The 55,670-nt window shown below is 66.1% G+C and carries 52 protein-coding genes (1 of these 52 only partly in view); 26 read left to right on the forward strand and 26 right to left on the reverse strand.

Going from position 1 to position 55,670, the window contains the following annotated elements; genetic code table 11:
• Positions 1-82: 82 nt before the first annotated feature.
• Entirely contained in the window at positions 83-1,318 is a 1,236-nt protein-coding gene (locus tag CRO39_RS18495) for an MgtC/SapB family protein (RefSeq protein ID WP_162125854.1), read from the forward strand.
• A gap of 178 nt (positions 1,319-1,496) precedes the next feature.
• Here CRO39_RS18495 and CRO39_RS18500 read toward each other — a convergent pair whose 3' ends face one another.
• Together CRO39_RS18500 and CRO39_RS18505 are read right to left on the reverse strand one after the other, a co-directional pair.
• Positions 1,497-2,135: a response regulator transcription factor gene (locus CRO39_RS18500; protein ID WP_097123456.1), complete on the reverse strand. Its 639-nt coding sequence runs from the start codon at positions 2,133-2,135 to the stop codon at positions 1,497-1,499.
• Positions 2,132-3,289, reverse strand: coding sequence for a sensor histidine kinase (locus CRO39_RS18505; RefSeq protein ID WP_238394653.1), 1,158 nt, complete (start codon positions 3,287-3,289; stop codon positions 2,132-2,134). Before CRO39_RS18505 ends, CRO39_RS18500 begins: the two co-directional genes overlap by 4 nt.
• Positions 3,290-3,392: 103 nt before the next feature.
• Between CRO39_RS18505 and CRO39_RS18510 the strand changes: the two genes are divergently transcribed.
• The 3 genes from CRO39_RS18510 to CRO39_RS18520 are packed head-to-tail and all read left to right on the forward strand — an operon-like array spanning position 3,393 to position 5,471.
• Positions 3,393-4,010: a hypothetical protein gene (locus CRO39_RS18510; protein ID WP_202926326.1), complete on the forward strand. Its 618-nt coding sequence runs from the start codon at positions 3,393-3,395 to the stop codon at positions 4,008-4,010.
• A complete protein-coding gene (locus CRO39_RS18515; protein ID WP_097123457.1) occupies positions 4,007-4,726 on the forward strand; it encodes an NIPSNAP family protein in 720 nt (239 codons plus the stop codon). Before CRO39_RS18510 ends, CRO39_RS18515 begins: the two co-directional genes overlap by 4 nt.
• A 46-nt stretch (positions 4,727-4,772) precedes the next feature.
• Positions 4,773-5,471 (forward strand): helix-turn-helix transcriptional regulator, encoded by a 699-nt coding sequence (locus tag CRO39_RS18520; RefSeq protein WP_097123458.1) that lies wholly within the window; start codon positions 4,773-4,775, stop codon positions 5,469-5,471.
• A gap of 118 nt (positions 5,472-5,589) precedes the next feature.
• Here CRO39_RS18520 and CRO39_RS18525 read toward each other — a convergent pair whose 3' ends face one another.
• Genes CRO39_RS18525 through adh form a run of 3 tightly spaced genes read right to left on the reverse strand, consistent with a single transcriptional unit; the run spans position 5,590 to position 9,723 of the window.
• Positions 5,590-7,704 carry a TonB-dependent receptor family protein gene (locus CRO39_RS18525; RefSeq protein ID WP_097123459.1) on the reverse strand — a complete coding sequence of 705 codons (2,115 nt, stop codon included), beginning with the start codon at positions 7,702-7,704 and terminating at the stop codon, positions 5,590-5,592.
• Between the two features lie 47 nt (positions 7,705-7,751).
• The gene (locus CRO39_RS18530; protein ID WP_097123460.1) at positions 7,752-8,135 is read right to left on the reverse strand and encodes a DUF779 domain-containing protein; all 384 of its coding nucleotides are present in this window, start codon (positions 8,133-8,135) and stop codon (positions 7,752-7,754) included.
• Positions 8,136-8,193: 58 nt separating this feature from the next.
• Positions 8,194-9,723: an aldehyde dehydrogenase gene (gene adh / locus CRO39_RS18535; protein ID WP_097123461.1), complete on the reverse strand. Its 1,530-nt coding sequence runs from the start codon at positions 9,721-9,723 to the stop codon at positions 8,194-8,196.
• 235 nt (positions 9,724-9,958) lie between these two features.
• On the opposite strand from adh, the gene CRO39_RS18540 reads away from it, so the two are divergent.
• Positions 9,959-11,842: a sigma-54-dependent Fis family transcriptional regulator gene (locus tag CRO39_RS18540; protein WP_097123462.1), complete on the forward strand. Its 1,884-nt coding sequence runs from the start codon at positions 9,959-9,961 to the stop codon at positions 11,840-11,842.
• 3 nt (positions 11,843-11,845) lie between these two features.
• Here CRO39_RS18540 and azu read toward each other — a convergent pair whose 3' ends face one another.
• A complete protein-coding gene (gene azu / locus CRO39_RS18545) occupies positions 11,846-12,301 on the reverse strand; it encodes an azurin (RefSeq protein ID WP_097123463.1) in 456 nt (151 codons plus the stop codon).
• Positions 12,302-12,531: 230 nt separating this feature from the next.
• Here azu and CRO39_RS18550 point away from each other — a divergent pair, with 230 nt between their 5' ends.
• Complete coding sequence (locus CRO39_RS18550; protein WP_097123464.1) at positions 12,532-12,930, forward strand: YciI family protein; 399 nt, start codon at positions 12,532-12,534, stop codon at positions 12,928-12,930.
• Between the two features lie 63 nt (positions 12,931-12,993).
• Here CRO39_RS18550 and phhA read toward each other — a convergent pair whose 3' ends face one another.
• Positions 12,994-13,881, reverse strand: coding sequence for a phenylalanine 4-monooxygenase (gene phhA, locus CRO39_RS18555; RefSeq protein ID WP_097123465.1), 888 nt, complete (start codon positions 13,879-13,881; stop codon positions 12,994-12,996).
• Positions 13,882-14,007: 126 nt separating this feature from the next.
• Between phhA and CRO39_RS18560 the strand changes: the two genes are divergently transcribed.
• On the forward strand, positions 14,008-14,487 hold the full coding sequence (locus tag CRO39_RS18560) for an Lrp/AsnC family transcriptional regulator (RefSeq protein ID WP_097123466.1): 480 nt from the start codon (positions 14,008-14,010) through the stop codon (positions 14,485-14,487).
• A gap of 121 nt (positions 14,488-14,608) precedes the next feature.
• Positions 14,609-15,226, forward strand: a complete 618-nt coding sequence (locus CRO39_RS18565) for an HD domain-containing protein (protein WP_097123467.1) — start codon at positions 14,609-14,611, stop codon at positions 15,224-15,226.
• Positions 15,227-15,375: 149 nt separating this feature from the next.
• Here CRO39_RS18565 and CRO39_RS18570 read toward each other — a convergent pair whose 3' ends face one another.
• Positions 15,376-16,416 carry a patatin-like phospholipase family protein gene (locus CRO39_RS18570; RefSeq protein WP_097123468.1) on the reverse strand — a complete coding sequence of 347 codons (1,041 nt, stop codon included), beginning with the start codon at positions 16,414-16,416 and terminating at the stop codon, positions 15,376-15,378.
• A gap of 380 nt (positions 16,417-16,796) precedes the next feature.
• On the opposite strand from CRO39_RS18570, the gene CRO39_RS18575 reads away from it, so the two are divergent.
• Positions 16,797-19,091, forward strand: a complete 2,295-nt coding sequence (locus CRO39_RS18575; protein WP_097123469.1) for a TonB-dependent receptor — start codon at positions 16,797-16,799, stop codon at positions 19,089-19,091.
• Positions 19,092-19,171: 80 nt separating this feature from the next.
• Here the strand turns inward: CRO39_RS18575 and CRO39_RS18580 are convergent, their stop codons facing one another.
• From CRO39_RS18580 to CRO39_RS18590, 3 genes are read right to left on the reverse strand one after another with little or no spacing between them, the layout of a single operon-like run.
• On the reverse strand, positions 19,172-20,155 hold the full coding sequence (locus CRO39_RS18580; protein ID WP_097123470.1) for an NAD-dependent epimerase/dehydratase family protein: 984 nt from the start codon (positions 20,153-20,155) through the stop codon (positions 19,172-19,174).
• A gap of 41 nt (positions 20,156-20,196) precedes the next feature.
• Positions 20,197-20,976, reverse strand: a complete 780-nt coding sequence (locus tag CRO39_RS18585) for a rhomboid family intramembrane serine protease (protein ID WP_097123471.1) — start codon at positions 20,974-20,976, stop codon at positions 20,197-20,199.
• A gap of 45 nt (positions 20,977-21,021) precedes the next feature.
• Positions 21,022-21,981 carry a TerC family protein gene (locus CRO39_RS18590; RefSeq protein WP_097123472.1) on the reverse strand — a complete coding sequence of 320 codons (960 nt, stop codon included), beginning with the start codon at positions 21,979-21,981 and terminating at the stop codon, positions 21,022-21,024.
• A 259-nt stretch (positions 21,982-22,240) separates the two neighbouring features.
• On the opposite strand from CRO39_RS18590, the gene CRO39_RS18595 reads away from it, so the two are divergent.
• On the forward strand, positions 22,241-23,410 hold the full coding sequence (locus tag CRO39_RS18595) for a class I SAM-dependent rRNA methyltransferase (protein ID WP_097123473.1): 1,170 nt from the start codon (positions 22,241-22,243) through the stop codon (positions 23,408-23,410).
• Between the two features lie 220 nt (positions 23,411-23,630).
• On the opposite strand, the gene CRO39_RS18600 is transcribed toward CRO39_RS18595, so the two are convergent.
• Complete coding sequence (locus CRO39_RS18600) at positions 23,631-24,065, reverse strand: hypothetical protein (protein WP_097123474.1); 435 nt, start codon at positions 24,063-24,065, stop codon at positions 23,631-23,633.
• A gap of 97 nt (positions 24,066-24,162) precedes the next feature.
• The gene (locus tag CRO39_RS18605; protein ID WP_238394655.1) at positions 24,163-24,783 is read right to left on the reverse strand and encodes a TetR/AcrR family transcriptional regulator; all 621 of its coding nucleotides are present in this window, start codon (positions 24,781-24,783) and stop codon (positions 24,163-24,165) included.
• A 79-nt stretch (positions 24,784-24,862) separates the two neighbouring features.
• Here CRO39_RS18605 and CRO39_RS18610 point away from each other — a divergent pair, with 79 nt between their 5' ends.
• Both CRO39_RS18610 and CRO39_RS18615 read left to right on the forward strand, forming a co-directional pair.
• Complete coding sequence (locus tag CRO39_RS18610) at positions 24,863-25,480, forward strand: NAD(P)H-dependent oxidoreductase (protein ID WP_097123476.1); 618 nt, start codon at positions 24,863-24,865, stop codon at positions 25,478-25,480.
• An 87-nt stretch (positions 25,481-25,567) separates the two neighbouring features.
• Positions 25,568-26,920 carry a DNA recombination protein RmuC gene (locus CRO39_RS18615; RefSeq protein ID WP_097123477.1) on the forward strand — a complete coding sequence of 451 codons (1,353 nt, stop codon included), beginning with the start codon at positions 25,568-25,570 and terminating at the stop codon, positions 26,918-26,920.
• Between the two features lie 80 nt (positions 26,921-27,000).
• Here the strand turns inward: CRO39_RS18615 and CRO39_RS18620 are convergent, their stop codons facing one another.
• From CRO39_RS18620 to CRO39_RS18645, 6 genes are all read right to left on the reverse strand, one after another.
• A complete protein-coding gene (locus CRO39_RS18620) occupies positions 27,001-28,038 on the reverse strand; it encodes an MlaA family lipoprotein (RefSeq protein WP_097123478.1) in 1,038 nt (345 codons plus the stop codon).
• A gap of 35 nt (positions 28,039-28,073) precedes the next feature.
• Positions 28,074-28,376 carry an STAS domain-containing protein gene (locus CRO39_RS18625; protein ID WP_238394656.1) on the reverse strand — a complete coding sequence of 101 codons (303 nt, stop codon included), beginning with the start codon at positions 28,374-28,376 and terminating at the stop codon, positions 28,074-28,076.
• Positions 28,360-29,028 carry an MlaC/ttg2D family ABC transporter substrate-binding protein gene (locus tag CRO39_RS18630; RefSeq protein ID WP_097123508.1) on the reverse strand — a complete coding sequence of 223 codons (669 nt, stop codon included), beginning with the start codon at positions 29,026-29,028 and terminating at the stop codon, positions 28,360-28,362. The genes CRO39_RS18625 and CRO39_RS18630 overlap by 17 nt, the downstream gene beginning before the upstream one ends.
• Positions 29,029-29,036: 8 nt before the next feature.
• Positions 29,037-29,567 (reverse strand): outer membrane lipid asymmetry maintenance protein MlaD, encoded by a 531-nt coding sequence (mlaD, locus tag CRO39_RS18635; protein WP_097123479.1) that lies wholly within the window; start codon positions 29,565-29,567, stop codon positions 29,037-29,039.
• A 3-nt stretch (positions 29,568-29,570) separates the two neighbouring features.
• Entirely contained in the window at positions 29,571-30,323 is a 753-nt protein-coding gene (locus CRO39_RS18640) for an MlaE family lipid ABC transporter permease subunit (RefSeq protein ID WP_097123480.1), read from the reverse strand.
• 169 nt (positions 30,324-30,492) lie between these two features.
• Complete coding sequence (locus CRO39_RS18645; RefSeq protein WP_097123481.1) at positions 30,493-31,281, reverse strand: ABC transporter ATP-binding protein; 789 nt, start codon at positions 31,279-31,281, stop codon at positions 30,493-30,495.
• Positions 31,282-31,630: 349 nt separating this feature from the next.
• Here CRO39_RS18645 and recC point away from each other — a divergent pair, with 349 nt between their 5' ends.
• Genes recC through CRO39_RS18665 form a run of 4 tightly spaced genes read left to right on the forward strand, consistent with a single transcriptional unit; the run spans position 31,631 to position 40,980 of the window.
• On the forward strand, positions 31,631-35,059 hold the full coding sequence (gene recC / locus CRO39_RS18650; RefSeq protein WP_097123482.1) for an exodeoxyribonuclease V subunit gamma: 3,429 nt from the start codon (positions 31,631-31,633) through the stop codon (positions 35,057-35,059).
• Positions 35,056-38,640 (forward strand): UvrD-helicase domain-containing protein, encoded by a 3,585-nt coding sequence (locus CRO39_RS18655; protein ID WP_097123483.1) that lies wholly within the window; start codon positions 35,056-35,058, stop codon positions 38,638-38,640. The genes recC and CRO39_RS18655 overlap by 4 nt, the downstream gene beginning before the upstream one ends.
• Positions 38,637-40,571 carry an exodeoxyribonuclease V subunit alpha gene (recD, locus tag CRO39_RS18660; RefSeq protein WP_097123484.1) on the forward strand — a complete coding sequence of 645 codons (1,935 nt, stop codon included), beginning with the start codon at positions 38,637-38,639 and terminating at the stop codon, positions 40,569-40,571. The genes CRO39_RS18655 and recD overlap by 4 nt, the downstream gene beginning before the upstream one ends.
• Positions 40,572-40,629: 58 nt before the next feature.
• On the forward strand, positions 40,630-40,980 hold the full coding sequence (locus tag CRO39_RS18665; protein WP_097123485.1) for a DUF2200 domain-containing protein: 351 nt from the start codon (positions 40,630-40,632) through the stop codon (positions 40,978-40,980).
• An 84-nt stretch (positions 40,981-41,064) separates the two neighbouring features.
• Here the strand turns inward: CRO39_RS18665 and CRO39_RS18670 are convergent, their stop codons facing one another.
• Together CRO39_RS18670 and CRO39_RS18675 are read right to left on the reverse strand one after the other, a co-directional pair.
• Complete coding sequence (locus tag CRO39_RS18670; protein WP_141400861.1) at positions 41,065-42,300, reverse strand: type II toxin-antitoxin system HipA family toxin; 1,236 nt, start codon at positions 42,298-42,300, stop codon at positions 41,065-41,067.
• A gap of 17 nt (positions 42,301-42,317) precedes the next feature.
• Positions 42,318-42,644: a helix-turn-helix domain-containing protein gene (locus CRO39_RS18675; RefSeq protein WP_097123487.1), complete on the reverse strand. Its 327-nt coding sequence runs from the start codon at positions 42,642-42,644 to the stop codon at positions 42,318-42,320.
• A 373-nt stretch (positions 42,645-43,017) separates the two neighbouring features.
• On the opposite strand from CRO39_RS18675, the gene CRO39_RS21320 reads away from it, so the two are divergent.
• From CRO39_RS21320 to CRO39_RS21115, 4 genes are all read left to right on the forward strand, one after another.
• Positions 43,018-43,263 carry a helix-turn-helix transcriptional regulator gene (locus CRO39_RS21320; protein WP_097123488.1) on the forward strand — a complete coding sequence of 82 codons (246 nt, stop codon included), beginning with the start codon at positions 43,018-43,020 and terminating at the stop codon, positions 43,261-43,263.
• On the forward strand, positions 43,260-44,525 hold the full coding sequence (locus tag CRO39_RS18685) for a type II toxin-antitoxin system HipA family toxin (protein ID WP_097123489.1): 1,266 nt from the start codon (positions 43,260-43,262) through the stop codon (positions 44,523-44,525). The genes CRO39_RS21320 and CRO39_RS18685 overlap by 4 nt, the downstream gene beginning before the upstream one ends.
• A 129-nt stretch (positions 44,526-44,654) precedes the next feature.
• On the forward strand, positions 44,655-44,810 hold the full coding sequence (locus tag CRO39_RS21460) for a DUF2200 family protein (protein ID WP_425479743.1): 156 nt from the start codon (positions 44,655-44,657) through the stop codon (positions 44,808-44,810).
• Complete coding sequence (locus CRO39_RS21115) at positions 44,779-45,006, forward strand: DUF2200 family protein (protein ID WP_217991849.1); 228 nt, start codon at positions 44,779-44,781, stop codon at positions 45,004-45,006. The genes CRO39_RS21460 and CRO39_RS21115 overlap by 32 nt, the downstream gene beginning before the upstream one ends.
• 195 nt (positions 45,007-45,201) lie before the next feature.
• On the opposite strand, the gene CRO39_RS18695 is transcribed toward CRO39_RS21115, so the two are convergent.
• The gene (locus tag CRO39_RS18695; protein ID WP_202926328.1) at positions 45,202-46,599 is read right to left on the reverse strand and encodes a glycoside hydrolase family 27 protein; all 1,398 of its coding nucleotides are present in this window, start codon (positions 46,597-46,599) and stop codon (positions 45,202-45,204) included.
• 227 nt (positions 46,600-46,826) lie between these two features.
• On the opposite strand from CRO39_RS18695, the gene CRO39_RS18700 reads away from it, so the two are divergent.
• On the forward strand, positions 46,827-47,015 hold the full coding sequence (locus CRO39_RS18700) for a DUF2200 family protein (protein ID WP_238394658.1): 189 nt from the start codon (positions 46,827-46,829) through the stop codon (positions 47,013-47,015).
• A 93-nt stretch (positions 47,016-47,108) separates the two neighbouring features.
• On the opposite strand, the gene CRO39_RS18705 is transcribed toward CRO39_RS18700, so the two are convergent.
• On the reverse strand, positions 47,109-47,759 hold the full coding sequence (locus CRO39_RS18705; RefSeq protein WP_097123492.1) for a glutathione S-transferase family protein: 651 nt from the start codon (positions 47,757-47,759) through the stop codon (positions 47,109-47,111).
• Between the two features lie 296 nt (positions 47,760-48,055).
• Between CRO39_RS18705 and CRO39_RS18710 the strand changes: the two genes are divergently transcribed.
• The 3 genes from CRO39_RS18710 to CRO39_RS20635 all read left to right on the forward strand — a co-directional run bounded on the left by CRO39_RS18710 (position 48,056) and on the right by CRO39_RS20635 (position 50,510).
• Positions 48,056-48,874, forward strand: a complete 819-nt coding sequence (locus CRO39_RS18710; RefSeq protein WP_097123493.1) for a restriction endonuclease — start codon at positions 48,056-48,058, stop codon at positions 48,872-48,874.
• Positions 48,875-48,972: 98 nt separating this feature from the next.
• Positions 48,973-49,929: a hypothetical protein gene (locus CRO39_RS20630; RefSeq protein ID WP_141400862.1), complete on the forward strand. Its 957-nt coding sequence runs from the start codon at positions 48,973-48,975 to the stop codon at positions 49,927-49,929.
• The gene (locus tag CRO39_RS20635; protein ID WP_141400863.1) at positions 49,929-50,510 is read left to right on the forward strand and encodes a 2'-5' RNA ligase family protein; all 582 of its coding nucleotides are present in this window, start codon (positions 49,929-49,931) and stop codon (positions 50,508-50,510) included. Before CRO39_RS20630 ends, CRO39_RS20635 begins: the two co-directional genes overlap by 1 nt.
• Before the next feature lie 93 nt (positions 50,511-50,603).
• Here the strand turns inward: CRO39_RS20635 and CRO39_RS18720 are convergent, their stop codons facing one another.
• The 3 genes from CRO39_RS18720 to CRO39_RS18730 form a co-directional block, all read right to left on the reverse strand.
• Positions 50,604-50,987: a hypothetical protein gene (locus CRO39_RS18720; RefSeq protein WP_141400864.1), complete on the reverse strand. Its 384-nt coding sequence runs from the start codon at positions 50,985-50,987 to the stop codon at positions 50,604-50,606.
• A gap of 122 nt (positions 50,988-51,109) precedes the next feature.
• Complete coding sequence (locus CRO39_RS18725; RefSeq protein ID WP_176520232.1) at positions 51,110-52,237, reverse strand: AAA family ATPase; 1,128 nt, start codon at positions 52,235-52,237, stop codon at positions 51,110-51,112.
• Positions 52,238-52,549: 312 nt separating this feature from the next.
• Entirely contained in the window at positions 52,550-53,266 is a 717-nt protein-coding gene (locus tag CRO39_RS18730; protein WP_097123497.1) for an XAC0095 family protein, read from the reverse strand.
• A 927-nt stretch (positions 53,267-54,193) separates the two neighbouring features.
• On the opposite strand from CRO39_RS18730, the gene CRO39_RS18740 reads away from it, so the two are divergent.
• Complete coding sequence (locus CRO39_RS18740; RefSeq protein WP_162125856.1) at positions 54,194-55,045, forward strand: energy transducer TonB; 852 nt, start codon at positions 54,194-54,196, stop codon at positions 55,043-55,045.
• Between the two features lie 202 nt (positions 55,046-55,247).
• A protein-coding gene (locus CRO39_RS18745) for a hypothetical protein (RefSeq protein WP_097123499.1) crosses the window boundary here: on the forward strand, positions 55,248-55,670 show its 5' portion. Its footprint extends 405 nt past the window's final position; the window shows 423 of its 828 coding nt (coding positions 1-423); its start codon is at positions 55,248-55,250; the stop codon falls past the right edge of the window.

The raw sequence follows: 55,670 nt of genomic DNA on the forward strand, positions 1-55,670 counted from the left end.
TGGCCGAAAGCGGGCATTGTCCGCGCTGGAGCGGACGATGCAAGCGCGTGGCAGAATCGCCGCGACGGACGGGAGAAAGCGCGTGCCTGCATTCGATACCACGCTGTTGCTGGGATTTTCGTCCGCGCTGGGCCTGGGCCTGCTGATCGGGCTGGTGCGCGAGCGCCACCATACCCATGCGCCGGTGGCGGCCGGTTTGCGCACCCATGCCTTGACCGCGTTGGCGGCGGCGATTGCGGCGACGATCGGACTGCCGGTGCTGCTGGTGGCGCTGGCGGCGGTGGGCCTACTGGCGGCAATGGCCTATCAGGCCACCCGCCGGCGCGACCCAGGACTGACCGGCGAGGTCGCGCTGGTGCTGACCTTCCTGCTGGGCGGGCTGGCAATGCGTACGCCGGCGCTGGCGACCGGGCTGGCGGTGGTGGTGGCGGTGCTGCTGTATGCCAAGCAGCCGCTGCACGCGCTGACGCGCGATACCTTCAGCGAACGCGAAGTGTCCGATGGACTGCTGTTGCTGGCCGCAGCGCTGGTGGTGCTGCCGATCCTGCCGGACCGCACGCTGGGTCCGTTCGATGCGATCAATCCGGCCACCATCTGGAAGCTGGTGGTGCTGGTGATGGCGATCAGCGCGCTGGGCCATGTGGTGCTGCGGGTGATCGGCAACCGCTGGGGTCTGGCGGCGGCGGGGTTCTTCGCCGGCTATGTTTCCTCGACCGCCGCGGTGATCGGATTCGGCCAGCGGGCAAAGGAGACGCCGGCGCTGCTGCGCTCGGCGGTGGCCGCGGCGCTGCTGTCCAACCTGGCTTCATTGAGCCTGTGCGTGCCGATCCTGTGGACGGTATCGCCGCCGCTGGTCGGCGATCTGCTGCCGGAGCTGTGCGCGATCGGGCTGGTCATGCTGGCCGGCGGCCTGCTGGGCCTGCGCGCCGGCCGCGACGAAACCGTGCAACCGCCTACCGCCGAAAGCCGGATGTTCCGATTCAGCCATGCGCTGACGTTCGCGTTGATTGTGGCGGCGTTGACCTTCATCGCTGCCGCGCTGGCGGCCTGGATAGGCCCGCGCGGGGCGATGGCCGCGGCCGCGCTGTCGGCCACGGCCGAACTGCATGCGGCGGTGGCCACGCTGGCCAGCCAGTTCTCGCGGGATGGACTGGAAGCGGGCGAGGCGCGCTGGTGGATGCTGGCGCTGCTGACCGCCAGCCTGATCGCCAAGTCGGTCATCGCCTGGGTCAGCGGCGGAAAGGCCTATGGCGGGCGGGTCGCCGCCGGCCTGCTGGCGGCGCTGGTGGCCGGTGGCGTGGTGGTCTGGTTGACGTGACGTCGATCCCCAAAGAACCCGTAGCGGCGATGCCAGTCGCGACCGCGCGTCGAACGAGCGATTGAAGCCTGCCTGTTCGCCATCCAGACGCTCTGCGGCGCGTTCTTCATTGTCGGCACTGACTGGCTATCGGGGCGCGGTCGCGACCGGCGTCGCTCCTACATGAATTGGTGCGGGATCAGATGATGCGCAGGGTGATGGCCTTGAGCACCGCGCGGGTGCGGTCGCGCGTGCCGAGCTTGTCCAGGATGGTGGAAACGTAGTTCTTGACCGTGCCTTCGGCCAGGAACAGCGTGCGCGCGATTTCCTTGTTCGAGTAGCCGCCGGCCAACAGCCGCAGAATCGACACCTCGCGTTCGCTGAAGCTGTCGCTGGGCGGGGTTTCGTCGCGAAAACGGAAGCGCGCGCGGACCGGCTCGGTGCTGACCGGTTGCAGCAGCGTTTCGCCGGCGGCAACGCGCACGATGGCATCGTGCAGGTCTTCCGGCGCGGCGTCCTTGAGCAGGAAACCCTGCGCGCCGGCCTCGGTGGCGCGCAACAGCAGATCGCTGTCGTCGAAGGTGGTCAGCAACAGCACCGGCGTGGTGTCGCCGCGTTGGCGCAACGCCGTCAGCGCATCGATGCCGCCGGTGCCTGGCATGCGGACATCGCTCAGCACCACGTCCACCGGACTGGCCGCAAGCTGCTGGAGCAGCGCGGCGCCGTCATCGGTTTCGAACGCGATTTCGATGCCGCCCAGCCGTTCGAGCAGCGCCCGCAGGCCGGCCCGCACCAATGCCTGATCGTCGGCCAGCGCGATGCGGATCGCGGCGGTCATGCCGGAAACCTGGCCTGCAGCTGCAGGCCGCCTTGCGGGCGGGTGCCGATGAGCAGTTCGCCGCCGCAGGCCAGCACGCGTTCGCGCATGCCGCTCAGGCCATTGCCCTCGCGAATCGCGCCGCGCAGCGGACCGTCGTCTTCGATCTTCAGCGTCACCGAACCGTCCTGCACGCTGACCCGGACCCATAGCGTATCGGCCTGGGCATGCCGGGCCGCATTGGTCAGCGCTTCCTGCACCACTCGCAACAAGGTTTCCGCCAGGGCGGGATCGGCGATGCAGACGCGCTCGTCCAGATCCAGCTGCAGGCGCGGCCGCGGCAACGGCGCGGCCAGGGCGCGCAAAGCGGTTTGCAGATCCAGGCCGCGCGAATCGCGCAGCGCCTGCACCACATTGCGGATGTCGTCCAGCAAGTCGGCCGACAGCTGCTCGGCCAGCTTGATCTGCGGATGATCCTGCAGTGCGGGATCGGCCGCCAGCGCGCGCAGGTTGATCTTCATCGCGGTCAGCTTGTGCCCGGCGACATCGTGCAGCTCGCGCGCCACCCGCAGCCGTTCGGCATCGCGCGCGCTGTCGCTCAGCAGCGCACGCGTGGCCAGCAGATCGGCATTGACCAGCGCCAGCTGATCGCGCGAGCGCTCGGCGCTGAGCGCGTAATACACGCACAACGCCGCCAGCGCCTGGAATCCCATATTGATCAACACCATCGTCAATGCCGAGTCGAAGCGGCTTTCCAGCACGACCAGATAGAACGCGGCATCGACCAGCAGCACAGCCGGTACCGCCCAACGCGGCGGCCAGGTGCTGAACGCGCACGCCGTCCAGATCACCAGCAATACCTGCGCAGTGCCGATGCGCGGTTCCAGCCAGGTCAGGAACAGCGCGGTCAGCGGCATCAGTGCCAGCGCGCCATGGCGCCGGCGCCGCCAATGTTCCGGGCCGATCGACAGCACGAACAACGCGGCGAACAGCGACAGGCCCAGGATGGCGGCCGGCAACCGCGGCGCCGGCATGAACTGCAGCGACAGCGCCACCGCGGCCATCGTGAACAGCCCGGCCAGGGTCATCGGTTCGCGCAAGCGGCATAGGAGTTCCTGCATATGCGCATGCTGCGCCGGCGGTCCGGGCGTGGCAATGCCTGCGGCGAAAGTCATGACTTCCGGCAGGTCGGCTGCGCCGGCACTGCTGACACCACGTTGTCAGCAGTGCCGGCGCAAGCTGCCGGTCATCAGTCATAAGCCGCAACAGGAGTTGGCAATGAACCTTTCGGATGGAGTGGCGCCGGGCCGGCGCGGATTGCTGGGCAGCGTGCTGCAGACATATGTGGCTGCGCTGTCGCGCAGCCACGGCGGCAGCGAACAGCGGATCTATCAGCGGGAAGCGCCCATGCATCCGGTCGAGCAACAACAGGATGGCCGCCACGATTTCGATTTCTGCCACGGCCACTGGCAGGTGCGAAACGAAAGGCTGCGCCAGCGGCTGGCAGGAAGCCAGGACTGGGAAACCTTCGAGGCGGCCCAGCATTGCCGCCCGATCCTGGGCGGGCTGGGCAATCTGGACGAATTCTCCACCGGCTGGGGCGGCGGCTTTCTCGGCATGACCTTGCGGTTGTTCGACCCGCGGACCCGGCAATGGAGCATCTACTGGGCCAGCAACCGCGACGGCGTGCTGGAGCCGCCGGTCGTGGGCGCTTTCCGGGACGGCATCGGCACCTTCTATGGCCGCGACCGGCATCAGGGCCAACCGGTGCTGACGCGTTTCATCTGGGACGACATCAGCGCCGACAGCGCGCACTGGCAGCAGGCGCTGTCCGTCGACGGGGGCGCCAGCTGGGAGACCAACTGGCACATGTTCATGACCCGGGTACGCCGATGACGAAGGCCATCGCCGCCAGTTCGATCGTCGAACTGCGCCAGTACACCCTGCATCCGGGCCGCCGCGACGATCTGATCGCACTGTTCGAACGCGAGCTGCTGCAACCGCAGGAAGCCGTTGGCATGCAGGTAATCGGCCAGTTCCGGGATCTGGACCGGCCGGATCGCTTCGTCTGGCTGCGCGGCTTTGCCGACATGGAGAAGCGCAGGCAGGCGCTGGGCGATTTCTATGGCGGACCCATCTGGAAGCGACATCGAACCGAGGCCAATGCGACCATGATCGATTCCGACAACGTGCTGTTGCTGCATCCGGCCGAAGCCGAAACTGCGTTCGAATTGCCGGATGCCGCGCCGGCCGCGGCGCCGGCCCTGGTGATGGCGGCGCTGCACCATTTCGATGCGCCGGTTTCGCCGCGGTTCCTGGCCTATTTCCACCAGCAGCGGCAGCCGCTGCTGGCGGCGATGGGCGCGACCGCGCTGGGCAGCTTTGTCAGCGACTACAGCGAAAACACGTTCCCGGCGCTGCCAGTGCGCGAAGGCGAACATGTATTCGTCTGGTTCGCCGCGTTCCAGAGCGATGCCATCTGGCAGCGTTGCAGGCCGCTGCTGCAGGCATGGCCGATCATCGATGCGGATCCGCTGCCGCCGCCGCGCACGACCGAAATCCTGCGCCTGCAGCCGACCGCGCATTCGCGGCTGGGTTGGCTGAGCGCATGACCAACGGTATCTGGCCGCTGCCGCCGGTCCAGGCGATGATGCCCGCATGCGCCGCGCCGACCGCCTGTTCCTGATCATCCATGCCCTGCGTGGCCGCCGCTCCGCCCTGCCCGCGCGTACCCTGGCCGAGACGCTGGCGGTGTCGGTACGCACGGTCTACCGCGACGTTGCCGATCTGCAGCTGTCCGGCGTGCCCATCGAAGGCGAGGCCGGCGTTGGCTACGTGCTGCGCAAGGGCGCGGACATTCCTCCGCTGATGTTCAGCGCCGAGGAACTGGAAGCATTGGTGGTCGGAACGCGCTTCGTGCGCGCCTTCGGCGGCAAGCGTCTTTCGGCCGGCGCGCGCTCGGCATTGCTGAAGATCGAAGCGGTGCTGCCGCCGGAGCTGCGCGCGCGCGCGCACCGCACCCGCATCTACGCGCCGGAAGTGGAGTCGCGGCTGGAATCCAGCGGCGTCATCGACCGGCTGCATGCGGCCATCGAGGCGCGGCGGGTGTTGCGGCTGTGCTACCGCGACCAGTCCGGCGAGGCCAGCGAACGCGAGATCGAACCGCTATGCCTGTCGTTCTGGGGCGGCAGCTGGACGCTGGGCGGCTGGTGCCGGCTGCGCGGCGATTTCCGCAATTTCCGCCCGGACCGAATCCTGGACCTGTCCGAAACCGGCGAGGTCTTCGCCGAAACTCCCGAGCGCGGCATGGATGCCTATCTGCGCGCCGCCGGCGTGCGCCCGGATGCGAACCTTTGATGGCCAGGCGTGGGAGCGACGCGAGTCGCGACCGCGCCCAGGTAGCCGCCAGGTATGCATGATGAAGAACGCGCCGCAGCGCGCCCGAAAGGGCGAACAAACAGGTTTCGATCGCGCTTCAGCGGGCGCTTTTCCATTCGGCGCCGATCAGCAGGGTGCGGTCCGGGCCGGGTTCGTAGAAGCGGCCGTTGCCTTCGTTGACGATCACCGAGCCGATATAGCGATGGTCCAGTACGTTGTCGATGCGCGCGAAGCCGCGCAGCGCGCCCTGGCCCAGCGCCCAGCGGCGCGACAGTTCCAGGTGCAGCAACGCATAACCGGGCGCCGATTCGCTGGCGATGTCGTTGACCACTACCTCGCCGACTCCGGCGGCTTCGGCCGCGGCGCTCCAGTTGGCATGCTGCCACTGTAGCCGCGCGAACAGCTGCTGGCGCGGCACGCCGGGAATGCGCGAACCGGCGGTTACCGGCGTGGCCGGCACGGTGCAACCGCTGCCGGTGCAGATCAGGAAGCCGTCGCGGAAGCTCGCCTGCAGCCAGGTATAGGCCAGCTGCAGATTCCAGTCCTGGCCCAGCGGGACGTCGAACGAGGCCTCCAGACCCTGCCGGCGCGCGCGGCCGACGTTGCGATAGGTGCTGCGCCCGCCGCTGTTGCTGGCCACCGCCAGCTCGTCATCGGTATCGGCACGGAACAAGGCGGCTTCGAGGGCGGTGCCGGCGCCGTTTCGCCATTTCATCCCCAGTTCGACATTGCGGCTGATCGCCGGCGCCAGATCGAACGCCAGCCCTGCCCCGCCGTCGGCGCGGTAACCGAGTTCGTTGAAGGTCGGCGTTTCGAAGCCGCGGCCTGCGGACAGATAGAAACGAAGATCGTCGCTGGCGCGGAACATCACACCGCCCACCGGCGTGGTTTGGGCATAGCGCACGCGGCCGCTGTCGTCGGGGTTGACCGCGTTCGCGTAATAGTCCTCGGAGCGGAAGCGCACCTGGCTATGGCGGACGCCCGCCAGCAGCGACCAGCGTTCGGCCAGCTGCCACCAGGCCTGGACGAACTCGTCGACGTTCTCCACCCGGTTGCGTTCGTCGCGGCGCAGCGCGCCGCGAACACCCAGGGCGCTGCCGACGTAGTTTTCGTAACCGCGGCGGTGCTGCCGCATCCGTTCGCTATTGGCGCCGGCCGTCCATTCGAACGGACGCCCCGCCACTTCGCCCTGCCATGACCAGCGCGCGTCCACGCCGCCGTAGTCGTTGTCCAGATCGATCACGCCACCCGAGTTCAGCGGATTGCCCTGCGCGGCGACCGGCAAGGCCAGGAACTGTTCGACCTGGCGCTGGCCCGCATAGCCGGCCACCCTCAACTGATGGCCACCGGCGAACGCCTGCGTGTAGACCGCGCCGGCCTGATCCTGCTGCACCGATTTGCGGGTATTGAACTGTTCGGCGACCGCCGCTACCTGGCGCGGGTCCGCATTGGCCTGCGCGCGGGTCAGTCCCAACGGGTCCTGCGCCTGGGGAATATCCAGGTGGTTGAACAGCAGCGACAGCGTGCCGTCGCTAGCGAGGTCGACATCGAAGCGGGCATTGGCCGACTCGCGCCGCGCCGCGCTGTGGCGCCGGTAGCCGCCGGTGTCCAGCAGCGCCGCCGCCAGGTTGAAGCCCACCCTGCCCTGCCGCCCCAGCCATCGCGCGGACGCGCCGTAGCTGTCGTCGCCGGCGGCGGTAACGCGGGCGGTCGCTTCGTCCGGTTCCTGTCCCACCGCACTGAACAGCTGCACCACGCCGCCGGACGAGTTGCCGTACAGCGCCGAGAACGGGCCACGAATGATTTCCACGCGGTCGCCCGCCGCCAGGCTGAAATGCGACAGCTGGCCCTGTCCGTCCGGCATGGTGGCGGGAATGCCGTCGGCATACAGCCGTACGCCGCGCACGCCGAAGGTGGAGCGCGCGCCGAAGCCGCGGATCGACAGCTGCGTGTCCTGCGCATGGTTCTGGCGGTCGCGCGCCAGCAGCCCGGGTACGGCGCCCAGGCGTTCGGAGAGATTCATTCCCGCCATTGCGCTGTCTCCGCGCAGATCGATGCGATCGATGGAGGCGGGCGTATCGAACGCGAAGACGCTACGCAGGCGCGGCGTTTCCACCTCCACGGCGGGCAGCGTCGTGACGGGCTGTGCGGTGGCGGACAGCGGCGGAATCAGGCTGGCGCAGGCCGCCAGCAGGCAAAGGGGGCATCGCATGCCGATATCATCGCCGATTGCGGCGTGACGGCGGTACAGCGTTGCGCTCAGGCGCGGCCGGCCGCCTGCAACGCGGCGAACTCCTCGTCGGCGAATAGCCGCGAGCGGACCAGGAAGCGCACGCCTTCGCCATTTTCCAGCGAGAACATGCCGCCGCGTCCCGGCACCACATCGATGATCAACTGGGTGTGCTTCCAGTACGCGAACTGCGGTCCGCTGATGTAGAACGGCGCACTACCTATTTCGCCCAGCAGCACGTCGCGGTCGCCGACGATGAAATCGTCCTGCGGGTAGCACATCGGCGATGAGCCATCGCAGCAGCCGCCCGACTGATGGAACAGCACCGGCCCGTGCCGCGCCCGCAGCTTGCCTATCAGTTGGATTGCCGCAGGGGTGGCAATCACCTGCAACGGCAGCGTCTGCACGGTCATGGCAGCCTCCGGAAGCCGGGCGGCGCGCCCGGCTTCCTGTTTCTTGCCGCATCCGGCCTCAAAAGAAGCCCAGCGCCTTCGGCGAGTAGCTGACCAGCAGGTTCTTGGTCTGCTGGTAGTGGTCCAGCATCATCTTGTGGTTCTCGCGGCCGATGCCCGACTGCTTGTAGCCGCCGAACGCGGCATGCGCCGGGTAGGCGTGGTAGCAGTTGGTCCACACGCGGCCGGCCTGGATGGCACGGCCGACCCGGTACAGGCGGCCGGCATCGCGGCTCCACACGCCTGCGCCCAGCCCGTACAGCGTGTCGTTGGCGATCTGCAGCGCCTCGGCCTCATCCTTGAAGGTGGTCACCGACACCACCGGCCCGAAGATTTCCTCCTGGAAGATGCGCATCCGGTTGTTGCCCTTGAACACGGTCGGCTGCACGTAGTAGCCGCCTTCCAGATCCCCGGGCAGCGTATTGCGCGCGCCGCCTGCCAGCACTTCGGCGCCTTCCTGTTTGCCGATGTCGATGTAGCTGAGGATCTTCTCCAGCTGCTCGCCCGAGGCCTGCGCGCCGACCATCGTATTGGGGTCCAGCGGATTGCCCTGCTTGATCGCCGCCACCCGCGCCAGCACGCGTTCCATGAACTTCTCGTAGATCGATTCCTGGATCAGCGCCCGCGACGGGCAGGTGCAGACTTCGCCCTGGTTGAAGGCGAACAGCACGAAGCCTTCCACCGCCTTGTCCAGGAAATCGTCGTCCTCGGCCATCACGTCGGCGAAGAAGATGTTGGGCGATTTGCCGCCCAGCTCCAGCGTCACCGGAATCAGGTTCTGGCTGGCGTACTGCATGATCAGCCGGCCGGTGGTGGTTTCGCCGGTAAAGGCGATCTTGGTGATGCGGTTGCTGGACGCCAGCGGCTTGCCCGCTTCCAGGCCAAAGCCGTTGACCACGTTCAGCACGCCCGGCGGCAGCAGATCGCCAATGACTTCCAGCAGCACCAGGATGCTGGCCGGGGTCTGCTCGGCCGGCTTCAGCACCACGCAGTTGCCGGCGGCCAATGCCGGCGCCAGTTTCCACACCGCCATCAGCAGCGGGAAGTTCCACGGGATGATCTGGCCGACCACGCCCAACGGTTCGTGGAAGTGGTAGGCCACGGTATCGTGGTCGATTTCGCTGAGGCTGCCTTCCTGCGCGCGGATGGCGCCGGCGAAGTAGCGGAAGTGATCCACCGCCAGCGGCAGATCGGCGTTGAGCGTTTCGCGGATCGGCTTGCCGTTGTCCCAGGTCTCGGCGTAGGCCAGCAACTCCAGGTTCTGCTCGATGCGGTCGGCGATGCGGTTGAGCACGTTGGCGCGGTCGGTGGTCGAGGTCTTGCCCCAGGCATCCTTGGCCGCATGCGCGGCATCCAGTGCGGCCTCGATGTCTTCGGCGTTGGAGCGCGGAATCTGGGTGAAGGCCTTGCCGGTGACCGGAGTGATGTTGTCGAAGTACTGGCCGCTGCGCGGTTCCAGCCACTGCCCGCCGATGAAGTTGGCGTAGCGCTTCTTGAAGATGGAAGCCGGATCGGTGGCTTGCGGCTTGGTGGCGGTGACGGCGTTCATCGGTATCTCCTGCGTAGATGGCGTAAAACCCGTTCGGGTACACGGTCGACGCAAGCGCGATGCCAGGTTTCGTTGCTGCGATGCACCAGGCCTTCCGCCGCTTCATGGCGGGATCGGTGGCCAATTCATGCTGCGGCGCGCCAAAAATCCCGATTGCGCTTGTCGCAGCGATGTGGTGTGTATCGGGACAGTACTGATACTGGCTGTCGCAATTTGCGACACGGGAGCGACACCGATGGCCCGCACGCATTCGTTTTCCGATCTCGGACCGGCGCGCCGTACGTTCTTCGAGCGCGGCAGCGTGCCGTCGGGACAGGTGCCGGACGCCATCCTGCAATCGTGGAAGCGCTGCCAGGGCATGGGCCTGCGCGCGGAAAAGGCCCCGGCCATCGAGCCGGTGCCGGCGGCGCGGCTGCGCGAGATGCGTGAGCGCAACGAGCGCCTGTGGCGGCTGGCGCGCGCCGAACTGGAAGCGCTGGCCGCCGACGCGGCCGCCACCGGCAGCATCGTCATCCTGACCGACGATCAGGGTTGGATACTCGATGCCGAGGGCCATCCGGTCTTCCTCGACCGCGCCGGGCGGGTCGCGCTGATGCCCGGTGCCTGCTGGAACGAAGCCCAGGTCGGCACCAATGCCATCGGCACCGCGATCGCCGATGGGCATTCGCTGGAAGTGCGCGGCGGCGAACACTACCTGTCCCCGCACCGCATCCTCAGCTGCTCGGCGGTGCCGATCTTCGACCCCTACGGCCAGCTGGTCGGGGTGTTGGACATCTCCGGCGACGCCAGCGTGCCGCATATGCATGCGCTGGGCCTGGCGCGGCTGGCGGTGGCCAACATCGAACACCGCTACTTCGACGACGGTATCGCCGACTGCGAGCTGCTGCGCCTGCACCGCGATCCGGCCTTGCTGGGATCCGCGCGCGAAGGCCTGCTCGCATTCCGCAACGGCAAGCTGCTGGCGGCCAACGACGCCGGCCTGCAACTGTTCGGGCTGGGCCGCGGCGAACTGGGGCGCGCCAGTTACGAGGCGCTGTTCGACGATTCGCTGTCGCGCCTGCGCGATGACGGCGTGCTGCTGGACCGCCATGGCCGCGCGCTGTACGGCCGCGTGCACCAGGCCAGCGACGACCGTCCGCGCCGGCCGTCGCTGCGCCCGGCGATCACCGTCTCGGCGGCGGTCCAACCCAGCCGTGCCGACGCGCCGCTGTTCGATGCCGCGCTGGAGGCGGAGCTGGAGCGCGCCTGCCGGATCATCGACGCCGAACTGCCGGTGCTGGTGCAGGGCGAAACCGGCACCGGCAAGGAAGTGTTCGCGCGCGAACTGCACCGGCGCTGCTCGCGTTCGCGCAAGCCGTTCGTGGCGGTCAACTGCGCCGCGCTGCCGGAAGGGCTGATCGAGGCCGAGCTGTTCGGCTACGAAGAAGGCGCCTTCACCGGCGCGCGCAAGCACGGCAGCCCCGGCCTGCTGCGCCAGGCCGACGGCGGCGTGCTGTTCCTGGACGAAATCGGCGACATGCCGCTGGCGTTGCAACCGCGGCTGCTGAGGGTGCTGCAGGAGCGCGAACTGTCGCCGCTGGGCGGCGGCAAGCCGGTCAAGCTGGATTTCGCGCTGATCTGCGCCACCCACCGGCAGCTGGAAGAGGCCATCGGCGATGGCCGCTTCCGGCCGGATCTGTACTACCGCATCTCCCATCACTGCATCCGCATCCCATCGCTGCGCGATCACCCCGACCGCGCGCGCCTGGTGCTGGCGCTGTGGCAGCGGATCTCGCACGGGCGGCAGCTGGACGGCGAGGCGCTGGCGCAACTGGCCGGCTACCCCTGGCCTGGCAATCTGCGCCAGCTGTCGGCCTGCCTGCGCACGCTGGTGGCGCTGAGCGAACCCGGTGCGCTGCTGCGGGTGGAGTCGCTGCCGACCTATCTGCGCGATGCGCCGGCACCGGCCACGGCCCGGCCGGCACCGGCACTGGCCGAAGATCTGGAAACGCTGGCCGAGACGGCCATGCGCGACGCCCTGGCCGCCTGCGACGGCAACGTGGCGCGCGCCGCGCGCCGGCTCGGCATCAGCCGCAGCACCCTGTACCGGCGCCTGGGCAGCGACCCGCGCCGCAGCTGAGCGCTATTCGAATACCAGCTTGCCCTTCATCATGTTCCAGTGGCCCGGGAACGAGCAGAAAAAGGTGTAGTCGCCGCCCTTGCGCAACCGGCTGGTCGGCAACACCACCTCCGCGCTCTGCCCGCCGCCGATGATCGGGGTGGCGGCGATCACGCGCGCGTCGTTGCGCGGCAGGTAGCCGTCGGCCAGCTTCATCCGTCCGCCGGCCAGGCCCAGATCGCGGTGATGGCGGGTTTCGGCCAGCACCCAGTTGTGTCCCATCACCTTGGCCTCGATACGGCCGGTGTGTTTCAGCGTCACCCGCAGCTGCGTACAGTCGGCCGGCACCCGGATCAGGCGCAGGTTGAACTCCATGCGGTCGTTGCCTTCGATGGTCACCGCGCAGTTGCGCGCCAGCGCGGAAGCGGAGCACAACAACAGCGCGGCCAGCGCGAGCAGAGCCGGAAAGTATCGGGTCATGCGGCAAAAGTGTGATATTCGGTGCGCCGATTCTAAGCCAGCTGTCCCGTACGCCCCAGCCGTACGCAATCGTGCCGGCTGGCCGGTGCGCATCGGCATCGGCCTTGGGCCTGGTTCCGGCCGGGTCCGCGGTATTGGCAATTCCTGCATAACCGCAGGCAATCAAAGGCCGGCATGCTGCGTTCCCGTGTTTCGTTCCACACGTCAGTCCCACCGCAACAGGACCGAATATGAAGCCGATAATCATGCTGATGTTGTGCGCATTGCTGGTTTTTCCCGGCGCGGCATCCGCAACCGGAGCCGTACCGGCGATGCCGACGCCGCAGCAAGCACAGACGACCTATCTGGTCCTCTACCGTCCCGGACCGGCTTGGGCAGCCGGCAAGCCGATCCGACAACAGCCTCCCAAGGAGCATGGCCGCTACATGCTGGAACTGTTCAAGCAGGGCAAGTTGAGGTCGGCCGGTCCGTTCGAGGACGATTCGGGCGCTGCCGTCGTACTGCTGGCCGTGGATGCGGCCGAAGCCGAGGCGCTGGTGGCCGCCGATCCGGCGGTGGCTGAGGGTGTCTTCCGCTACCAGATCCATCCCTGGTCGCCGGTGCCATGGCAGCAGTACGTCAGGGATTGAACCGGAGCGGGTAAGCGTGTTCCTGGCCGGACTTTTGCAGCGTTGCGAAGTCCGGCGGCGCGTCTACACGTCGCCGTCGTTGAGCCAGCCCTCGCCGGTGCCGCGGGTGAACACGCGGTCGCTGTCCAGCACGTCGCCGGCGGCGATGGCCGGCTGCTGCGCCAGCCGCGCGTAGATCGGAGTGAAATCCGGTGCGGTGGCGTCGATCAGCTGCTCGAAGCTGTCGATGACGAAATAGGTCTTCTGGTAGGTGTCGATGCGGTAGCGCGTGCGCATGATCCGCTCCAGATCGAAGCCGATGCGGTTGGGCGCGTCCGATTCCAGCGAATACAACGACTCGCCCTTCGACGAGACGATGCCGGCGCCGTAGATGCGCAGCCCTGCCGGCGTGTTGATAAGCCCGAACTCGACCGTGTACCAGTACAGCCGGGTCAGGTGCTGCAGCGCGTCGGCGCCGATGCCGTGCGCCTTCACCCCACCCTTGCCGTAGGCCTGCATGTAGTCGGCGAATACCGGGTTCATCAACAGCGGCACATGGCCGAACAGGTCATGAAACAGATCCGGCTCGGCGATGTAGTCGATTTGCTCTGGGCGCCGGATCCACCAGGTCACCGGAAAGCGCCGGTTGGCCAGATGGTCGAAGAAATCCAGCTCCGGCAACAGGCCTTCCACGCCGATCAGGCTCCAGCCGGTGGTCGCCTGCAGCACCTCGTTGAGTTCGGTAAAGCGCGGAATCCGCTGCGGGCTCATGCCCATCGCGTCCTGCGCCTGCAGGAATTCGTCGCAGGCGCGGCCGACCAGCAGTTCGCGCTGGCGCTGGTACAGCCTGCCCCAGGTCTGGTGGTCGGCGGCGCTGTAGTCGTCCCACGGCTGCTCGACCACCGCTGTGGTGTAGACCGGCACATAGCCCTTGTCGGTGTGTTGGTGCTCGACGCGGCGTGGCTGGTTCATCGTGGCTCCCCGGACGGACGTGTGATCGCATGGTAGCGCCGACGCCGCGCAACAGGATTGCAAAGTTGCGTCAATAGCCGGTTATGGCGCAATCTTGTTGCGCGACAATAGTTAGAGAAGCATTAAATGGCCGAATCCATCGATCTGGACCGCACCGACCTGCGTCTGCTGGCCTTGCTGCAGCAGCAAGGCCGTGCCGCCAATACCGAACTGGCCGCACAGGTGAACCTGTCGCCATCGGCCTGCCTGCGGCGCATCCAGCGACTGGAGGGAGCCGGCGTGATCGCCGGCTACGCCGCCCGCGTCGACCCCCAATCGGTCGGCCTGGGCCTGCAGGCGTTTGTCCGCGTGCAGCTGGAAAAGCACGGCCAATACAGCATCGACCATTTCGCCGAGAGCGTGCAGGGCTGGGACGAGGTGGTGACCTGCCACGCGCTGACCGGCGATATGGACTACCTGCTGCACATCGTTGTGCAGGACCTGGAGCATTTCTCGCGCTTCCTGCTGGACAAGCTGCTCAATGCCACCGGCGTGGCCGACGTCAATTCCAGCTTCGTACTGCGCACGGTCAAGGCCTTCGGCGGATTGCCGCTGCCGAAGGGATGAACCGGCGTGGCGGTGCAGGGAAATCAATGATGCCGGAGTCCCTTCACAAGAGCCGGCAAAATCTGAGCGTTCCTCACTCCTCACTCCTCATTTCTCATCCCCCCATTGCGATAATCCGCGAATGAACGAGTTCCTGCCCTTCTGGCGACGTGCGTGGAGCGGTATCGGCGCCAACAACCACGCCGACGCGTTGTACGCATCGCTGCTGGAGCGCTATTCGGAGCCGCAACGCCACTACCACACGCTGCAGCATCTGGGCGAATGCCTGGCGAGTTTCGACGAAGTGCGCGCGCTGGCGCAGCATCCGCACGAAGTGGAGCTGGCCCTGTGGTTCCACGATGCGATCTACGAGGTCAAGCGATCCGACAACGAACAGCGCAGTGCCGACTGGGCGCAGCGAACACTGCTGCAGGCGGGCGTGGACGCCGATGCGGCGGCGCGCGTGCATGCGCTGATCATGGCGACCCTGCACACGGCGGTGCCGGCGCTGCCGGATCAACAGCTGCTGGTCGATATCGATCTGTCGATTCTGGGCGCGCCGGAACAACGGTTCGCCGAGTATGAGCAGCAGATCCGCCAGGAGTACGCCTTCGTGCCGAAGTGGCTGTTCCGGCGCAAGCGCCGGGCGATCCTGCAGGGATTCCTGGATAGGCCGCAGATCTACAGCACCGCGCATTTCCACGCGGAACTGGAGCAGCGGGCCCGCGACAACCTGCGGAAGGCCATCGCGGCGGCGTGAGGGACGGCGGATGGAGCGCCCGGTCTGCCGGTGCGGCGCAGTTGCGACCGATCATTTCACCTGTGGGAGCGACGTAAGTCGCGATGAGGCATTACCGGTAAAGCCTCATCGCGACTTACGTCGCTCCTACAGGGAAGGTTGGCCGGGGATTACTGGGTAGCGCCAGGCTTAGGAGCAACGCAATCATCGCCGCGACCGAACAGCCGGCCCAAGCGTGAGGCTTCCTGTGTGCATTCAACCGGTGCCGGCTGCGCGGCCTGCCAGGCTGCCGCCTGCGCGGCGACACGGTTCTGCTGCAGCTGTTCCAGCTTGGCGCGGATCTGCGGCATCGCCGCCAGCGCGGCCTTCTCGCCTTCCAGGATGGCGTTGTTGCGCTGCTGGAAATCGGCAGCGCCAATGTCGTTCACGTTCGGACGGATCACGATGTCGGCGCGCGCCAGTTCCTGTTCGCCCAGCTTCTGGCCCATGATGCTGATGGACTGGTTGACGATGCCGACCATATGCGCCGGCGTTTTGCCGCTGGCCTTGCTGGAGATGTCGACCGCGATGATGAAGTCGGCACCGAGCTGGCGCGCGGCGTCCACCGGCACCGGGCTGACCACGCCGCCGTCGACATAGCTGGCCTTGCCGATGACCACCGGCTCGAACACCCCCGGCACGCTGCTGGACGCGCGCACCGCCTGGCCGGTGTTGCCGCGCACGAATACCGTGCGGTTGCCGGTTTCCAGTTGCGTGGAGACGATCGCCAGCGGCTTCTTCATCTGCTCGATGGAACGCTTGCCGACCAGTTCGTTGACGTAGTCCTGCAGCTTCTGCCCCTGCACCAGCCCGCCGGAAAACAGCCGCACGTCGCGGATCCTGCTCTCGTCCAGCGCAAATGCGTGCTGTTGCATCTGGAACGCATCCATGCCGCTGGCGTACAGCGCGCCGACCACGCTGCCGGCGCTGGTGCCGGACACCGCCACCGGCTGGATGCCGTTGGCCTCCAGCATCTTGATCACGCCGATATGGGCAAAGCCCTTGGCCGCGCCGCCGCCCAGCGCCAGGCCCACCTTGATCGGCGGCGGTGCGGGCATCGGTGCGGCCACCGCCACCGGCGGCGGCTCGGATCGGGTGTTGTCGAAGCAGCCGCCCAGCAGCAGGGCCAGGGGCAGCAGCAACAGCGGGCGGAGACGGCGGAACGGATTCATCGGCGACGGTCGCAAGAAAGGTGAATGGCGGCGCGGGGCCACAGCGGGCGGAGCATACACGGCGCGGCCGGAACGGCGTCCAACCGCGGCCGATCCTCGCGCCCTGCAGCGCTACCGGCCACCGGCGGGCCGCTGCGGAAACCACCCTGGCGGCGACCCCGGAAAGGCGCAGCATCAAACATACGCCAACCCCCAAATCCGGTATGGAGTTTATGGCGAACCGCGGTTACCTTTTGCCCCGAACAGGACTTCCGGCCATTGCCCCTGCTGTTGCTGTAATGCAACATTCGCGTGCTAGGGGCTTGGCCGCCCGCGTTGGACAGGCCCCCAGGCGCGGCACACCCGCACGCCCATTCCCACCCACTGGAAAAGCCACCGCCATGTCCCAGCCCCGTTCCGCTGCCGTACGGCCGCATCGCCTTGCCGTTGCCATCGCCACCCTGCTGCCCATCGGCGCCGCCCTGGCGCAGGAAACGGCGACAAACACCGAGACTCGCAGCGAAGCCGCCACGCTGGACGCGGTCCAGGTCACCGCGCAGCGCAAAGTGGAAAACATCCAGGACGTGCCGGTGTCCATCAGCACCATCAACGGCGAACAACTGGGCGTGCTGGCCTCCGGCGGCACCGACATCCGCTTCCTGTCCGGCCGGGTGCCCAGCCTGAACATCGAGTCCTCGTTCGGCCGCGCGTTCCCGCGCTTCTATATCCGCGGTTACGGCAACACCGACTTCCGCCTGAACACCTCGCAGCCGGTGTCGCTGGTGTACGACGATGTGGTCCAGGAAAACCCGATCCTGAAGGGCTTCCCGCTGTTCGACCTGGAACAGATCGAAGTGCTGCGCGGACCGCAGGGCTCGCTGTTCGGCCGCAACACGCCGGCCGGCGTGGTCAAGTTCGAATCGGCCAAGCCGTCGCAGGACACCAGCGGCTACGGCAAGGTCGGCTACGGCAACGACAACATGTGGAACGTCGAAGGCGCCGTCGGCGGCGCGCTCAGCCAGAACTGGTCGGCGCGCGCCTCGCTGCTGTATCAGCGCCGCGACGACTGGGTCGAGAACACCTATCCCGGCCCGAACGACGGTTTCGAGGGCTATGACGAATCGGCCGGCCGCGTGCAGTTCCTGTACGAAGGCGACGGTTTCGAAGCGCTGCTCAACGCCCACGCACGCAAGCTCAACGGCACCGCGCGGCTGTTCCGCGCCAACATCATCGAGCCGGGCACCAACAACTTCGTCGCCGGCTTCGACAAGGACAAGGTCTCGCAGGACGGCCTGAACTATTCCGAGCTCGAATCGCAGGGCGCCAGCGCCCGCCTGCGCTGGGATCTGGGCAACTACACGCTGCATTCGATCACCGGCTACGAAAGCGTGGAGACGATCAACCGCGGCGACATCGATGGCGGCTACGGCGCAGTGTTCCTGCCCGATTCCGGCCCCGGCGTGATCCCGTTCGCGTCGGAAACGGCCGACGGCATTCCGGACCACTCGCAATGGACGCAGGAACTGCGCATCGAGTCGGCCTTCGACGGTCCGTGGAACTGGCAGGCGGGCGTGTTCTACTTCAAGGAAGACTACAAGGTCGAAAGCTTCAGCTACGACTCGCTCAACGGCAGCGCGCAGGACGGCTACCAGCGCATCCGTCAGACCAACGATGCCTGGGCCGTGTTCGGCGCGGTGACCTGGCAGGCGACCGACAAGCTGGAACTGCGCGGCGGCATGCGCTACACCGTCGACGAGAAGAAGCTGACCGTCGAGGATTACTGGAACACCGGCTTCGCCGCCTGCGTGCTGGCCGGCAAGTGCACGCTGGCGCAGTTGGCCGCGCTGGAACCCGATGGCGATCTGTCGGCCTCGCCGGAAGACAAGAAGTTCAACTGGGATCTGGCCGCGACCTACGCGCTCAATGACGATATCAACCTGTACGCGCGCGCCGCCACCGGCTTCCGTGGCAGCAGCATCCAGAGCGCCGGCGCGTTCAACGCCAAGTCCGTGGCCGGTCCGGAAACGGTCACCTCGTTCGAAACGGGTGTGAAGGCCGATTTTTGGGACAAGCGCGCGCGCCTGAGCGCGGGCGTCTTCTACTACCGCGTCAAGGACCAGCAGCTCACCGCCGTCGGCGGCGCGGCCAATGCCAACATCCTGCTCAATGCCGAGAAATCGGTGGGCAAGGGCGTCGAACTGGACTTGCAGGCCTATGTGCTGGACAACCTGCTGATCACGCTGGGCAGCAGCTACAACGACACCGAGATCAAGGATCCCGACCTGGCGGTGGCCGTCTGCGCGGCATGCACCGTGACCGACCCGCGCGATGCCAACGGCCTGGCGCTGATCGACGGCAACAGCCTGCCGCAGGCTCCGGAATGGGTGCACAACCTGACCGCGCGCTACAGCATCGGCCTGGGCGAGGGCAGCGAACTGTACGTCTACACCGACTGGGCCTACCGCAGCGAGGTGAACTTCTTCCTGTACGACTCGGTCGAGTTCACCGGCAAGTCCTCGCTGGAAGGCGGTCTGCGCGTGGGCTATGGCTGGGGCTTTGGCGACTACGAAGTCGCGCTGTTCGGCCGCAACATCACCGACCAGCGCCGCATCGTCGGCGGCATCGACTTCAACAACCTGACCGGTTTCATCAACGAGCCGCGCACCTACGGCATCGAGTTCAGCGCCAGGTTCTGAGACGCGTCGTGGCGGCCTGCCTGTGTGGGCAGGCCGCCCTGGATCCCGCTTCCCGCCGGCGCGGCAAACAGGCGCAGCGCCTACTCGACCGGGTAGGGTTCGCCTTCGAAGGTCTGCGCGTGATAGCCCTTGGCGCCGATCTCGGCCGCCAGCAGGCTGCGCGGAGGCTCGCCGGCGCGCAAACGTTCCAGTACGCGGGCGAAATCGTAGGCCGGCGTCCATCCCAGCGCCTGCCGCGCTGCAGTGTTGACGTAGACGCGCTCGATGCCCGCGAACATCCGCCAGCCCCGGCGCGCGTATTCGGCTTCATAGCCGGGGAAATACCGCGCCACCACCGACGGCGCGTCGTCGCGCAGCTGCTGCAGATCCTCCGGCGCGAACGGCGTGGTTGCGCTGACGATGTAGCGGCCGAATCCGATGTCGCCCGCGCGTTGGGCCGCGAGCAGGTGCGCATCGACCGCATCCTGCAGGTCCACGCGCCGGTACAGGAACTCGTTGGCCTTGATGTTGGCGTCGGCGAAGCTCTCGCGAACCTGCTTGCTATCGTCGGCTTCGGGAAAGAAGCGCGACGTACGCAACACCACGCACGGCAGCCGCTGGTTGCGGTGGAACAGCTGGCACAGGTTTTCGGCCGCGGCCTTGGTCACGCCGTAGATGTTCTTCGGCACCGGCGCCACGCCTTCGGTGATCCACGCCGCCGGCGCGCCCGGCGGCGGCGCCAGCGCATCGCCGTACAGGCTGGTCGTGCTGGTGAAGACGAAGGCGCCCACGCCGTTGCCGGCCGCAGCCTCCAGCAGGTTCAGTGTGCCGCTGATGTTGGTGTCGACGAAATCCTGCCGTGTCGACGTCGCCACATGCGGCTTGTGCAAGGTGGCCGAGTGCAGCACCGCGTCGATGCCGCGCATGCTGCGCTCGACGAACGCGGAATCGGCGATCGAGCCGACAAGGTCGGTATACGCCGAAGGCTGGATATCCACACCGACGGCTTCGCTGCCGCGGGCGCGCAGCGTACGCATCAGTCCCTCGCCGAGATGTCCTGCACTTCCGGTGACCAGAAACCGCATTCGCCGCCCCGTCCGATGATCGGGAAGCGGCGATTGTAGCTTCAACTCTCCGGCTTTCCATCCCGTGGCGGAAACCGCAACACCACGCCATGCGCCTGGTCGGGGCGGTTCCACAATACCGGCACCTCGCGCGGCTTGGGCGGTTCCAGTTCGTCATCCAGCGCGGCGATGACGGTTGCGTCCTCCTCGTCTTCCCAGCTGTAGCGCTTGCGCGGCAGCGCCGGGTCCAGCTTGCGCAGCAGCAAGGCGGCGATGAAACCGGCAATCGCGCCGCCCATGTGCGCCTGCCACGACACGCCCGGTTCGCGCGGCAGCACCGTCAATACCATGCCGCCGTAGAACAGGAACGCGATCATGCCGGCGGCGATGGCCGCGCGGTCGCGCCGGACCAGCCCCAGCATGAAAATCATGAACATCAGGCCATGGGTCAATCCGCTGGCGCCCAGGTGATAGGTGCCGGCATTGCCCATCAGCCACGGCCCCAGTCCTGCACCCAGCCAGACCAGCGGCACCGCGCACACGGTGGCGCGCGGGTATACGCTGCCGGCCAGCGTGCCGAGGATCAGCAACGCCGAGGCGTTGGCGGCGATGTGCTCGACCGAACCATGCAGCAGCGGCGCGGTCAGGATGCCGAGCAACCCATGCGGATCCAGCGGCGCGATCGCGAACGGCCGCCAATCGAAACTGCCCTGCGCGGAAAACACGACAATCAGCAGCAGCACCAGCGCCAGGCTGGTATTGAGCGCGCGGAAGATGCGGCTGCGGTCGATGCGGCTCTGGGTGTCCGGATCCAGGCCGGGTTCGTGGTGGGGCAGGTCCATTTTCCTTGGATGGCGTCGGCTGGCGGGATTGCAAGTCCCTGCCGCTCACTTCCCGCCGGCGGCGTGCGGCGGCCGCAACAGGCTCAGCGCGACCGAGGCGCCGATAATCGCGGCAACCGTCCCCAACGCCAGCGGCAACGGAATCCTGACCACATCGATGAGCAGCATCTTGCCGCCGATGAAGGCCAGCACCAGCGCCAGCCCGTAGGACAGCAGATGGAAGCGTTCGGCCATCCCGGCCAGCAGGAAGAACATCGCGCGCAGGCCCAGCACCGCGAACACGTTGGAGGTCAGCACGATGAACGGATCGGTGGTGATGGCGAAGATCGCCGGAATGCTGTCCACCGCGAAGATCACGTCGGTGATCGCAATCATCGCCAGTACGACGAACAGCGGCGTGTAGCGGCGCCGGCGCCCGCGGCCGATCCACAGCGCGCTGCCCTGGTAGCGGCGGATCAGCGGCAGGTGCGCGGTCAGCCAGCGCAGCAGCGGATTGCGCTCCAGGTCCGGCGTCTGCCCGGCCGCCAGCCACATCTTGATCCCGGTCAGCAGCAGGAACGCGCCGAACAGGTACAGCACCCAGTGAAAGCGGGCAACCAGCGCCGCGCCGATGAAGATCAGGATGGCGCGCAGCACGATTGCGCCCAGTACGCCGATCACCAGCACCCGCTGACGCTGTTGTTCAGGCACGCCGAAGTAGGTGAACAGCATCAGGAACACGAAGATGTTGTCGACCGCCAACGCCTTCTCGACCAGGTAGCCGGTCAGGAATTCCAGCCCGACCCGGCTGGCCACCGCCTGCCCCGCGGTTTCGTGCAGGTACCACCACAGCCCGGCGTTGAACGCCAGCGCCAGCCCAACCCAGCCCAGGCTCCAGTACAAGGCTTCGCGGAAGCCGACCTTGTGCAGGCCGCCGCGGCGCATCAGCGCCAGATCCACCCACAGGGCCAACGCCACCAGCAGCGTGAAGCCGCCCCACAACCATCCGTTACCGATCGAATCCACGCTCTGCTCCCGGTCAGAAAAAACGCCCAGAGCCGCGGGCTTGGGCGTCGACACGGGGGGACCTGGACAATCAGGGGTGACCGGTAGCAGACGGACCTTCGCCATGCGGCGAAGGTCTTGCTCGCAACCGCCAGGCGGTTGCCGCTGGACCGGGGCAGGTGCCCGGAATGACGGCCTCAGCGATGGGAGCTACTCCCCTTCGACGCGAATTCTTGCGCGCCGGCCGGGCAACGTCAACCGGGCCGGTAGAATAGTGCGGATGAACACGCCAAATCCCGTTGTCCGCCTCAAGAACGCCTGGCGCTCCAGCCATCCGTGGATCTTCCAGAAACTGGTCGAAAAACCCGCAGCCAAGCCCAAGCCCGGCAGCATCGTCGAAGTGGTGGGCGTGGACGGCGAGTGGATCGGCCGCGGCTTCTACAACGGCCACTCGCGCATTGCCGTGCGCATCCTGGAAACGCACCCGGACATTCCGGTGGATGCCGGCTGGTTCTCGCGCAAAATCGCCGACGCGGTATCGCTGCGCCGCGATGTGCTGAAGCTGGACGCGATCAGCGATGCCTGGCGCGTGGTGCATGCCGAAGGCGACGGACTGTCCGGGCTGGTGGTGGACCGCTACGGCGATCTGATCGTGGTGGAGTTCTTTGCCGCCGGCATGTTCCGCCACCGCGAATGGATCTACGAAGCGCTGCGCGAGCAGTTCCCCGGCTGCCGCTTCCACAGCTTCGCCGACGAGCACGTGCAGAAGCAGGAAAGCTTCGACTTCCACGGCAACACCACCACCGAAGCCGCCGTCATCAGCGAATACGGGGTGAAGTTCCGCGCCGACCCGGCCGGCGCGCACAAGACCGGCTTCTTCGCCGACCAGCGCGAGAACCGCCAGTGGCTGAGCCAGCAGGTGCAGGGCAAGACCGTGCTGGACCTGTGCTGCAACACCGGCGGGTTTGCGGTGTATGCCGCCGCGCGCGGCGCAACCGAAGTACTGGGCGTGGACATCGATCAGGACGTGATCCAGATCGCCAAGGGCAACGCAAAGCTCAACGGCGTGCGGCCGAAGTTCGTGCAGGCCGACATCTTCCCGTACCTGCGCGATGCGGCCAACCGCGGCGAGCGGTACGACGTGGTGATCCTGGACCCGGCCAAGATGACCCGCGACCGCGAGCAGGTCATCAGTGCGCTGAAGAAGTACCTGGACATGAACAAGCTGGCGCTGGGCGTGGTCAAGCCGGGCGGCCTGTTCGCCACGTTTTCGTGCACCGGCCTGGTCAGCGAGGAACAGTTCCTCGACATGCTGCGCCGCGCCGCGTATTTCTCCGGCCGCACCATCCAGATCCTCAAGGTGGCCGGTGCCGGCCCGGATCACCCGTTCATGGCGCACGCGCAGGAATCGCGCTACCTGAAGGCGGTGTTCTGCCGGGTATTGGACTGATACAACGGCAGCCGCGGCTGTTCGGTAGTGCCCGGATGCTGCTGGCTGTCATCCGCTTGCTGTCGGCACGCACGACCACTCGATGCGACCGTGCGCATCCACCAATCGGCATCCGCACGCGACAATGCCGGTTGTAGGAGCGACGTCAGTCGCGATGAAGCTTTGCCGGTAGAGCCTCATCGCGACTGACGTCGCTCCCGCAAAGGGTTGTTCAAGCCCTTTAGGATCGGCCGAACAGGCCGGCCACGCTGCGCCGCCCCAGCACGATGAAGGTGCAGATTCCCAACAGCGTTCCGTAGGGAATCGACAGGCACGAAACAGCCGCCACCACCTGGCAGAAGACCGGCGACTTGCGCTGTTTCAGGAACCTGCCGGTCAGGAACTTGGCAACCGCCAGCGCCGCGCCGAACAGAAAGAACAAACCGCCGAACATGGCGAAGACCCAGCCCATCATCGCCGGCGGCGCGCCCTCGGCCGCGCCGCCGGCCTGGGTGACGGACGAGAACACCGAGCCCATGACCAGTCCCATGAAGGCGTAGACCAGGCCGAGCAGCGAAAACAGTCCGGTAATGCCGGCTGAAATCATGTAGCCCAGCGAAAGCAGGCGCAGTTGTTCTTCATCGACGATCGACTGCTTGAGCTCGGAATCGGTCATGCGTGCGCCCCGGCGATGGAATCGCGCCGATGGTATCGGATCTGCGCCGGGCCACGCCGGCCGTCACGCAGCCCATGCAAGGACGCAAGCCCTGCGGTCAACGGTTTCGGGCCACCATCGCGACAATGGTGGCAAGCAGCTCGTCCTGCGCCTGCGCGGCGGTGATTTCGCCATTGGCTGCGGCATAGGACAGCGCCTCGGCGGCGCCGAGCATCGCCCTGAGCCCGGCGGGGGCGATGGTTCCGGCGCTGGCGAACGGCGCAAGCAGCGCTTGGCACTTGGCCATGAAGCCCGCTTCCCAGTCGCGTTTGGTCTGTTCCAGTTCCGGCGAACTGGCCAGCGCCGCGGTCACGCCCGGCATTTCGCGGCCCTGCACCAGCACGCAGTCGACGTAGGACGAGGCGATGACCGTGGCCCTGGCCGCTAGGGTCGGTTCGCTGGCTTGCAGCGCGGCATCCATCAGCGCGGTCTGGCGCGCGTCGAACTCCCGGTACAACGCGATCAGCAGCCCGGCGCGGGTAGCGAAATGATCGTAGACCACCGGCTTGGTCACGCCGGCCAGTTCCGCCACCCGGCCCAGGGTCAGCGCTTCGGTGCCTTCGTCGCGGATCAGCTGCCAGGCGACATCCAGCAGCTGGCGGTGGCGCTCGTCGCGGGACAGGCGGCGGCGCGGCGACGGCTTGCCTGTCGATTGGACCCGGGTTGTGGTGCTTGACACGCTTATATACCAAAAGTAAGTTACCAATAGTACATAAGCATACGCCTTCCCCCTATCGTCAGCCAGCAGGAGTCCCCGCATGCATGCGCTTATCGTCGCCGCCCACCCCGACCCGAACTCGCTCACCCACAGCGTTGCCGCCCAGGTCGCCGCGGGCGTGCAGTCCGGCCCCGGCAACTCGTCCGAACTCGCCGACCTGGCGGCCGAAGGGTTCGATCCCCGGTTCAACGCCGCCGATCTGGCCGTCCACCGGACCCAGGCGCCGCCGCCGGCCGATGTCGCCGCCGAACAGGCCAGGATCGACCGCGCCGACGCGCTGGTGCTGGTCTACCCGGTCTACTGGTGGTCGATGCCGGGGCTGATGAAGGGATGGATCGATCGCGTGTTCGCCAATGGCTGGGCTTACGACGAAAGCCCCGACACCCGCCTGACGAAGAAGCTGCAGCGCCTGCAGGTCCATCTGGTCGCCATCGCCGGCGCCGACATGCGGACCTATGCGCGGCATGGCTACTTCGGCGCAATGAAAACGCAGATCGACCACGGCATCTTCGACTACTGCGGCGCCCGCGTGCTGACATCGGAACTGCTGCTCGATTCGCAAATCAAAGACCCCGCGCCATTGCTGGAGACTGCGCGCCAGATCGGCGGCAATCTCTTTGCCGCCAAGCGGCGGCGCGAACTGGCCGACGCGGCGTAAGCGGCTGACCCCGTCGCGCAACGGTCAACCTTGCCGACGCCAGCCCGCCGGCGCAGCCGCTGAGACGTGGCCCGGTACACTGTCGGGATGGATACCGACTCGCTACTGATGATCCTGATCGGCCTGAGCGTGGCCGTGCTGGCTTTCCTGCTGGCATTGCTGTTGCGGCGGCCGGAGGCCAGGCTGGGCGCGTTGCTGGAACGGGCGCTGCGCGAGGAACAGCGCGACGGCCGCAGCGAATTGCGCGGGCAGCTGGACAGCCTGTCGCAGATGCAGGAAACCCGCATCGAGGGTTTCGGCCGCAATCTGGCCGATCTGAGCACGCGCACCGACCAGCGCCTGGATCTATTGCGCGACGCGCTGACCGAGGACGCACGCAAGGGCCGGCTGGAGGCCTCCGAATCGCAGCAGCGCTTCGCCGATGCGCTGGGCCAGCGGCTCAACGAACTGACCCAGCGCAACGAACTGCGCATTGCCGAACTGCGCACCACGCTGGAGGAGCGGCTGAAATCGCTGCAGGCCGACAACACCGCCAAGCTGGAGCAGATGCGCCAGACCGTGGACGAGAAGCTGCACGCGACGCTGGAAACCCGGCTGACCGAGAGCTTCGGCAACGTCACCGCAATGCTGGCGCAGGTGCACCAGGGCCTGGGCGACATGACCAAGCTGGCCGCCGATGTCGGCGGCCTGCAGCGGGTGCTGACCAACGTCAAGTCGCGCGGCGTGTTCGGCGAAGTGCAGCTGGCCGGGCTGCTGGAGCAGGTGTTCGCGCCGGATCAGTACGCCGGCAACGTGGCCACCGTGCCGGGCAGCAACGAACGCGTCGAATTCGCGGTGCGCTTTCCCGGCTCCAGCCACGACGCGGCGGTGTGGCTGCCGATCGACGCCAAGTTTCCGCGCGAAGACTACGAGCGCTTGATCGATGCGCAGGAAAAGGCCGATGCCGATGCGGTCAGGCTGGCCGGCGACGCGCTGGAGCGCGCGGTGCGCAAGCAGGCGCAGGAAATCCGCAAGTACGTGTCGGTGCCGCACACCACCGAGTTCGCCATCATGTTCCTGCCCACCGAAGGCCTGTACGCCGAAGTGCTGCGCCGGCCCGGCCTGTTCGAGGCGATCCAGCGCGATCAGCGCATCACCATCGCCGGCCCGACCACGCTGCTGGCGCTGCTGACCAGCCTGCAGGTCGGCTTCCGCACCGTGGCCATCGAAAAGCGTTCGGCCGAAGTCTGGCAGACGCTGGGCGCGGTCAAGACCGAATTCGCCAAGTTCGCCGACGTGCTGGATTCGGTGAAGCGCAAGCTGGACCAGGCCAGCGGCGAAATCGAGAAGACCGGCGTGCGCACCCGCGCCATCGCCCGCCGCCTGCGCGATGTCGAGACCCTGCCCAGCGAGGACAGCCAGAAGCTGCTGGGCAACGCCGCGGACGACGAGGCGGAGTGATTGCCGCAGCCTGCGGACAAACAAAAAACCGGCGCCTCATGGGCGCCGGTTTTCTTCTGCATCGCTGAGGCTTGTGCCGCTCAACCGCCCGGCGAGGAAATCTCCGGCAGCGGCATCGCATCGACCGGCACGGTCGGATTGCTTTCCTCGTCCAGCAGATAGTCCGGCAGACCGTTCTGCTCGTCCTGCTGGCGGCGGTTGCCTTCGATCTGGTAGGCGCGCCGCTGCATCCACGAGTCGCGGACCAGCGCGTAGTCGTCGACCGCGTCCTCGCGCAGGCTGTCCAGCGACAGCAGCTGGGCGCGGGTGTCGACCAGGTTCAGGCCCTGCAGGAAGATGCGGGTCCTGTCATCCTCGATCTGGCGTACCGGACTGAGCGGCATGTCGCCGGCCAGCCCAAACGTGTCGCGTACCGTGCGCGGGCCGAAGAACGGCAGTTCCACATAGCGCGAGGTCCGCCAGCCCCAGACCCCGAGAGTCTGGCCGAAATCCTCGCGCCGGCGCGGCAGCCCGGCGGCGCTGGCCGGATCGAACAGCCCGCCGACGCCCAGCGTGGAGTTGAGGATGAAGCGGGCGAAGGTCTGCCCGGCGTCGCCCGGCCGGCCCTGCAACAGCTGGTTGACCATGGTCAGCGGCTGGCCCAGGTTGTCGAAGAAATTGCTCACGCCCAGGCGCACCGGCCGCGGCACCACCTCCACGTAGGCGCGCGCCAACGGGCGGGCGACGGTGCGGTCGACGGCGTTGTTGAAGCGGTGCACCTTGCGGTTGAACGGCTCCCACGGGTCGTAGGCGCGCGGGGCCTGCACCGCTTCGGGCAGGGTCGGGTCGGCGACCGGGTTGTAGGGGTCTTCGCCGTAGATGGCGGCAAAGTCCTGCTCGGCGCCGGTCGAACCGGATTCGACCGGCGCCGCGGGCGTATCGCCGCCCGCCTGTACCGGCGCGGCGGCGGGCTCGGCGTCGCTGGCCGCAAACGCCGGCGCGCTGTCCGCCGGTGCCGCAGTGCCATCGACCACCAGCGGTTCGGGCGGCGGCGCGGAAGAGGCGGACGGCTGCGAGGTGGCGCAGGCCGAAGCCAGCGCTGCGAGCAAAGCGATGGTGCTGATGCGAAACAGGTTCATCCCGCTTCCTTGGGTCGTACGTTGGGGGAGAACGGCTACGCCGGATAATCCAGATCCGGCGCCAAACGGTAGGCCGTGCGCAGCTCGGCCAGCCCGCTGGGCTCGCCTTCGATACGCACGCTTGTGCCGGTGGCGCGCAAGCGCGCAGCCAGCTCGGCCAACAATGCCAGCCCGGCGCTGTCCACGGTAGTGACTTTGGTCAGGACAATGCGTTGCACGCCGGACAGCGCCGATGACGCCTGCGGCCACAGCGCGGCGGCGGCGGCGCGGTCCAGCGCGCCGGAGAACACCAGCGCGCCGTCCTCGCGGCGCAGCGCCGATTCAGTTGCCGCTGCCACGGGAGGCATCGCCATTGACCTGCATGCGGCCGGCGCGCAAATCGGCGGCCACCTGCGGAATCGACTTCTGCCGCAGCGGCGCGTCGAACTGGTTGCGGAAGGTCTGCACGAACGAGACGCCTTCGACCATCACGTCGAACACCTTCCACTGCCCGCCGACCTGGCGCAGCAGGTAGTCGACCGGAATCGGATCGCCGTCCGAGCGCAGCATTTCGGTGCCGACCTTGACGCCGCGGCCGCCGGGCAGGGCGCTTTCCGATTTCACCCGCACCTTCAGCTGCGAATTGAAGTCCAGCAGCGACTGGCCGTAGCGCGACATCAGGTTGTCGCCCAGCGCATCGGCGAACAGCTTGATGTCCGCATCCGAGGCGCCGCGGCCGTGCAGGCCCAGCACCAGCCGCGCCGAATAGTCGCGGTCGAACAGGGTGTTGAATTCGCTGGTGACGTACTGGCGCAGCGTGGCCGGATTGGCCTTGAACTCGGCGCGGCGCTTTTCCAGCGTGGTCAGGATGCGGGTGCTGCTGGTCAGCACCACCTGGCTGGCCGAGCTGGGCGCGGCCTGCGCGGGCGCGACGGCCTGCGCCAGCACCACGGCCGGCGCGGCCGCCAGCAGGGCCGAAGCGAGAACGGCGGAGAGCAGGGAACGTTTCAGGGAAAGCTTCATGGCTGGGGGTCTTCCGTAGGTTGCGCAGGCGGGGTGGCGTCCTCGGCGTTGCCGGGAGCAGCGGCGCCACCGCCACCGCTGAACATGTATTTGCCGGCCAGCTGCAGCAGGTCGACGGCGGGTTGGGTGAAGGCGATTTCGTCGCCCGGCTGCAGCGCTTCAGGGTCGCCACCGGGCGAGAGCCCAATGTAGTTCTCGCCCAGCAGGCCGCTGGTGAAGATGCCGGCCGCGGTATCGCCAGGCAGATCCTTGTACTTGCTGTCGATGGACAGGGTGACGATGGAATCGAATTTGACCGGATCCAGCTGAATGTCGGCTACCTGCCCGATCACCACGCCGCCGATCTTCACCGGCGCCTGCGCGCGCAGCTGGCCCAGGTTGCTGAAGCGCGCCTTCAGCTCGTAGCTGCCGCCGCCGAAACCGAAACGCTGGTTGGTGGAGGCCAGCGCCAGCACCAGCAGCGAGGCCAGGGCCAGCAGCAGGAAGGCGCCGACGGCGAATTCTAGACGGGGTCCGCGGATGGACATGGCTCAACTCCTGAACAAAAGGGCGGACAAGACGAAATTGAACATCAGCACCAGCAGCGAGGCGTTGACCACCGCACGGGTGGTCGCCACCGAGGTGCCTTCGATGGTCGGCTCGGCGTGGAAGCCGACATAGGCGGCCACCAGCGCGGCGGTGCCGCCGAACACGGCCGACTTCAGCATCGCCACGCCAAAGTCGTCCCAGAAATCCACGCTGTTGCGCAGCGCCGACCAGAACGTGCCGTTGTCCAGGCCCAGCACATGCACGGCCTCGAAATAGCTGGCGCTGATGGCCAGGCTGCAGAAGAAGCCGGTCAGCAGCGGCACCGTCAGCACCGCCGCCCAGAAGCGCGGCGCCACCGCCTTGGCCACCGGATCGATGGCCATCAGTTCCAGCGCCTTGATCTGGTCCGTGGCGCGCATCAGCCCCAGCTCGGCGGCAATCGAGCTGCCGGCGCGGCCGATGAACAGCAGCGCGGTCAGCACCGGGCCCAGTTCGCGGTACAGCGACAGGCCCAGCAGCGTGGACAGCGCGTCCGAGGCGCCGAAGGTGGTCAGCGTGCGGTAGCCCTGCAGGGTCAGCACCAGCCCGACAAAGGCGCCGCCCACGGCGATGATGGGCAGCGAACGCCCGCCAATCTTATAGATTTCACGGGTAAGTTCGGCAAAAAAGTCGCGCGTTGGCGCCGAGGCGCGGAACACCGACAGCGAGAACAGCCCGGCCCGGCCCAGCGAACGGGTGGCGGCGGCGAAAGGCATCAGCAGGCCTCCATGTGTGTGCCCCTCCCCCTGCGAAGGCAGGGGGAGGCTGGGAGGGGGTTGAGTCGGCACTGGGATTTTTGCCGCATGACCACGCAACCCCTCCCCAACCTTCCCCTGCCTTCGCAGGGGAGGGGGCTCGAATCAGCTGCCATGAAAATTCGTTGGCTCACGCCGCCTCCGTCCGCTGGGCCGCATCGAATGCGATCGGGCCATCGGGTTCGCCGCGCAGGAACTGCCGCACCAGCGGGTCGGAGCTGGTTTCCAGTTCGGCCGGGGTGCCGGAGAACACCAGCCCGCCATTGGCGATCACCAGCACCTGGTCGGCAATCGGCAGGGTTTCGTGCACATGGTGGCTGACCACGATGCTGGTCAGCCCCAGGGTGTGGTTGAGGCGCTGGATCAGGCTCATGATCACGCCGCTGGCAATCGGGTCCAGCCCGGTCAGCGGTTCGTCGTACAGCATCAGCGGCGGATCCAGCGCCAGCGCCCGCGCCAGCGCCACGCGGCGGGCCATGCCGCCGGACAGTTCGCGCGGGTAGGCGTTGGCGGCGGCGCGCAGGCCCACCGCGTTGAGCTTGAATTCGACGATGCGGTCGATCAGCGGCGCGGCCAGGCGGGTATGCGTGCGCAGCGGCAGGGCCACGTTGTCGGCCACGCTCAGGTCGGTCAGCAGCCCGTTGCCCTGCAGCAGCACGCCGATGCTCTTGCGCATCTCCAGCAGGTCGCGGCTGCGCTGCGGCACCGGCTGGCCGAAGATCTCGACCGACCCGCCAGCGGGCTGAAGCTCCCCGGTCAGCGCTGCCAGCAGCGTCGACTTGCCGCAGCCCGACGGCCCCAGCACCGCGGTGATGCTGCCGGTGGGCACCGCCAGGTCGATGCCGCCCAGGATCGTCCGCCCGCCGCGGTCCAGCCGGAGGTCGGAAAGATGGACGGCGGTGGCGTTGGCAACAGTCATCGGTTCGCAATCAGGGTGGGTGGCCGCTTGCAGCGGTGGCCGATGCGCAAGCGCGCAGCGAGGGGCAAGCCGGTTCCGGACTGGTCGGTTCCGGGCAGGCCAACGTCAAGCGAGCGTGCACTGGCGGAATTAAGAAGCATTTAAGCCAGTCCGAAGAAACGCCGGTGCCAGCCAGCTGCGCCAGCCCTGCCGTGCAAACGGCGTAGCTTCACGGCCCCAGCCTGAACAAAACCTGCACCGGGCAGTTTGATTATTGGCACGCCCTGGCCGCAATGGCGGCGGATCCGCAGCCAGCCACCGCCCTGGCCCGATCTCTGCAATTGCGACAGGCCTGCGGCATCATGACCGGATGCAGGGGCCGCCGCACGATTTCCGCCTTTACCCTTCCAACGATCTCGATGTGCTGGCCGGGGTGCTGGCCAGCAGGTTGCGCGGCGGCGCGGACGATTGGTGGCGGCAGGAAGTGGTGCTGGTGCCGCAGTTCTCGATGCGCCGCTGGTTGCAGCAGACGCTGGCCGAGCAACTGGGCATCTGCGCCCACGTGGCGTTCCTGACCCCGGGCGAATTCGTCGATCTGGCGCTGGACGCCAATCTGGGCGAAGCGCCGCGCGGCGACCGGCTGGCGCCGGAAACGCTGCGCTGGCATCTGCTGCGCGAGCTGCAGGACGATGCCCCGGCCGAATTCGCCGGGTTCGCCGCCCACGCCGATCCGCGTTACCGGTGGTCGCTGGCCTGCGCCCTGGCCGACAGCTTCGAGAAGTACCAGGCCTGGCGCCGCGACCTGCTGCTGGCATGGGAGCGCCGCGCGCCGCGCGAGGACGGCCAGGCGACGCTATGGCAGCGCATCGGCCGCGGCCGCCGGCATCGCGCCAGGCGCATCGGCGAATACCTGCGCCGGTTCGGCCCGGAGGGCGCGGACGCGCCGGCCGGGCTGCCGCCGCGGCTGTTCGTGTTCGCCTGCCAGAACATTTCGCCCGACGTGCTGCAGGTTGTCGCCAGCCAGGCGCGCGCGGGCGAGCAGCACTTCTTCCTGCATACGCCGTCGCGGGTCTACTGGGGCGATCTGTCGCGCTGGGCCGCCGACTACCGCCCCGACCAGGACGACCGCTTCGGCGGCGAAAATCCCTTGCTTGCCGCCTGGGGCCAGGCCGGGCGCGATTTCATCGCCGCGCTGGGTGGCGGCGAAACGGTCCGCGCGCGGTTCGAGGCGCCGGCCTTCAGCGAACCGTACGACGACCAGCTGCTGGGCCGCCTGCAGACCGACGTGCTGGAGAACCGCGCGCCGCTGGCTGGCGAGGCTTCCGGCCGCTGGCCGCGCGCGCGGGTGGACGTAGCCGACGCCAGCCTGCAGTTCCACGCCTGCCATACGCGGCTGCGCGAAGTGCAGGTGCTGCACGATCAGCTGCGCGCGCTGCTGGAACAGGAAGCTTCCCACGGCCGGCCGCGCATCGATCCGCGCGACATCGCGGTGCTGATGCCGGATGTGGACGCCTACGCCCCGCATGTGGAGGCCGTGTTCGGCGGCGCGCTGGGCAGCGCCCGCGAGATTCCCTACACCATCGCCGATACCAGCCCGCTGGCCAGCGCCGCCGTCGCCGAAACCTTCCTGCGCCTGCTGAAGCTGCCGCTGCAACCGCTGACCTTGCCGGACCTGATCGACCTGCTGGCGGTGCCGGCGCTGGCGCAGCGCTTCGACATCGAAGACGCCGACCGCGCGCGGCTGCAGGACTGGCTGCAGGCCGCCGGCGCGCGCTGGGGCCTGGACGGCGCCGACCGTGCGCGCCACCTGGCGCCGCCGGCCGCTTCCGCGCCGGAAGGCGGCGGCGACCCTTCCGCGCGGGAAACGAACGGCTATACCTTCGAATTCGCGCTGGACCGGCTGCTGCTGGGCATGGCCAGCGGAGACGACGCGTTGATCGGCGGCGCTTTTGCGGGGGCGCAGCCGGCGGTCGCGCCATGGCCGGAGCTGGAAGGCCAGGCCACCGATTCCCTGGACGCGCTGGTGCGGCTGCTGGCGGCGCTGCGCGGCTTCGGTGCGCGCCTGCATGGCCCGCACACGCCCAAGCAATGGGCCAACCAGTTGGCCGAGCTGCTGGCGGCGGTGTTCGCCGCCGAGCCGCGCGAGGACGGCGAACGCGTCGTGCTGGAACGCCTGCACAAGGCGGTTGCCGACTTTGCCGACAGCGCGGCGCTGGCGGACTTCGAGCGCCAGGTGGCGCACAGCGTGGTGCTGGATCACTTCCAGGCCGAACTGGCCGGCAGCGATGCGCGCGCGCCGTTCCTGTCCGGCGGCGTCTGCTTCGGCCGCATGGTGCCCATGCGGCTGATCCCGTTCCGCGTCATCTGCCTGTTGGGCATGGAGGAGGCCGCGTTCCCGGCGCGCGATGGACGCGACCCGGTCAACCGCATCAACCAGGCGCTGGAAGGCCCGGACCGCCGCGTCGGCGATCCTTCGCGGCGCGATGCCGATCGCTATCTGTTCTTGCAGCTGTTTTCGTCGGCCAGCCGGGCCTTCTACACCAGCTGGGTGGGCATGGATGCGCGCGACGGCAGCCGCCGCGAACCCTCGGTGCTGGTGTCCGAACTGCTGGACGCCGCCGCCCGCTACCACCAGGGCGATGCGGAAACGGTGCGCGAACAGCTGGTGGTGCGGCATGCCCTGCAGCCGTTTTCGCCGGCGGCCTTCGGCGCCGCGCTGCCGGAGGAAACCCAGGGCGACGCGCGCCGCTTCAGCTTCGATGCGCGCTGGCACCCGGCCGCCGGCGCCGACACCGGCACCGGTCGCGCCGAATCGGAAGTCTTCGCCGCGGTCCTGCCGGCGCGCGAAGAAGAGGCCGGCAACGCCGTGTCGCTGGCGCAGCTGCGCGATGCGCTGATGCGGCCGCATGCGTTCTACCTCCAGGCCGGGTTGGGGTTGCGCCTGCCGGAAGAAGAATCGCCGCCGCAGGAACACGAGCCCTTCGGCATGCCCGATGCGTTGAGCCGCCACGGATTGCGGCAGCTGGTCTTCGACGCCTGGCGCCGCGCCGGCGCCGCGCCGGCGCTTGCGCCGCTGCAGGCCGGATTGCTGGCGCGCGGATTGCTGGCGCCCGGCGCCGATGGCCGGGCGGTGCTGCGCGGCATCGTGGAGGAGGTGGCGCCGTTCGCCGATGCGGCGGTGCAGGCGGGCTTTGCCGGCGATGGCGATGCCCGCCCGCTGGAACTGGCGCTTCCCGAGCCGGCGGCCGGCCAGTGCGTGTTGACCGGCACGCTGGACCGCGTGCATGGCGATCGCATGTTCCGCGCAGCCCTCAATCCCAACGGCCGCCACGGCGGTCACGCGTTGCGGCATGGACTGGACTGGCTTGCCGCATCCACCCAGGGCCTGGCCCTGCACGAGCTGTCGGCGGAAAGGAAGGGCGCGCCGCCGCGCATCGCGGTGCGCGATCCGCTGCCGCCGGCGCATGCGCGCGCGGTGCTGGCGGCGTTGCTGGCGCTGCGCCGCCGTGCGATGCGTTTTCCGTTGTGCTTCCTGCCCAAGAGCGGCCACGTCTGGTGGTCGATGGCGCAGCAGGACCCGGAACGCGCGCTGGATGAAGCGCAGAAGACCTGGGGCGGCGGCGAAGGCGATTTCGGCGGTCCCGGCGAAGCGCAGGCGGCGACGCGGATTGCCCTGCGCGGACGCGACCCGTTCCTGGATGGCGATGCCGACGCCCGCGACGCGTTCGAGCTGCTGTCGCACAGCATTTTCAGCGCATTGGAACAGGGCCAGCCCTTCGATGCGGAGGCGTTGCCGTGAGCGATGCCGTGTTCGACACCGATCTGCAGGCGCGCAGCCTGGTCGAAGCCAGCGCCGGCACCGGCAAGACCTACGCGCTGGCGGGACTGTTCGCGCGGGCGGTGATCGTGGACCGGCTGCGCGTGCCGCAGGTGCTGGCGGTGACCTATACCGTGGCGGCCACCCAGGAGCTGCGCGAACGCGTACGCCTGCGCCTGCGGCAGGCGGTGGAGCTGGCCGATGGCTGGCAGGAAGGCGATCCGGAAACCCATGCGGGCGACGCGGCGGAAACCGCAATGCTGCGCCGGCTGCTGCACCAGGCCTTGGCCGCCGAGCCGCGCGAATCGCTGCCGGCGCTGCGCCAGCGGCTGGCGCGCGCGCTGCGCGAAATGGATCTGGCGGCCATCGCCACCATCCACGGCTTCTGCCAGCGCGTGTTGCGCGAGCATGCGATGGACACGCGCCAGCCCTTGCTTGCCTCGCAACTGGAAACCGCCAACGCGCCGGCGCGCGAACGGTTGGCGGCGGATCTGTGGCGCGCCTTCTCGCGCGATGCCGAGGGTGCGGATTTCCTGCACCGGCAGTTCGGGCGGGTAGCGGACCTGGCCCGGGCGCTGCGCGATCTGCTGGCGCCCGAGCCGCTGTTGCCGCCGTTGCCGCAGGCGCTGACCGACCCGCGGCCGGCGCTGACGCAAGCCTGGCGGCAGGTTTGCGAAGCGTTCGCGGCCCATGGCGAGCCCGCCTGCGAAAGCGTCGGCCGCGCCATCGCCGATGCCGTGCTCAAGGCCAACGAGTACAAGGCCGATCATGTGGTCTCGCTGTGGGATTGGTTGCGGGCCGTCGCCGATTCGCCGGACCCGCCCCCGGCCGTGCATCCGAAGCTGCACAAATACCTGCCCGCCGCGCTGGAGAAAGGCACGCTGAAGGCCAAGGCGGGTAAAACGCCGCAGTCGCCGCTGTTTGCCACCTTCGAACCGGTCATCGACGCGATGGCGGCGGTGGAGCGGTGGCGGGAAGCGCGCGACCTGCAACAGCTGCACCGCCTGCGCGCCGATGCGCTGGGCCGCGAACGCGCGCGCAAGCAGGCCTTCAATGTGCGCGACTACGATGACCTGATCGGCGAACTGCACGCGGCGGTCGCCGACCAGCGCGCTTCGGGCGATCTGATTGCCGCGCTGCGCCAGCAGTTTCCCTGCGTGCTGGTGGACGAGTTCCAGGACACCGATGCGCGGCAGTGGGACATCTTCGCGCGCCTGTTCGGGCAGGGTGGCCTGGTGCTGGTCGGCGACCCCAAGCAGGCCATCTACCGCTTCCGCGGCGGCGACGTGAACACCTACGTGGTGGCGGCGCAGACCGCGCAGCAGGGCGCGGCGCTGGACCGCAACTTCCGTTCCCGTCCCCGCGTCATCCGCGCGGTCAACCTGCTGTTCGCCCACGCACCGCCGGGCGCATTGGGCGAGGGCATCGATTTCCTGCCCACCCAGGCCGGCGGCAACGCGACCGATGCGGATTTCCTGCTGGACGGGCAAGCCGCGCCCGCCCTGCATTTCCATAGCGTGCCGCCCGCCGACAACGGCAAGGAGTACACCAAGCCGGTGTCCGTACGCATGGCCGCCGACCTCTGCGCCTACGCCATCCTGCAACGCCTGCAGCAGGCCAGTGCCGGAAGCGCGCTGCTCAAGGACAGGCTGAGCAAGGCGTTGCGACCGTTGCAGCCGCGCGACTTCGCCGTGCTGGTGCGCGATCACCGGCAGGCCGCCGCGGTGCGGCATGCACTGTCGTTGCGCGGCGTTCCCGCAGTGGCCTCCGGCCGGGAAAGCCTGTACCAGAGCGAGCAGGCACAGGAGCTGCTGACGCTGCTGCTGGCGCTGCGCGCGCCTGGCGACGACCGCCGCCTGCGCGCCGCGCTGGCCACGCCGTTGCTGGGCTGGGACGCCGCGCGGATCGCGGCGCTGGACGAAGCCGGCGAACGGTTGCGGCAATGGCAGCAGTCGCTGGTGGCCTGGCGTGCGCGCTGGGAGCGGCACGGTCCGCAGGCGATGCTGGCCGAGGTGCTGGCGGCCAATGCCGAACGGCTGCTGGGCCAGGCCGGCGGCGAACGGCGATTGACCAACTACCTGCAACTGGGTGAGCTGATGCAATCGGCTGCCGGCCGCAACCTGGGAACGCAAGGGCAACTGGACGCGCTGCGCCACGCCATCGCCCACGCCGATGGCGAAGATGAAGCGCAACAGCCGCGGCTGGAATCCGACGCCGGCCGCGTGCAGATCCTGACCCTGCACAAGAGCAAGGGCCTGGAGTTCCCGCTGGTCTATCTGCCCTTCGTCGGCATTGGCCGGCAGGAGCGGGTTGCCGGCCTGGCGATGTATACCGATGCCAGCGGCCAGCGCGTGCGGCAATGGCCAACGACGCAGACCTTCGCCGATGCGCCCGCCTGGGCCGATGCCAGGCAGGCGCACTTGGACGAGGAAAGCGCCGAGGACATGCGGCTGCTCTATGTCGGCCTGACCCGCGCCAGCCAGGCGCTGTGGCTGTGCGGCGGGCCGCTGTCGCAACACCGCAACGCCTCGTTGCATCGCCTGCTGCAGGGGGCGTCGCCGGCGCCGGAAATGCAGCAGGCGCTGGGCGGCATCGCCGTCCTGAGCACGGGCCTGCCGCCGGCGGGTTCGCCCGGGCGCCTGCCCGCCGCGCCCGCGCAGGCGGTGCCTGCGCCCCGCCCAGCCTTGCGCCGGCTGTATCGCGACTGGTGGATACACAGCTTCAGCCAGCTGCACAAGCAGCAATCGCATGGCGCCAGCGCGCTGGTCGAAGCGCGTCCGGCCGACGACGAAGCGCCGCTGGCCACCGCGCTGCCGCGACCGCGCCAGTTCGGCGGTTCGCGCTTCGGCAATACCCTGCACCACGCGCTGGAACGCGTCGACTTCGCCGCCTGGCGCGGCCATGGCGGCGACTGGCCGCCGCCCGCACAAACGCAGCCGCTGGTCGATGCCCTGAACAGCCAGGGCTATCCGGAAAAGCTGCACGAAGCCGGCATCCGCGAACTGACCCCGCTGATCGCGCGCACCCTCAACGCGCCGCTGCCCGAAGGCGTCAGCCTGTGCGAGCTGCCGCCGCAGGCGCGCATTGCCGAACTGGAATTCCACCTGGCCCTGCGCGGCGCCACCACGCAGGCCTTCGTCGAACTGCTGCACCGGTACGGCGTGGCGGGCGACCGCCAGGATTTCGGCGTATGGACGCAGCTCGCCGGCTTGTTGAACGGCAAGATCGATCTGACCTACCGCCACGCCGGCCGCGTCTACGTGCTGGACTACAAGTCCAACGACCTGCCTTCGTACGACCCGGCCGCGCTGGCGCAGACCATGGCGTCCAGCGAATACGACCTGCAGGCGCTGCTCTACACCCTGGCAGTGCATCGCTGGATGCAGTTGCGCCTGGGCAAGGGTTACGACTACGAGCGCGATTTCGGCGGCGTGCGCTACCTGTTCTGCCGCGGCCTGGATGATGCCGATCCCGCGCGCGGCGTGTTCGTGCCGCAGTTTCCGCGCGCGCTTATCGAAGCGGCCGATGCCTTGCTGGTGCCGCCGCTGGAGTCCGCCGCATGAGCGCGCTGGCGTCGCTGTCCGTTTTCGGCGACCGCCTGCGCGCCGTCGATCTGGCCCTGGCCGACGCGCTGCGGCGGCTGGATCCGCACACCGACGAGCGCGTACTGCTGGGCGCGGCACTGGCGTCGCTGGCGGTAAGCGCCGGCCATGCGGCGTTCGATCCCGCGCGGCCGCACTGGTTGCTGGGCCGCAGCGAGGATCTGCCGGACGCCGGCGACTGGATCGCCGCCTGGCGCGCATCGCCGTGGGTCAGCGAACCGGGCGCCGGGGACATCGCGGCTCCTGCCGCGCCGCTGGTGCTGGAAAACGGATTGCTGTACCTGCGCCGCTATCGCGAATACGAACGCGGGCTGGCCGCAGGTTTGCGGCGGCTGGCGGCGCAGGCGCCGGCGGACAGCGATATCGCCGCCGCGCAGCCGTTGTTCGCGGATCTGTTCCCGCAGGCCCGGCAGGGCGACCGCCAGGCGCGTGCGGCGGCGTTGTCGCTGCTGCAATCGTTGCTGCTGATCACTGGCGGTCCCGGCACCGGCAAGACCACCACCATCGCGCGCCTGCTGTTGCTGCTGGTCGCGCAAGCCGCCGCGCACGGCAGGGTGCCGCGGATCGCCCTGGCCGCGCCCACCGGGCGCGCGGCCGACCGCATGTCCGAAAGCCTGCATGCGGCCCTGGCGAAACTCGAAGGACTGCCCAGCCTTCGTCCCGAATGGCCGGCGGCATTGCCGCAACGGGCCAGCACCCTGCACCGCTTGCTGGGCAGCCGGCCAGGCAGCCCGCAGTTCCGCCATCATGCCGGCCATCCATTGCCGTTCGACATCATCGTGGTGGACGAGGCCTCGATGGTGGACCTGCCGCTGATGGCCAAGCTGGTGGACGCGGTGCCCGACGGCGCGCGCCTGATCCTGCTGGGCGACCGCGACCAGCTGCCCTCGGTGGAAGCCGGCGACGTGCTGGCCGCCATCGGCGATGCGGCCGGCGACGGCGACGCATTGCCGGAGGCGCTGGGCCTGCGGTTGGCGCCGTTGCTGGGGCCAGTCCCTGATAGGAGCGACGTAAATCGCGACTTGAAAGCCACGGCCGCCAGAGATATTCCGACGCAGGTGGATCTGTTCGCAGAAGAGGAGACCGGGAGTTCCAACACTACGGTCGCGACTTACGTCGCTCCCACAGATGACGCACCGCCGCTGGCCGGCCACCGCGTGCAACTGCTGCGCGGCTATCGCCAGTCCGAGGAACTGGATCTGGCGCCGCTGGCCGATGCGGTGCGCACCGGCGATGCCGATGCCGCGCTGTCGCTGCTGCGCGGCCGCTCCCTGCGCGGCGTGGAGTTCCACCAGGACGCTGCCGGCCCGCTGGCCGCTGCCACCCGGTCCGAGCTGCTGGCGCACTGGCGCGGCATGGCGGCGCAAACCGATCCGGCCGCCGCCCTGGCGTTGGCCGACCGCCTGCGCCTGCTGACCGCGCTGCGCGAAGGCCCGCAGGGCGCGGCCACGTTGAATGCGCAGATCGAGGAAGCCCTGGCGGGCGTCCAGCGCGAGACCTACTTCCATGGACGCCTGCTGCTGATCACCGAGAACAGCTACCGGCATGGACTGTTCAACGGCGATGTCGGCATCTGCCTGCGCCAGCCGGACGGCGCCACCGCGGTGTTCTTCCCCGGCGGCGAAGGCGTGCGCGGTTTCCACCCGGCCGCCTTGCCCGCCCACCTCAGCGCCTTCGCGTTGACCGTGCACAAGGCGCAGGGCTCGGAGTTCGACCAGGCATGGGTGGTGCTGCCGCGCCAGGATGCGCGCACGCTGACCCGCGAACTGCTCTACACCGCCATCACCCGCGCGCGCCGCCAGGTGCATCTGTTCGCCCACCCGGACATCCTGCGCGTCACGCTGTCGCGCCAGGCCCAGCGGATCGCGGGCCTGGCGGAAAGACTGGGCTGATGCGGCGCGCGTGGCGGCGATGGATCATGTACACCGCCCCATCATGTGAGGAACGGAAATGCGCCAGGAAAAAGTCTTCGCAATGGAATTCGCCCGCCTGTACCCGCTTTACCTCAAGAAGGTCGAAGCCAAGGGTCGCAGCAAAGAGGAACTCGACCAGGTCATCGGCTGGTTGACCGGTTACAGGGATGAAGGGCTGCGCCGCCAGATTGAAGCCGGCAGCAGCCTTGAAACCTTCTTCGCGCAGGCGCCGCGGTTCAATCCCAATGCCGCGCTGATCAAAGGCGTGGTATGCGGGATCCGGGTGGAAGAGGTCGAACACCCGCTGATGCAGAAGATCCGCTACCTGGACAAGCTGGTCGATGAGCTGGCAAAGGGGAAGGCGCTGGAGAAGATTCTGCGCAAGTGACCCTTCCGTGCATTCGGGGGGACTTCGCGTGCGCATCAAGCGGATATTCCCGGCAGCGGCAAATTGCTTGCCGCAAAGCGTGGTTTACCGATCCGGATCGATAACGCCCCGCATCAGCGCAATCTCGCCCGCAGGCGCGCCCAGCGCGCGCGCGCGGGTCTCCCAGCCGCGCACCGCCGCGCGCACATGTTCGGCCAACGCAGCCGCGGTGTTCCTTGAGAGGCGGTAGTAGTCGGCCGTGGCCAGCAGCAGGCTCGAATCCGGCGATGGGTCGCTGCCATCGATTGCGAGCACATGGTGATCCTTGTCGGGATTCGGGTTGACATCGAAAGCCGGCGACAGTCGCCAGCCATCGCCAGCGCGCAGGAAGCCGTGATTGCGCAGGTGATCGTCGCGGTTGCCGATCAGGACATTGAACAGGACTCGCCGGAACAGCTGTTCCAGGTCGCTTGCGATCTGCGTGGAGGTGCCGCTGGTTTCGATGACCTGCACCAGATCCAGGTAGCTGTGCCCCTCGCTCTCGCTGACGTCCAGCTGGGTCATGGCCGAGGAGAACATGCGGCGCGAGGTTGATGTGCGGTCGAAGCGCTGCACCGCGTAGGTGTGGCCGCGATCCGAGAACTGCATCAGCCGTGCTTCGGGCATGTCGATACCGGCGTCGAGCGAGAGCTGGTAAGCCAGGAACTCCCACAGCCCCACGTTGACGCGGTCATCGTTGGACGGGAACTTGGCCAGCCACAGCTGCCCCGCCGGGTCGCGGAAGCTGGCTTTCGGCCTGGCGCCGCCCAGTGAAGCGCCAGGGGCCACGATCTGCTTGATCCAGCGGACCATCTCGTCCGTCAGGTCGGCATCGGCGCGTTCCACATGCGCGGCGATCGCCTCGAGCTGACGCAGGTCGGTGACTGGCGGCGCGCTGAGCGTGCGATCGTCCACGTAGCGTCCGGAAGCCGGATCGACCAGGCGCAGCGCCCCCATGCGCGACTCGTCATTGACGCCCACCAGGTAATCCCAGGCGCGCAGGCTGCGCACTCTGCGCTCCTGCTCGCGCGCCTCGACGGCCTCGCGGCGGTCCATCAGGCGCTTGCCCCAGCGGTCGGGGGAGCAGTCCTGGAAGGCGCCCGACAATTCGTTGGCGCCGGCTCTCGCATATTGCGGGCCTGTACCGAAGTAGAACTCGTGATCCAGCGGAAACGCCGCCACCGGCCCGGCGCTGGCCAGCCAGTGCGGGTCGTACTCGAAGCTGATCGTGTCGCCGGTCCGGCTGGCGGTCTTCGACAATTGGCCAACCAGAGCGGAGCCGCCGAGGGATGCATCGTCCATCCAGACTTCCACGCGGTTCACGGCTTGGGTGTCCGTGACCGTGGCGGGGCGTTGGTGCGCCGGAGCGCGTTGTCCTGCAGCTCGCGACCCAGCGTGTCCTGCGCGGCAATCAGATCGATGTCGCCGCCCAGGCCAAGCGCGGTCAGCGCCCGCAGCACGGTGGCCAGACTGGTCGACGGATCGCCGTTCTCCAGTTTGGCGAGGGTCGGCACGCTGACCCCCACGCGCTCGGCCAGCACTTCCTGGGTCATCGAGCGGCGCATCCGGGCGGCGCGCAGGCGCTGGCCCAGCGCCTCGATCTGGCGCTGCACACGGGGATGGGTGGGAGGGGTTCGCTTCGCCATGCCAAATTAAATTACAGTTCCTGGCCGGAAACGCAAGTTAATTTTGGATTTTGTCGACTTTCCTGTTCAGCTCGTAGCCCAGGTAACCCCGGACTTGATCCGGGGCACCGGGGCGCTTCACACGGAAAGCCAGGCTCCTCGGGTGGCATTCGACCTTATCCGGGTACTTGCTTGCGGTCAGCTTGTCGTAGGGCGGGTCTTGACCCGCCTTCCGGGACGTCGTCCTCCTGCAAGGAGCTCGCGCCGGGGACGGCGCTCCTAACCTGGTCATTGGACCAATCAGTTCACTTTCCCGAACGGGACAAAAACGTTGACGAAAGCCCGTTTCTCTGTAAATTTACCCGTTCGGTATAAAGCAGTTTGTTCGTAACCCATGGACAACCAATTTTCCCGTTCGGGACAAGGCTGGTCAGATACGCCACTCAGTATCGGGGCCGCCGTGCGCCAGGCGCGGCGCAGCCATGGTTTGACCCAAACCCAACTGGCGGGGTTGGCCGGCACCGGGCTGCGCTTCATCAGTGAACTGGAACGCGGCAAGCCCAGCGTAGCGCTGGACAAGACCTTGGCGGTCCTGGCGGTGCTGGGTCTGCGCCTCCAAATCAGCGCCGCCAAGCCATGACCGATTCCTTGCAAGTCACGCTGTTCGATCAGCCCATCGGCGACCTTGCCATCACCGGCGCGCAAAGTCCGGAAGACTGGCATTTCACTTACCAACCCGACTACCTGGCCTCGTCGGCGCCGGTGCCGCTATCGGTTGCATTGCCTCTGCAAGCGGATTCCTATCAAGGCGCAGCGGTTCGCAACTGGTTCTGCAATTTGCTGCCCGAAGGTGGGGTGCGCGACGCAATCGCCGCCCGGCTGCGCATTGCGCCCAGCGACGACTTCGCCTTGCTGGCGGCTATCGGGGGCGAATGCGCCGGTGCGGTGAGCATTCAGTCGCCAGGCCCGCGAGCCGAACTTCCGCAAGACGAAGAAAATGATCTGGAAACGCTGCTGTACCTGCAGGGCGAAGACGCGGGTGAAGGCGCTTGGGCCTTGCTTGGAACTCCGCTGCGGCTGTCCCTGGCCGGGGCCCAGGACAAGATCGCGGTCATCGCCGAACCCGATGGCCGGCTGCGGCTTCCGGGCCGCAATGAACTCAGTACCCACATCGTCAAACCCGACAGTCGCCGATTCCGCGGACTGCGCGATCTGGAAGCGCTCGGCCTGGCGTTGGCCCGCGCGGTCGGCTTGCCGGTTGCACCGTCCCGCCCTGTGGAGGTCATGGGCCGTCCGGCGCTGTTGATCGAGCGCTACGACCGTACAACGGACGGCCGCCGAACCCAGCGCCTGCACCAGGAGGATTTCTGCCAAGCCTTGGGTTACCCGGGTGAAATGAAATACGAAAGTCAGGGAGGCCCTGGACTTGCCCGGTGCTCCGCGCTGATTCGCCAGCTAGGCCTGGGCCCGGCTGCCGTGCAGGGACTGCTGGACTGGGCGGTATTCAACGCCCTGATCGGTAACGCTGACGCCCATGCCAAGAATCTGGCACTGCTCTGCGATCGCCAAGGCTATCGCCGGCTGGCGCCGTTCTACGACCTGGTTCCCACCGTAGTTCTACCCGAGTCCCTGATCACGCGCGCGCCGGCACTACGGATCGGCGCGGCCGCTCGCATCGAGGCAATCACTGCCCAGGACTGGCGCACGTTCGCTGCCCAGTCGCAGTACGCACCTCGTTTCGTACTGAACCGGGTCGCCGGCATGGCCAATGCGCTACTGGATTGCCTCAATGCCGTAGGCGACCAACTCATCGAACAGGGCTGCGATGGCAAGCGCATCGCCAGTGCCACCCAGCTCATCGCAAACAATGTCCGCCAATTGCAGGCATTGGCTTCGGCTTGACAGCAATTGCATCGGTCTAGAATGAGCTGCAACAGCTTGTTCATGCCAAACCCGCTTCGCGAGCCGACCAGGTTCCGACCTCAGTGATTGCAGATCCTGTGCGTCGGGCCCAACCAACCGAGGAACGGAGTGCGCCCGGAGAAAGTCTTCGCAATCAAGTTCTCGAGCGTGTACCCGCTGTACGTCAAGAAGGTGGAGTCCAAGGGCCGATCGAAAGAAGAACTCGATCGGGTCATCCACTGGTTGACGGGTTATAGCGAAGAAGGATTGCGGCACCAGATTTGACGCCGACAACAGCCTTGAGACCTTTTTCGCGCAAGCGCCGCAGCTGAATCCCAACGCCCCGCTTATCAAAGGCGCGGTGTGCGGGATCCGGGTGGAGGAGATTGAGAACCCGCTGATGCAGAAGATCCGCTACCTGGACAAGCTGGTCGATGAGCTGGCAAAGAGGAAGGCGCTGGAGAAGATTCTGCGGACCTAGTCTGGGTACGCTTCGCCATACCAAATTAAATCTCTATTCCGGGCTGGAAACACAAGTTAATTTTGGATTCTCAGGATTGCCCAAGAGTGGCAGACATCACTACCGGACCGGCAGACCCCGTAGCCAGACTGTCGGGGGACGTGGTCGATGCTCATGAGCGATAGCTGCGCAGTGGAGCGTGACGATGCGATTCCGTCACGGCTTCGATGCCGATGAGTCGGTGGGGGTGAGAAGGAACAGGCGGGCGCCATGTGGCGCGACCTCTGGATTGAAAGTGCCGTGCACCGGCTTCAGCGGCGTGCGGCTCCATAGGTCCCGCACCTGCACCTGTCCCTGCAGTCCCAGCGCGGACATCTCTACCGGGACCGGGCGGTTGCCGGCGGCCGCGGCGCTGGCGTCGCGGGTGTCGAACACCGCCAGGTACTTGCCCTTGCCATCCGCCGCATCGGCCACCCAGGCGATCAGCCCGTCGTCGGTGCGGAACAGTTGGCGGTTGTGCGCACTGTGCTGGTTGACCGCGAGTACCTCGTCGTTGGTAAGCAGGGACAGGGTGAACGGATCGGTCCGGGTCAGGTCGCCGCCGTGGATCAGCGGCGAACGCGCGATGCTCCACAAGGTCATCAGGGTGATCTGCTCGTCGCGGGTGAAACGGGTAGGCCGATCGAACTCGACGATGCCCAGCGGCAGCATGTCCGCATCCGGCCAAGCGCCAGCGGTACGGTACGGCGTCCAGTCGTGCAGGCGCTTGAACTGATCCAGCAGCAGTTCCCAATGGTCCCAGAAATCGTCGCTGATCCGCCACATATTGGCGTGCTGGTTGACGTGAGCGCCGGCGGACAAGGGCGTTTCGCCCGGCGAGGTGCTCAACACGATGGGCCGGCCGGTTTTGTCGATCGCCTTGCGGATGGCTTCGATTTCGGCTTGGTGTTCCTGGTAAGGGCGGCTGAGATCGTCGACCTTGACGAAGTCCACGCCCCAGTCGGCCAACTGTTGCATCAGCGAGTCGTAGTACCCCTGCGCACCCGGCTTGGACATGTCCACGCCGTACATGTCCGGATTCCAGGAGCAGATGCTGTTGATGTCGGCGATGTCCGCGGCGCGCAGATGGGTGCCCAACAGCGGTGTGTTCTGCTTGACCGCCTGGCGCGGGATGCCGCGCATCATGTGAACGCCGAACTTCAGCCCCTTGCTGTGCACGTAGTCGGCCAGCGGTTTGAAGCCCTGGCCGCCGGCGGCCGAAGGAAACTTCTCCGGTGCCGGCACCAGGCGGCTGAAGTCGTCCATGGTCAGCGCGGCGCCTTCTTCGTAGCCGTGGCCCTGGGCGGTGGGCTGGTACCACTGGATATCCACCGTGATGTACTGCCAGCCGTGCGCCTTGAGCTTGTCTGCCATGAAGTCGGTCTGCTGCTTGATCTGCGCTTCCGTCACCGTGGTGCCGAAGGCATCCCAGCTATTCCAGCCCATCGGTGGCGTGGCGGCCCATTGATGGAAATCCTGCGAGGGCGGCGCGGCCATTGCCGTGGCAGTCACCAGCAGCAGGTTGCCGACAAGCAGCGGGGTTCCTAGAAATCGCAGAAAGCTTGATCGACGCATGGACTACTCCGGTTCTCTGGGCGGTCACAGCGACCGCAGACAGCGCGCAGGGTGGCGCCACCGGGGCAGGTTAGGGTGGACGGCGACCGTCGGTCCAATGAAAAGATTCGCAGCAGCGATGCCAAATTGACGTGACGCTTTGCAGCATTGACGAAGGCCATTGGCAAACTACGCCGACCGGAAGCTCGGTTTATAGCCCGTGTTGAAACAGTTCACTGACCCCCATTTTGGACCCCCATTTTGCGCAAGCGCCGCGGTTCAATCCCAATGCCGCGCTGATCAAAGGCGTGGTATGCGGGATCCGGGTGGAAGAGGTCGAACACCCGCTCATGCAGAAGATCCGCTACCTGGACAAGCTGGTCGATGAGCTGGCAAAGGGAAAGGCACTGGAGAAGATTCTGCGCAAGCCAGCGTAGCCTGGATAACCCCGGACGCCTGACATGGGATGGCGCGTTTCCCCGGGCGTGGCCTTTGGCCTTACCCACGCTTGCCTGCAGCCGGTGGACCCCTCAGCCTGCCTGCGTCGCTTCAAAAACCGCAAGCTGCGCGGCAAACGCGCGCTGGTAGGCGGGCCGGGCTTCGCCGCGGGCCACATACGCGGCCAGGTTGGGGTATTCCTCCAGCAGGCCCGAACCTTTCAGCCGCAGCAGCACCGACACCAACAGCAGGTCGCCGGCGCTGAACCCGCCGTCCAGCCAGTCGGCATCGCCCAGGTGGGCGGACAGCTGGCCCAGCCGCGTGCGCACGCGCTGCTCCAGCATTGCCATGCGCGGCGCGTACCAGGCCTCGCGGCTCTCCAGCAGCCTGGCCATCTCGCGCTCCACGATGGGCGGTTCCATCGTGCTGACCGCGGCAAACATCCACGCGCCCGCGCGCACCCGGGCATTGGCGTCGTCCGGCAGCAGGCCGGCATGGCGCTGCGCCAGGTGCAGCACGATGGCGCCGGAATCGAACAGCGCAAGATCGCCTTTCTCATAAGTGGGTATCTGTCCAAACGGCTGCAGCGCCAGGTGCGCGCGCTGCTTCATGGCCTTGAAGGAAAGCAGCCGCACGTCGTAAGGCTGGCCCACCTCTTCCAGTGCCCAGCGCACACGCATGTCGCGCGCCAGGCCCCGGCCGCGGTCCGGCGATTGCGCAAAGGCGGTGATGGTGGCGGTCATGGGCAGGGCTCCTGGTGATGCGGCCACGCTGTCGCGCCGCGATTCGGTCAGAGCCGATTGCCCTGCCTTCATGGTGTAGACGAACGGCCGAATCGGGACTCGACAAACCAGTGAAGAGATTCCCCCGGCCGCGCAGGCAATCCCCGCGTAGCGGCGCGATGGTCCTGGCAGTCAGTGCGCAGGGCGGTTGCCGCAGATCGCGACGTCCAGGGCGTTCCGACAAGCGGACCCAGCGCACGCTTCAATAGTGCGTTGAATCGCGCTATGGTCCCCAACGGGGTAAATGGGGACGCCACATGGGACGTGGTAGGAAAAACTTCTTCAATGATCTGGCCGTCCTGCCCTGGCCTGTTGGCCTGGGGGTGGGTGCGCTCGGCTACCTTTTCATCGCGCACGGCATACCGTTGTGGTTCGCCCGCCAGGGCGGAGCGCTTGCGCAGGCGTTCGCCAACGGCGCCAATCCATTCCGGCCGCTGGCGTGGCTGTTCTTCGCCTTGTGTGCCATTGCCGCCACCGCATCGTTCCTCAGCGCACGCCGCAAGCGCCGCCTGCTGGATACGCGCACCGGCCTGGACAGCATTGCCGCATTGGGTTGGCGCGACTTCGAACGGCTGGTCGGCGAAGCCTTCCGCCGGCAGGGCTATAGCGTGGAAGAAACCGGCCTGGGCGGCGCCGATGGCGGCATCGACCTGATCCTGCGCAAGGGCGGCAGGCGCACCCTGGTGCAATGCAAGCAATGGCGGCGCGAAAAAGTGCCGGTGAATGTCGTCCGCGAGATGTATGGCCTGCTGGCGCACCATGGCGCGGATGAAGTGCGCATCGCCGCTTTGGGTGGATTTACGCCGGATGCGGCGCGGTTTGCTGATGGAAAGCCGATTGAGTTGATTGATGGGCCGGCCTTGCTGGCGATGATCCGGGAGGTGCAGCGGGCGGGCAGCGTTGCGGAAGGAATGCAGGCGAGGGTAGACCCGGTGTTCAGTACAGAAGGTCTGCAGGAATCATCCGCGCCCCATTGCCCGCGTTGCGATGCGCCGATGGTGCGTCGTAGCAATCGGCGAACGGGCGAGGCGTTCTGGGGGTGTCCGGCATTTCCTATTTGCCGAGAGACGATGTGACCAATGAACGTGAAGTATCCATTCTTGGCTATCACCCGCGGAATAGCCGCAAAACCGAGTTTCTCTAATCGTTCGCACTGATGTTCCAGGAGGAGGACATGACAGCAACGAAGCTCCTGAGCGAGCACGCAAGTTTGGCTCTAAGGCTGTCGCGATCAAGAGACAAGCTTGATCAGCTATCGGAGAAATTGGCTCATCACAGGCATGTAGAAGCCTTTGACGGTGCAATATTTGCTGCTGGATCTTACGGCCGTCTAGAAGCTGGAACTAACTCCGATCTAGATGTTTTTGCTATTGGGCGCAGTGAATCTTGTACTCCGCTGAGTAACGTAAGGATCTTAGGTGCTATAGCCGATATCAATGATCAGCTATCTCTTCCTCCATTCGATGAGTCGATGCGGTTCTTCAAGGTCTACACCGAGGGCGATTTGGTGAGCAATTTAGGAAAGCCGAAGGACGACACAGAGAACTCATTTACCGCACGAATGCTGTTGATGCTGGAGGGTCGAGCTATATTTGGGCAGAGCAAGCATGAAGAGCTTGTTGACAAAGTTGTGCAGAACTATTTTCGAGACAACAAAGGAAAGAAGAATTACAGGCCATTGTTTCTATTGAACGATCTTCTTAGGTACTGGAGAACCCTTTGCCTAAACTATGAAGATACAAGGAGTGATCCAAACAGAAAATGGAGAAAGAAAAATCTTAACTTGAGGTTTAGTCGTCTAAGTACGGTGTTCTCCACGGTAGCATTGCTACTTCAGTTAAGACCATCTTCAGCAGAGCAGTTCTTGCCCTACGTAAAAATGACGCCATTTGAGCGTCTCGCATCTTCGCTTGATGCGACAAGTTGCCAGGGCATGCATGGAGAGTTCTCTGAGCTCCTGAACGACTATGAGTGGTTTCTGGAACTGAAAGACTCGCGTGGAGATGATTTCGAGTTGGCCAAAGATCTGATGGATCAGGCAAGAGTGCGCGCGGATAAGGTTGCTAACTTCTATCAAAAATTGTTTAGAAGAAGCGAATTCGAAGAACTGTCGAGATACTTGGTCATCTAATGTCATCGCACTTTGTATTCATTGTGTTTGATGACCCGTACGTCGTTGGCGTGTTGGACTTTCTTGTTGAAGCATTAAATGGACGCAGATGGCAGCAGCCTCCTCACTTGACCATTCAGGGTCCGCTGCCTGAGAGACCAACTGCGACAGCTATTGAACACATTGACAAAACGCTAGGGGGAACGCAGCTACTAATCGCGAATCCAGGCATTTTTGAGACTATGAGTGGCGCTGCAGTCTATCTGCGAGTAGAGAACGAGAGCTTGCGTCGGGTTTGGAACAAGCCCGACTACCCGATAGAAAAGTATGGCTTCAATCCACATATAACTTTGTACGATGGCCCTGATGTAGAGATGGCACAACGAGCTCATCGCTTTCTTCGCTCTGGCAAGCACAGAGTTGAACTGCTGTGTGACCAATACTCAGTTGTTCCATACGTATCCAAGCAAATCGAGCTCTTCCCAAGAGACGATGTTGTAGGTGACGAAAAAGCCATCCAAAGAATGATTGCGTCAGGGAAAGTTGGTAGCGCCTTCCGAGCTTCATTTATGGCTGAGATAAGTAAACGACAAGAGCATTAGTGCGAAGGTCGGAGTGCGCGTGGTGAGCCTCAGCTCCACGTCAATTCAGTCGCTCTGACGTTGGGATTAGCTGGATCACCTCAACCTATCTAACTAACTTTGATGACCGAAAGCGTCAAGCAAAGCGTTCAACGTGTCTATTCGGCTTCGGGCTAGGTCAAACATCTCCTTACTGAAATGCCGAGCGATTAATTTTTCCTCATGTGCATGCCCATTGAACTGGCGAAGGAACGCCTGCTTGTTGGCTGCGGCCGTGTCTAGAGGTCGCCTTCCCGCGATGTCGAGCAGGAGACCTTCTAAGCAGGGTGCAGCGGCAAACATCAAAATGCCATTTTTTCGGCCCCGCCTTTCTACCTCTGTGCTCCAGTCAGTGTCGGTATCAAACAGGGCGCCAACGGCGTTGTATCCTCGAGCGAGGGCTATCGCCTGATTGATCACGTTCTTCGCACCCTTTCCGCGCGCATTCGCGATAGTCACGCTAGGGCCCTGCATATTTGCCGTGTAAATTGATCGAAGGTATTGAAGAAGAAACTTTTCAGCGTACCCCTCGCCCACGATGAGCAGGGTCGGCCTGACAACCCGTGCACGACGAGGCAGAGTCATACTTTTGGTACAGCGCCAAGGGCGCCGGATTCGTATTTGGCGCGAAGGTTGTCGTCACTACGAAGACCCTCGATCTCATCACCCCGGAATGCCTCACTCTCGCAGTCGTTCTTCTCAATAAAATAGACTTGAGACTTCTGAAGAAGATCTAAGACCTTAGAGGAGTGACAGGTAAAGAGGATCTGAGCGGCATGAGGATTCGTCGACTCTTTGTCAAACAACTCCAGAATTGGCTCAAGGAGATTCGGATGGAGATCACTTTCCATCTCATCAATTGCCGCGACGCCGCCGTAATGCAAAACAAGCAGCAGTCTAGATAGAAGAAAGAATGCGGATTGAGTGCCGCTGGACTCCTGCTCCATCGGCAAGTGGTGTGTCAGACCCTCTTTGGTCTGGTGCTTGCCGAAAGAAGTCCAGATCTTCTGCGTAGATCCATCTGACTTTTTGTATTCCAGCTCCTCGATCGCAACATCTGACAGACCAAGATCCCAACTGGTCAGCAGGCTGATCATCGCAGGTCTGATAGCGTCGTTCTTGCCAAACAACTCCGAGGCAACCGACAAGGCTCCACCCAGCGAAACTCGGCCGTGAATGTTGATATTGGTGGCAAAGAAAAAGTCTGCCACATGCACTGCAGACTCGACGCCGTACTGTACGGCTGTCGAGATTAGAGACGCATTAGGCCTAACCTTTCTAGCTTCGTTCGGCGTGAAACCAAAGCCCTGTTGCTTGATTTCATAGCTCACTCCATCATCGGCCAAATCGCGTACGAAGACATACTTGAACCTACTCTGCTTCTTGTACAGAGCTTCATGTATCACGCGTTCTCTGGTCACCTCGAGCACATATCTCCAAACAACACCCTCTCTATCATCTGCTTCAATCTCAATCCTCGTGGGGTTTAAAGGAGTGGAGAAATGCGGGGTTACCGGAATTTTTGCTGATGGTTCGGAGGAGAAGGATTGGCTAATGAACCAAGATAGGAATGCCAAGGGTTTCAAGAACGCTGTCTTGCCTGCAGCGTTCGCTCCGAAAACGCCGAGTGCCGTAGTGACACGCTCGCCACTGGGCGACAGTCGTTGCCAACCTCGGACGGGGGAGTTCTTGTTGAGCGTTAACTTCAAGGCTATTTCATTCTTGAAGCTCTGAAAATTGCAAAATGATATCGATAGAAGCATGGCTAGTCCGCGCCCATTTTGGCAACATGCTGCCATAGTAGCCCCGTTTCCATACAGATTTTTGTGAAAAGATGACTTTATTGAAGAATTTTGAGCTAGGTAAAGCGGTTTTCAGCGGCTAGTTGAACCATACGGTTGGGTATGGATGGTGCTGACAAGCGCCCTGGCGGTTGCACCGCGAACACAATCGATGCGCAGGTACTGCGCTCAGCCGTCGGCCCGGGCAAGCCGGGCCGACGGTGGGACACCGCGGGCGCCTTATTGCAGCGTGCGGCTCTGACCATAGCGGAAGTCGGGCTGCGATCCTGACCGTGCGGCCGGGCCCGTAAAGCCTGCGTCATACGTGGCCCGCGTTTCGCCCACGCGGTTTAGCGGACGCCGTGACGGCCCGAGCGGTTGGTCTTCCACCTCGTCCAGGATGGCGCGTACGGCTTCCACGCCGTCATAGATGGCCTGCCCTATCCGCGGCAGCGTGTGGTCGGCGAATTCGGCCTCGTGGCTGCCTGCCACCACGTCGCCATGTGCCGAGATGGTCTGAGTCAGAAGGTCCAGCGAATCAATCTGAGCCAGGGTGACGCCGAAGGAATAACGCTCGGCGACCGCGACGGAAATTTCCTGCATCTTCTCGGGCGCATCATCTTCGTCTTCGTCCTCCTCGTCTTCTTCCTCATCCTCATCCTCATCTTCCTCGGTATCCGCTTCCGCACCTACGTTCACCGCCCCCGCCTTCCGCTTCTCGGGTCGCGACAGCTCTTCCAACAATAGGTTGACCTGCTCTGACAGCAACTCAAGACAGACTGCCAGCTCACCCATGCGCACCTCGGGCGCGCATTCTTCTGCCTCGTCCGACGTGCGCGGCTGTGCCAGTCGGGACAGGAACTCCGTGTAATCGCGCAGCTTCTTCAGCCGGAACCGGCTGTCCTCCGACAGCAAATAGCCGGGCATGTCTTTATCATCCGAATCGAATTTCGACATTGTTGCGTCCTCTTTCCATGAAGTGACCCGCAGCCGAACGGCGACGGGAAGTCGGGAGGTTAGAAACCGCTCATAGCCGGCGGGCGTATTTCCCTTTCGGGTGTTGTATTAGCCGCCCTCCCGACGCAGGCATCACGTCGGTTGCGCCTGTGAAAAACAGGCACAAAAAACCCACCGGTTTGACGGAGGTGGGCACCGCTATGAGAGGAGTTTCTACGCTCCTTGACCCGAAGATTGCACCCAGGAAATGGCGGTTGTCAACCGGCATATGGCAAATTTTTGTAGTGCGCTCTGACGCTGCGATTCTCTTGGGCGATAGCCGCTTCCGCGGTGCCACCGTGGGTGATCCCTGGCATGGTGCCGGCTCGATTCGGAGTCCCTTTGCTTGGAATGATTCGGATGGCGCGGGTGAGCGGTGGTGTGGCAACCGAAATCCGAGTGGACGGAAGCAGGAGAGCAAGTCACACCAGTCACCGGAGAAGTCGCCGGGGAAGTCACCGGGGAAGAATGCAGATCCTGACTTTGCGTGGGATACATGTTGTGCAGTTCACCAGGCTGGGTGGCGCTATCTGATGCAATCGAATGGTCTGGCGAACGTTGAGGTGTTCCCGGGTGCGCTGCGCTTACCCAGGCTACGACGCTGCCGCATTCCCCGGGTGCGGCCTTTGGCCTTACCCGGGCTACGAGAATTGTTGAGCATGTGGGGAAACCTCCGGGCGGAGGTAGTTGAGGGTGCGCAGGGGCTGAGCTGGGGCGTGGGGCAATACCCGGCGGTTTCGCCAAAGGCTGTTTATTCTTCATGTATTCTGAAAGGCGCGCTCATGCCAGGGCTTCTTGACGAAGCGCATGCGCGCGGCGGTGGGGAACGCGGCCGCTGACGCCGCTGGAATAGAACTTAGGGGACTGGTCATGACACAAAGGATTCTGTTGTTCGCGCTGCTGGCGCTGTGCACTTCCGCCGCTTCGGCGGCGCGGTACGACAAGATGCGCAAGCAGGTCGTGGCCAGCATGCTGGTCACCGGTGAACTGGTGGTTGCACCCGATGGCACCGTGGAGTCGTACGCCATTGACCGGGCCGATGCACTGCCGCCGGAAGCCAGGCAACTGATTGCGAAGGTCGTCCCGACCTGGGAACTGGACGCGAAACAGGCCGACGGCAGCCCGTTGCAGTCGCCCACTGCGGTCAGGATGAGCATGCAGTTGCTGGCGCGACCCATCGACGGCGTCGATGACCGCCTCCGGGTCACCATCGAGGACACGGCCTTCCGGGATCCGAACGCCCCGGCCGACGTGAAAAGAAACGGGGAACTCGCGCCGCCGGCATATCCAGTGCTTGCCGCCCACTCAGGGATGACCGGAACCGTGTACGTCTTGCTGCGCCTCAATCCCGACGGCACCGTCGCCGAGACGCATGTCGAACGGGTCGATATGACGGTGGTCAGCGATGAAAAGACCTTGCTCAAGTTCAGCAAGATTCTTGCCAAGGCCGCAGTGGGCGCGGCGAAGCAGTGGACCTTCAACATCTCACCGGAACGGCTGGCCCATCCGGCGCCGGTGGAGGTGCGCGTGCCGGTCGATTTCCTGATGCCTGGCAAGACTTCGACAACCGAGTACGGCCGGTGGCACGCGTACGTGCCTGGACTGTACGCGCCGATCCCGTGGCGGAACCCCACGGCCGATGGTGGCGATGCCGAGGACGGCATCGGCGCCCTGGTGCCCGGCCAGTTCTATTCGACGGATGCACCGTTCAAGCTGCGGGGTCCAAAGACCGGTAGTTGAGCGCCGCACAGGGTGGACTTGCTTCGCGGTGTCTGTGGTTATGGGAATCATCCAGGAGCATCCGCACATAGCCATTCGATCCCGGTGGAAAACAGCTTCGCCCGGCCACCCAATCCAATCCAGTCGTGTCGCGTCTCTCCCACATTGACCATCTTCGATGCGGCTGTTCGAATAGGGCGGGCACTCTATACACACCCAAGGCATGGCCAAGTTCGCAGCCCGAATCCACGTACTGCTGGCACGCGAGGCGCCGCTGGGCGTGGTTATCCGGCGAGGTCCATCGAAGTCGGTTGCCGCGCTGCTGTGGGATCGGAAAACAGATGCATTCAAGCTCGGCCAATGGTTGAAGGGGCGCATCTACGAACGCCGCTGCGACCTCTCGCCCGACGGCAAGCACCTGCTCTACTTCGCCATGAACGGGAAATGGGAGACCGAGGCCAAAGGCGCATGGACCGCCATTTCCCGCGCGCCCTTCCTGAAGGCATTGGCGATATTTCCCAAAGGCGACTGCTGGCACGGTGGCGGGTTGTGGACGGGCAACCGGAGCTACTGGCTCAACGACGGCTATGGACACACCGTGTTGCGGGACGCTACGTCCTTGCGGCGTGATGCCGCATGGCAGCCG

The organism is Pseudoxanthomonas wuyuanensis, from assembly GCF_900215535.1.
In the GTDB taxonomy this organism is placed as follows: Bacteria; Pseudomonadota; Gammaproteobacteria; order Xanthomonadales; family Xanthomonadaceae; genus Pseudoxanthomonas_A; species Pseudoxanthomonas_A wuyuanensis.

What these genes read in the sequence shown, in the direction of transcription:
- CRO39_RS18665 (WP_097123485.1), top strand. Translation starts at nt 40,630, where the DNA reads ATGCGCCAGGAAAAAGTCTTCGCAATGGAATTCGCCCGCCTGTACCCG.
- CRO39_RS18695 (WP_202926328.1), bottom strand. Translation starts at nt 46,599, where the DNA reads ATGCGTCGATCAAGCTTTCTGCGATTTCTAGGAACCCCGCTGCTTGTC.
- CRO39_RS18685 (WP_097123489.1), top strand. Translation starts at nt 43,260, where the DNA reads ATGACCGATTCCTTGCAAGTCACGCTGTTCGATCAGCCCATCGGCGAC.
- CRO39_RS18670 (WP_141400861.1), bottom strand. Translation starts at nt 42,300, where the DNA reads ATGGACGATGCATCCCTCGGCGGCTCCGCTCTGGTTGGCCAATTGTCG.
- adh (WP_097123461.1), bottom strand. Translation starts at nt 9,723, where the DNA reads ATGAACGCCGTCACCGCCACCAAGCCGCAAGCCACCGATCCGGCTTCC.
- CRO39_RS18515 (WP_097123457.1), top strand. Translation starts at nt 4,007, where the DNA reads ATGACGAAGGCCATCGCCGCCAGTTCGATCGTCGAACTGCGCCAGTAC.
- CRO39_RS18500 (WP_097123456.1), bottom strand. Translation starts at nt 2,135, where the DNA reads ATGACCGCCGCGATCCGCATCGCGCTGGCCGACGATCAGGCATTGGTG.
- CRO39_RS18705 (WP_097123492.1), bottom strand. Translation starts at nt 47,759, where the DNA reads ATGACCGCCACCATCACCGCCTTTGCGCAATCGCCGGACCGCGGCCGG.
- CRO39_RS21320 (WP_097123488.1), top strand. Translation starts at nt 43,018, where the DNA reads ATGGACAACCAATTTTCCCGTTCGGGACAAGGCTGGTCAGATACGCCA.
- CRO39_RS18570 (WP_097123468.1), bottom strand. Translation starts at nt 16,416, where the DNA reads ATGAATCCGTTCCGCCGTCTCCGCCCGCTGTTGCTGCTGCCCCTGGCC.
- CRO39_RS18565 (WP_097123467.1), top strand. Translation starts at nt 14,609, where the DNA reads ATGAACGAGTTCCTGCCCTTCTGGCGACGTGCGTGGAGCGGTATCGGC.
- CRO39_RS18730 (WP_097123497.1), bottom strand. Translation starts at nt 53,266, where the DNA reads ATGTCGAAATTCGATTCGGATGATAAAGACATGCCCGGCTATTTGCTG.
- azu (WP_097123463.1), bottom strand. Translation starts at nt 12,301, where the DNA reads ATGACCCGATACTTTCCGGCTCTGCTCGCGCTGGCCGCGCTGTTGTTG.
- CRO39_RS18575 (WP_097123469.1), top strand. Translation starts at nt 16,797, where the DNA reads ATGTCCCAGCCCCGTTCCGCTGCCGTACGGCCGCATCGCCTTGCCGTT.
- CRO39_RS18585 (WP_097123471.1), bottom strand. Translation starts at nt 20,976, where the DNA reads ATGGACCTGCCCCACCACGAACCCGGCCTGGATCCGGACACCCAGAGC.
- CRO39_RS18640 (WP_097123480.1), bottom strand. Translation starts at nt 30,323, where the DNA reads ATGCCTTTCGCCGCCGCCACCCGTTCGCTGGGCCGGGCCGGGCTGTTC.
- recD (WP_097123484.1), top strand. Translation starts at nt 38,637, where the DNA reads ATGAGCGCGCTGGCGTCGCTGTCCGTTTTCGGCGACCGCCTGCGCGCC.
- CRO39_RS18550 (WP_097123464.1), top strand. Translation starts at nt 12,532, where the DNA reads ATGAAGCCGATAATCATGCTGATGTTGTGCGCATTGCTGGTTTTTCCC.
- CRO39_RS18620 (WP_097123478.1), bottom strand. Translation starts at nt 28,038, where the DNA reads ATGAACCTGTTTCGCATCAGCACCATCGCTTTGCTCGCAGCGCTGGCT.
- CRO39_RS18710 (WP_097123493.1), top strand. Translation starts at nt 48,056, where the DNA reads ATGGGACGTGGTAGGAAAAACTTCTTCAATGATCTGGCCGTCCTGCCC.
- CRO39_RS18520 (WP_097123458.1), top strand. Translation starts at nt 4,773, where the DNA reads ATGCGCCGCGCCGACCGCCTGTTCCTGATCATCCATGCCCTGCGTGGC.
- phhA (WP_097123465.1), bottom strand. Translation starts at nt 13,881, where the DNA reads ATGAACCAGCCACGCCGCGTCGAGCACCAACACACCGACAAGGGCTAT.
- CRO39_RS18540 (WP_097123462.1), top strand. Translation starts at nt 9,959, where the DNA reads ATGGCCCGCACGCATTCGTTTTCCGATCTCGGACCGGCGCGCCGTACG.
- CRO39_RS20630 (WP_141400862.1), top strand. Translation starts at nt 48,973, where the DNA reads ATGACAGCAACGAAGCTCCTGAGCGAGCACGCAAGTTTGGCTCTAAGG.
- mlaD (WP_097123479.1), bottom strand. Translation starts at nt 29,567, where the DNA reads ATGTCCATCCGCGGACCCCGTCTAGAATTCGCCGTCGGCGCCTTCCTG.
- CRO39_RS18675 (WP_097123487.1), bottom strand. Translation starts at nt 42,644, where the DNA reads ATGGCGAAGCGAACCCCTCCCACCCATCCCCGTGTGCAGCGCCAGATC.
- CRO39_RS18580 (WP_097123470.1), bottom strand. Translation starts at nt 20,155, where the DNA reads ATGCGGTTTCTGGTCACCGGAAGTGCAGGACATCTCGGCGAGGGACTG.
- CRO39_RS18525 (WP_097123459.1), bottom strand. Translation starts at nt 7,704, where the DNA reads ATGCGATGCCCCCTTTGCCTGCTGGCGGCCTGCGCCAGCCTGATTCCG.
- CRO39_RS18595 (WP_097123473.1), top strand. Translation starts at nt 22,241, where the DNA reads ATGAACACGCCAAATCCCGTTGTCCGCCTCAAGAACGCCTGGCGCTCC.
- CRO39_RS18530 (WP_097123460.1), bottom strand. Translation starts at nt 8,135, where the DNA reads ATGACCGTGCAGACGCTGCCGTTGCAGGTGATTGCCACCCCTGCGGCA.
- CRO39_RS18600 (WP_097123474.1), bottom strand. Translation starts at nt 24,065, where the DNA reads ATGACCGATTCCGAGCTCAAGCAGTCGATCGTCGATGAAGAACAACTG.
- CRO39_RS18645 (WP_097123481.1), bottom strand. Translation starts at nt 31,281, where the DNA reads ATGACTGTTGCCAACGCCACCGCCGTCCATCTTTCCGACCTCCGGCTG.
- CRO39_RS18505 (WP_238394653.1), bottom strand. Translation starts at nt 3,289, where the DNA reads ATGACTTTCGCCGCAGGCATTGCCACGCCCGGACCGCCGGCGCAGCAT.
- CRO39_RS18510 (WP_202926326.1), top strand. Translation starts at nt 3,393, where the DNA reads ATGAACCTTTCGGATGGAGTGGCGCCGGGCCGGCGCGGATTGCTGGGC.
- CRO39_RS18560 (WP_097123466.1), top strand. Translation starts at nt 14,008, where the DNA reads ATGGCCGAATCCATCGATCTGGACCGCACCGACCTGCGTCTGCTGGCC.
- recC (WP_097123482.1), top strand. Translation starts at nt 31,631, where the DNA reads ATGCAGGGGCCGCCGCACGATTTCCGCCTTTACCCTTCCAACGATCTC.
- CRO39_RS20635 (WP_141400863.1), top strand. Translation starts at nt 49,929, where the DNA reads ATGTCATCGCACTTTGTATTCATTGTGTTTGATGACCCGTACGTCGTT.
- CRO39_RS18610 (WP_097123476.1), top strand. Translation starts at nt 24,863, where the DNA reads ATGCATGCGCTTATCGTCGCCGCCCACCCCGACCCGAACTCGCTCACC.
- CRO39_RS18615 (WP_097123477.1), top strand. Translation starts at nt 25,568, where the DNA reads ATGGATACCGACTCGCTACTGATGATCCTGATCGGCCTGAGCGTGGCC.